Source organism: Streptomyces sp. NPDC046215 (genome assembly GCF_040646215.1).
Classification (GTDB): Bacteria; Actinomycetota; Actinomycetes; order Streptomycetales; family Streptomycetaceae; genus Streptomyces; species Streptomyces stramineus.
The window spans coordinates 5,064-55,188 of record NZ_JBEYZW010000048.1 but is presented as its reverse complement, the minus strand read 5'-3'; the positions used below and the strand labels follow the sequence as shown (position 1 = coordinate 55,188).

The window sequence follows — 50,125 nt, the reverse complement described above, 5'->3', positions numbered from 1 at the left end:
GGGGGGGGGCCCCCCGGGCCCCCCCTTTCCCCGGGCCCGCGCGGGGGGGGGTGTGTGGGGGGGCGGGCGGGGTTTAAAAACCAGCCCGTCCGGCGCTTGAGGACCGGGGTCCGGGGCGGAGCCCCGGTTACGGGAAGGGGCGGGGTGGGGGAAGAACTAGGCGGCGGCAGCCAGCCGCTGCGGGGCAGCGATCGCGACCAGCAGGTTCACGATCCGCTCCGATGCCAGTCCGTCCCCGAAGGGGCTCGGCAGGGCGGCCAGGCGGGCCAGGCCCCGCGGCCCCTCGGCGAGGCGGCGGCGGGCGGCGGCGCCGATCGCCGCCCCGGGCTCCACCAGGTCGGCGAAGTCCCCCATGGCCTCCGGCCGCTCGGTGGAGCGGCGGACGACCACCAGCGGGCGGCCGAGGACCGTGCACTCCTCCTGGATGCCGCCCGAGTCGGAGACCAGCAGTGCCGCGTGGCGGGCCAGGGCGAGGAACTCGCCGTAGCCGAGCGGGGCGGTCACCGTGAGCGGGCCGAGCAGGGCGGCGAGGCCCGCGGCCTCGACGCGGGCCCGGGTGCGCGGGTGGAGCGGCAGCAGGACCGGGCGGCCGGCGGTGGCGAGGGCGGCCAGCTCGGTGAGAACGGCGCGCAGGGCCTCGGGGGAGTCGGTGTTCTCGGGCCGGTGCACGGTGGCCAGGACGTACCCGTCGGCGGTCAGCCCGTGCCGCGCGAGGAGCGCCGCGCGCGCGTCCGCGTCCGGCAGCTGGCCGCGCACGGCCTCGACGACGGTGTTGCCGGTGACGGCGATCCGGGCGTCCTCGATGCCCTCGGCGAGCAGGTTGGCGCGGTTGTCCTCGGTGGCCGCGCACAGCACGTCGGCGACGCGGTCGATGAGGACGCGGTTGTGCTCCTCGGGCATGTTGCGGTCGTGGCTGCGCAGCCCCGCCTCGACGTGCAGCAGGGGGATGCCGCGGGCGTTGGCGGCGAGCGCGCCGGCGAGGGCGGCGTTGGTGTCGCCCTGGACGACGACGGCCAGCGGCGGCTCGGCGGTGAAGAGGGCGTCGAGCTGGGCGAGCGCGGCGGAGATCTGGACGGCGCGCGGCTGTCCGCCGACACCCGTCAGGAAGGTGGGCTCGGGCAGGCCCAGCTCGGTGAGGAAGCGGCCCGACAGCTCCTCGTCGTAGTGCTGACCGGTGTGCACCAGATGGGCGGCGGGTCCCAGGAGGCGCACGAGGTCGGTGAGCTTGACGAGCTCGGGGCGGGTCCCGAGGACGACGGCGACACTACGGACGGGCAGGGAGCTGTGCGGCACAGGGGACTCCTGGAGCTGGCGGGCGGTGACAGCTCCAGAGCTTGTGGTGCTTCGGTTGCGGGTCCGGCGGGCCTTCGGTTGCCCGATGGTTGCGATCTCGTTCCGGCGGGGGATCCGGGACCTTGGTCCCGCCGGGTTCAGGGACCTTCGCCGTCCCCGTCGCCGCTGTAGCGGTAGCCCAGTCCCCGTACGGCCTCCACGGGGTCGGCGGCCTCGTCCCCGGCGGCCTGGCGGAGCTTGCGCCGCAGCCGCAGGACGGCGAACTTCACCCGCTCCCGGCCGGTGCCCTCCGGGTCGTCCCAGACCCGGTCGAGCAGCTGGTCGGTGGTGATCACCCGGCCCCGGTTGCGGACGAGGATCTGCAGCAGCCGGTACTCGATGTCGCTGAGCCGGGCCTCGTGGCCCTGCCAGACCGCCGAGCGCCGCTCGGGCACCAGCCGCAGCCCGTTGTCGAAGGAGTCGCCGGCCCAGCGGGTGGGCGCGGTGCGGCGCAGCAGCGCCTCGACGCGGGCGAGCAGCTCGTCGTTGCCGAACGGCTTGGGCAGGTAGTCGTCGGCTCCGGCGCGCAGGCCGCGGACCCGGTCGGTCTCGGCGCCGCGGGCGGTGAGCAGGAGGACGGGCAGGTCGCTGAGGTCACGGGTGCGCTCCAGGACCTCCCAGCCGTTGAGCTGGGGCAGGCCGATGTCCAGGAGCATGAGCGCGGGCCGGTCGGCGAAGAGCAGGCGGAGCCCGTCGCGGCCGTTGTCGGCGTGCAGGACCTCGTAGCCGGCCCGGGTGAGGAGGGTGCGCAGGGCGAGGGCGAGGTCCTGGTCGTCCTCGACGACGAGGACGCGCGTCACGGCCGGCCCCCGGCGGGGGCGGGACCCGCGACGGGCAGCCGGATCAGGAAGGAGGCGCCCTCGCCCTCGGTGCCGCCGGCGGTGAGGGTGCCGCCGTGCAGCTGGACGACGGTGCGGCTGATGGCGAGCCCCAGCCCGGTGCCCGGATATCCGCCGTGCTGCGCGTTGGGCGCACGGACGAATCCGGTGAAGATCTCCTCGCGGAATTCCTCCGGGATGCCGATTCCGGTGTCGGTGACCTCGATTTCCCAGAACGCCCCCCGGGGTGCGGCGGTGACGGTGATCCGGCCGTCCGGCGGGGTGAATTTGGCGGCATTCTCCAGCAGATTGGCCAGAACGTGCTGAAGCCGGTGCTGGTCGCCGCGGAGGGCGGGGCCGGGGGCGCAGTCCAGGACGGTGAAGACGCCCGCTTCCTTTGTCGTGGAGAGCCGGTCCAGGACGGCGTCCTGGAGCATCGACGCCACCTCCACCATTCCGAACTCCAGTTCTGGGTGGGCGGCTCGCATGCGGGTGGTCAGCAACAGATCGGCGATCACTCTTTGCATGCGGCCGGCATTGCGCCGGATGGCGCCGAGCGAGGAGATCTGGTCGTCGGTCAGGGTGCCGAAGGCGGGGTCCGCCAGCAGCTCGCAGAAGCTGATGACGGAGGCGAGCGGGGTGCGCAGCTCGTGGGAGGCGGCGGCGGTGAAGGCGTTGCGCTGCCGGGCCAGCTCGGTGAGGGCGAGGTTGTCGCGCTCCAGGTCGCGCTCGCGCCGCTTGCGCTCGCTGATGTCGTGGAAGACCCACAGGGCGCCCAGGTGCCTTCCCTCGTGGCGCAGCGGCTCGACCTCCCGCCGGATGGTGCGCCCGTCGGTGAGGGGGATCTCGGCCGTCCGGTGGACGCGGCGCCCGGGGTGGAAGCCGGCCGGGGCGCCGGCCGTGCCGGGGCTGTAGAAGGCCCGCACGAGCGGGAGGACCGGCTCCATGGGGGAGCCGGGGGTGAGGTCGACCCGGCCCTCCAGATCGAACATGCGGACGAACTTCCGGTTGGCGGCCAGCACCCGGTCCTCGGGGTCCTGGAGCAGCGCCCCCGCGGGCAGCGCCTCCAGGACCGCCTGGAGCCGGTCCCGGTCCTCGGTCGGCATCTGTCTCACCCAGCTCTCGTGGAGGCGGGGAACCCCGACTCCCGTGACGGGAGTTTTCGGGAAAACCGTGATGAAGAAGGCCGTATGTCACCGTATGCCAAGGAGAAGGACTGCGCCCCCGATGAACCGACCGCTCCGGCACGCGGCCGTCTTCGCGCCAGGGGTACGTTTCCGGTTGACGCGGCCCGCTCGGAGGCCGGCGGCAACGGCCTCGCCGCCCCCCTGGCCCGGGCCGTGATGCGCGCGGGAGCCGGCCCCCGCCGCCTGATGCCCGCGCTGTCGGTGCGGCTCCGTAGACTGGTCGGCGTGACCGAGCGCCCCCTGAACGACGACAACGGCGACACCGGATCCGGCGAGGATGCCCGGTTCGCCGAGATTGTCGATGCCGAGACCGACCGCGACCCCGACCTTGCCGTGATCGAGGCCGGCAGCCGCACCCTGCGCGCGCAGGGCGGCGCGCCGCAAGGGGACGGCGTGCCCGCCCGCCCCGCCGACCCCGAGGTGGACCGGGCGCTGCGCGAGGTGGAGACCGAGCTGGCCGGGCGGTGGGGCGAGACCAAGCTCGACCCCTCGCTGGTCCGCGTCGAGGCGCTGATGGACATCCTCGGCCAGCCGCAGCGTGCCTACCCCTCCATCCACATCACCGGCACCAACGGCAAGACCAGCACCGCCCGCATGATCGAGGCCCTGCTGGGCGCCTTCGACCTGCGCACCGGCCGCTACACCAGCCCGCACGTCCAGTCCGTCACCGAGCGCATCAGCCTCGACGGCGCGCCGATCAGCGCCGAGCGCTTCATCGAGACGTACCGCGACATCCAGCCGTACGTCCAGATGGTCGACGACCGCGAGGAATACCGGCTGTCCTTCTTCGAGGTGCTGACGGCCATGGCCTACGCGGCCTTCGCCGACGCCCCCGTCGACGTGGCCGTCGTCGAGGTCGGCATGGGCGGCACCTGGGACGCCACAAACGTCATCGACGGCACCGTCGCCGTGGTCACCCCCATCTCCCTCGACCACACCGACCGGCTCGGCACCACGCCCGGCGACATCGCCGGGGAGAAGTCCGGCATCGTCAAGGCCGACGCCACCGTCGTCCTGGCCCAGCAGCCGGTGGACGCCGCGCAGGTGATGCTCAAGCGCGCCGTCGAGGTGGACGCCACGGTCGCCCGCGAGGGCATGGAGTTCGGCGTCACCGCCCGCGAGGTCGCCGTCGGCGGCCAGCTGCTGACGCTGCGCGGCCTGGGCGGCGAGTACCCCGACGTCTTCCTGCCGCTGTACGGGGCCCACCAGGCGCACAACGCCGCCGTCGCCGTGGCCGCCGTCGAGGCGTTCTTCGGCATCGGCTCGCAGCACGCCCGCACGCTGGACCTGGACACCGTCCGCCGCGCCTTCGCCTCCGTCACCTCGCCGGGCCGGCTGGAGGTCGTCCGCCGCAGCCCCACCGTGGTGCTGGACGCCGCGCACAACCCGGCGGGCGCCGAGGCCGCGGCCTCGGCCGTCACCGAGGCGTTCGGCTTCAGCCGCCTCGTCGGAGTGGTCGGCGCCAGCGCCGACAAGGACGTCCGGGGCCTCCTGGAAGCCTTCGAACCGATTTTCGCCGAGGTCGTGGTGACCCGGAACTCCACCCACCGCGCCATGGACCCCGACGAGCTGGCCGCCGTGGCGGTCGAGATCTTCGGCTCCGAGCGGGTGCAGGTCGAGCCCCGGCTGGACGACGCCCTGGAGGCGGCCATCACCCTCGCGGAGGAAGAGGGCGAGTTCGGCGGCGCGGGCGTCCTGGTGACCGGCTCGGTGATCACCGTGGGCGAGGCCCGCCTGCTCCTGGGAAGGAACTGACATGCGAACGCTGTGCGCCAGCACTCTGATCGGTGAATTCTTCGTCATCGGCTTCGCCGGCCTGGTGGCCATGAAGACCTCCGGCCTGGACACCGGCACGGTCTGGGCCGTCAGCGGCACGGCCATGGTGGTGAGCGTCCTGCTGTGCGGGATGCTCACCCGGCCCGGCGGCGTACAGCTGGGCTGGCTCCTCCAGATCGGCCTGATCGTCAGCGGCCTCATCGTGCCGATGATGTTCATCCTGGGCGTGCTCTTCGGCGGCCTGTGGTGGGCGTCCGTGCACTTCGGCCGCAAGATCGACGAGGCCAAGGCGAGGTTCGCTGCGCTGGCTGATGAGGCGGCGGCCGACCCCGTTTAGGGTGCACCACGGGTGCACCACCGCTGCGCGGCGGTGTCCTCAAGCGCCGGACGGGCTGGTTCGGGCTGAGCTCAGCCGAAACCAGCCCGTCCGGGGGCACCTCCCAGCGGTACAGGGCCCGTGCCGGAGGCACGCGGTGTCCCTGTAGCCTCTGCCGCAATACACCTGCCTGCCTGCAAGGAGCCGCACTATGAGCCAGCGCACCCTCGTCCTCCTCAAGCCGGACGCGACCCGGCGCGGTCTGATCGGCGAGATCGTCGGCCGCATCGAGCGCAAGGCCAACTGGACGATCGAGGCGCTGGAGCTGCGCACGCTGGGCCGCGAGGTGCTGGAGCAGCACTACGCCGAGCACGTCGGCAAGCCGTTCTACGAGCCGCTGATGCAGTTCATGTCCTCCGGGCCGGTCGTCGCCCTGGTCGTCGAGGGCGAGCGGGTGATCGAGGGCGTCCGGGCGCTGGCCGGGCCGACCGACCCCATCTCGGCCGCGCCGGGCTCCATCCGTGGTGACTTCGGCACCATCACCCGCGAGAACCTCATCCACGCCTCGGACTCCGAGGAGTCCGCCCAGCGGGAAATCAAGATTTTCTTTCCGGGCCTCGCCTGATAGCGGATCAGACGCGCACCCATTCTGATCAGGGGCGGCCGATTTCTTTTCGGCCGCCCTTGGCATATGCGCGGCGAACGAGGGAACCTCTCACTCCGACACGACGTCACCATTACTGGGGCGAGCTCGCGTTCCGCCGACAATGGCGGAGGAACCCTCGCGCCGGGTTCGAGTGGTCGAGACTACGATGAAGCTTCCGCGCCCCGCAGCGCACCGCAGACCTGCCGACCTCAAGTAAGCACTCGCTCCAGCTGGGAAGGCCAGACGTATCCTCATGGGGAACAACATGTCGTTCATCGGCCGTGACATGGCTGTCGACCTCGGGACCGCCAACACGCTGGTGTACGTCAGAGGTCGCGGAATCGTCCTCAACGAGCCGTCCGTCGTCGCCATCAACACCAACACCGGCGGCATCCTCGCGGTGGGCGCCGAGGCGAAGAAGATGATCGGCCGCACCCCTGGCAACATCGTCGCGGTGCGCCCCCTCAAGGACGGCGTGATCGCCGACTTCGAGATCACCGAGCGCATGCTCCGCTATTTCATCCTCAAGATCCACAAGCGGCGCTGGATGGCCCGCCCCCGCGTCGTGGTCTGCGTGCCCTCCGGCATCACCGGCGTCGAGCGGCGCGCCGTCATCGAGGCGTCCACCCAGGCGGGCGCCCGGCAGGTGCACATCATCGAGGAGCCGATGGCCGCCGCGATCGGCTCGGGCCTGCCCGTCCACGAGGCCACCGGCAACATGGTCGTCGACATCGGCGGCGGCACCACCGAGGTCGCCGTCATCTCCCTCGGCGGCATCGTCACCGCGCAGTCCATCCGCGTCGCGGGCGACGAGCTGGACAACGCGATCATCCAGCACATCAAGAAGGAGTACAGCCTCCTCCTCGGTGAGCGCACCGCCGAACAGATCAAGATCACCATCGGTTCGGCCTACGACCTCGAACAGGACGAGCACACCGAGATCCGCGGCCGCGACCTGGTCAGCGGGCTGCCCAAGACGGTCGTCATCTCGGCCGCCGAGGTCCGCAAGGCCATCGAGGAGCCCGTCAACTCCATCGTCGACGCCGTCAAGACCACCCTCGACAAGTGCCCGCCCGAGCTCTCCGGCGACGTCATGGACCGCGGCATCGTCCTCACCGGCGGCGGCGCCCTGCTGCGCGGCCTGGACGAGCGGCTGCGCCGCGAGACCGGCATGCCGATCCACATCGCCGAGGACCCGCTGGACTCCGTCGCCCTCGGCTCCGGCAAGTGCGTCGAGGAGTTCGAAGCGCTCCAGCAGGTCCTGGACGCCCAGCCGCGCCGCTGACCCGCGAAACCGATCGGCCGAGCCCTCGCGCCCGCCTCCGCCAAGGAAGCGCGAGGGCGGCGCCCGGCGTACCCGCAGCCGGGAATCAACCTGATATACAGGCAGAACGCTCCCGATGACCGGCCCGGACCCGCAGCCGACCGGTCCGACGAGAAGGGCACGCCGCCGCACGTGAGGGACACACGAGAGAGCCGGCTGCTGCTGGTGCTGCTGGTCGCCATCGCGTTCGCACTGATCACGGTGGACATCCGCAGCGGTGAGCGGTCCCCGCTCGACGGCGTCCGGCACGCCGCCGCCACGGCCTTCGGCCCGGTGGAGAAGGGCGTCGCCACAGCCGTCGACCCCTTCGGCAACGCCGTCGCCGCCGTCCGGGACTCCGACGAACGGCACAACCGCATCACCGCGCTCGAACGCGAGAACACCACCCTCAAGCAGCGCCTCGGCAGCGACGACCGCAACCGCGGCCGCGCCCGGGAGCTCGACGCCATGCTCAAGACCGCGGGCGCCGGCCAGTACGGCATCAAGGGCGCCCAGGTCATCGCCATAGGAGCCGCCCAGGGCTTCTCCTGGACGGTCACCATCGACGCCGGCAGCCGCGACGGCATCCGGCGCGACATGACCGTCCTCAACGGCGACGGCCTCGTCGGCAGGGTCACCACCGTCGCCTCCTCCACCGCGACGGTCCTCCTCGCCCACGACCCCAAGTTCACCGTCGGCACCCGCATGGAGAAGACCGGCGAGCTCGGCTTCGCCACCGGCCAGGGCAACCACTCGCTGCGCGTCGAACTCCTCAACGGCAAGGCCACCGTCCGCGAGGGCGACCGCCTCGTCACCTTCGGCTCCAGCCGCGACAAGCCCTTCGTCCCCGGCGTCCCCGTCGGCGAGGTCACCCGGGTGGACCCCGCCGGCGGCGGGCTGACCCGCACCCTGCAGATCCGCCCCTACGTCGGCTACAGCAAGCTCGACATCGTCGGCGTCGTCGTCCAGCCCCCGCGCACCGACCCCCGCGACACGGTCCTGCCGCCCAAACCCGAACCCCCCAAACCCACGCCCACCGTGACCGTCACGGCCACCCCCACCCCGAGCGCCAAACCCGAGGACTGAGCCGATGCGCCTCAACCGGATCCTGCTCTCGACCCTGCTCGTCGTGGTCGCACTGGTGGTCCAGGTGACCGTCCTCGCCCGGCTGCACCTCCCCGGCGCCGTCCCCGACCTGCTGCTGCTCGTCGTCATCGGACTCGCCCTGGTCTACGGGCACACCAGCGGCGCCCTCATCGGGTTCTGCGCCGGCCTGTTCGCCGACGTCGCGCCCCCCGCCGACCACGCCACCGGCCGGTACGCCCTCGTGCTGTGCCTCGTCGGCTATGTCGTCGGCCTCGCCCGGCCCGAGAACGGGCGGCTGCGCTCGGCCACCGTCCCCATGCTCGTCGTCGTCGCGGCGGCCGTGGGCTCCACCCTGCTCTACGCGGGCGTCGGCTCCCTCGTCGGCGACACCTCGGCCCGCCACGTGGGCCTGACCGGCCTGCTGATCAGCGCCGCCGTCTACGACCTGCTGCTCGCGCCCTTCACCGTGCCCCTCATCATGGCGGCGGCCCGGCGAACCGAGAACGACCCGCTGGCCGCCGAGGGCCCCTCCACCATGGGCGGCGGCGAGGGCTCCTACGGCTGGCTGGGCGGCACCGGCCGGGGCCGCGGCGGGCGGATCGGCAGCCAGCGCGCCGGCCTGCTCGGCAAGTCCGCCCGCGGCAGGACAGGACGGATCAAGGGGGTCAAGCGCCTGTGACACCGCAACCCTCCGGGGGACACCCCCGCGCCGCACGGAGGCCGTCATGAGCAACCTCCCCGAGACCGGACGCACGAGCCGCGTCACCATCCGTCTCGTCGTCATCCAGATCCTCGTCTTCTCCCTGCTGCTCACCCTCGGCGGCCGCCTCTGGTATCTCCAGATCCGCAACGGCGACCAGTACACCGCCGAGGCCGCCGACAACCACATCCAGCAGGTCGTCGCCCCCGCCACCCGCGGCTCGATACTGGACGCCCGCGGCGTGCCGCTCGCCGACAACGAGACCCGGCTCGTCGTCTCCGCCAGCCGCACCGACCTGATGAAGATGAAGGACCGCGGCAGGGCCGTCCTGACCCGGCTCGCCGGCGTCCTCGGCCTCAAGCCCGACGAGGTCGCCGCCAAGGTCCGGCTCTGCGACGCCAAGACCCCCAAGCCCTGCTGGGCCGGCTCGCCCTACCAGCCCATCCCCATCACGGACGAGGCCACCACCCAGCAGGCCCTGCAGATCCGCGAGCGCGCCGAGGACTTCCCCGGCATCACCGCCGAACCCACCGCCGTGCGCCGCTACGCCGGGCCCGGCGGCTCCAACACCGCCCAGGTCCTCGGCTACCTCTCGCCCGTCACCGACGACGAGATCATGAAGGCCAAGAACAGCCGCTCCCCGCTGCTCCGCTCCGACCAGGTCGGCCGCTCCGGCCTGGAGCGGCAGTACGACTCCCAGCTGCGCGGCAAGGCCGGCGTCACCCGCTACGAGGTCGACAACCTCGGCCGCGTCATCGGCCAGGCCCGCAGCGACAAGGCCGTGCCCGGCGCCAACATCGTCACCAGCATCGACGCCCGGGTGCAGGCCATAGCGGAACGCGAGCTGGAGCAGGCGATGAAAGACGCCCGCAAGGAGCTCGACCGCAACACCGGCGTCAACTACAAGGCCGACGCGGGCGCCGTCGTGGTGATGGAATCCAAGACCGGCCGCGTCGTCGCCATGGCCTCCAACCCCGCCTACGACCCCAACGCCTGGGTCGGCGGCATCTCCGGCAAGGACTACCAGCAGCTCACCGGCAAGGACTCCGGCTACCCGCTGCTCAACCGCGCCATCCAGGGCCAGGCGGCCCCCGGCTCGGTCTTCAAGGTCATCTCCGCGACCGCGGCCGTCAACGCCGGGTACTCCTTCACCGACAAGTACAACTGCTCCAGCTCGTACAGCATCGGCGGCCAGGTCTTCAAGAACTTCGAGTCCAAGGGCTACGGCCCCATCGACCTCGGCCGGGCCCTGGAGGTCTCCTGCGACACCGTCTTCTACGACCTGGCCTACCGCCAGTGGCAGAAGGACGGCGGCAACAACCCCAAGAACCCCGGCGACTGGTTCTACAAGACCGCCCACCAGTTCGGCCTCGGCAAGCCCACCGGCATCGACCTCCCCAACGAGGTCCGCGGCCGCGTCCCGGACCGCCAGTGGAAGAAGAGCTACTGGGAGGCCAACAAGGACGTCTGGTGCAAGCAGGGCAAGAACGACGGGGACGACTACGCCGCGAAGATCGCCAAGGAGAACTGCGAGTCCGGCATGCGGATGCGCGCCGGTGACTCCGTCAACTACTCCATCGGCCAGGGCGACACCCTCGTCACCCCCATCCAGATGGCCACCATCTACTCCGCCATCAGCAACGGCGGCACGCTCTACAACCCCACCGTCGGCAAGGCCGTCATCAGCCCCGACGGCAGGAGCGTGCAGAAGATCGAGCCCAAGTCCCACGGCCGGCTGCCCTTCGACGCCCGGACCCGGAACCAGATCGACGCCGCCCTCGCCGGCGTCGCCACCGACGGCAGCGCCGCCTGGCGCTTCCAGGGCTGGCCGCAGAAGGAGATCCCGATGCACGCCAAGACCGGCACCGCCGAGGTCTACGGCAAACAGACGACCTCCTGGTTCGCCTCGTACACCCAGGACTACACGATCGTCATGACGATCTCCCAGGGCGGCACCGGCTCCGGCGCCTCCGGCCCCGCCGTCCGCAAGATCTACAACGGGCTCTACGGCGTCGACGAGAAGGGCAAGATCGACCCCAAGAAGGCGCTCCTCCCGCACCCCGAGGAGAAGCTCCCCAAGATCGAGAAGGACGGCACGATCGAGGCGCAGAAGATCGAGCCGCCGGCCCCGGCCCCCAAGGAATCCGCCCCCCGGGAGGAAGCCGCCCGGAAGGAGGACGAGCGGGAGTGAGCGCCACCGAGGGCTACAACGTCCGCCGCTACAGCCCCGAGCGCTCCACGTGGGGCAAGCTCACCGCCCGCGACTCCGTCGTCCGCCGCCTGGACTGGGTGATGCTCTTCGCGGCCCTCGCCCTCTCCGGCATCGGCACGCTCCTGGTCTACTCCGCCACCCGCAACCGCACCGAGCTCAACCAGGGCGACCCCTACTACTTCCTCCTGCGCAACATCCTCAACACCGGCATCGGGCTCGGCCTCGCCGTCGCCGCCGTCTGGGTCGGCCACCGCGCCCTGCGCGGCGCCGTCCCGATCCTCTACGTCATCTCCGTGCTGCTCACCGCCGCCGTCCTCACCCCGCTCGGCGCGACCATCAACGGCGCCCGGTCCTGGATCCAGCTCGGCGGCGGCTTCTCCCTGCAGCCCTCCGAGTTCACCAAGATCACCATCACGCTGGGGATGGCGATGCTGCTGGCCAACAAGGTCGACGCCGGCGACCGGCTCCACCCCGACCACCGCACCGTCATGGAGGCCCTCGGCCTCGCCGCCCTGCCCATCGTCATCATCCTGCTGATGCCGGACCTCGGCTCCGTCATGGTGCTGGTGGTCATCGTGCTCGCGGCGCTCCTCGGCTCCGGCGCCTCCAACCGGTGGATCGCCGGCCTCCTGGGCACCGGCATCCTCGGCTGCGTCCTCATCTGGCAGCTCGGCGTCCTCGACGAGTACCAGATCAACCGCTTCGCCGCCTTCGCCAACCCCGCCCTCGACCCCTCCGGCGTCGGCTACAACACCAACCAGGCCCGCATCGCCATCGGCTCCGGCGGCCTGACCGGCTCCGGCCTCTTTCACGGCAGCCAGACCACGGGCCAGTTCGTCCCCGAGCAGCAGACCGACTTCATCTTCACCGTCGCCGGAGAGGAGCTCGGCTTCGTCGGCGCCGGGACCATCGTCTTCCTCATCGGCGTCGTCCTCTGGCGGGCCTGCCGCATCGCCCGCGACACCACCGAGCTGTACGGCACGATCGTCGCCGCCGGGATCATCGCCTGGTTCGCCTTCCAGGCGTTCGAGAACATCGGCATGACCCTCGGCATCATGCCCGTCACCGGCCTGCCGCTGCCGTTCGTCTCCTACGGCGGCTCGTCCATGTTCGCCGCGTGGATCGCCATCGGACTCCTGCAGTCCATCAAGGTGCAACGGCCCGTTTCCGCCTGAGGCGCGGCCGGGGCCGCCCGCCGGGCCCGGTCGCGCCCTGCCCAAGGGGCCCCGCGGGTATTAGATTCGACTCATGGCGGACACCGTGCGAGAGATCGAGCGGAAGTACGAAGCCGGCGACGGCACGACCCAGGCCCGGCTCCCGGACCTCAGCCGGGTGGCGGGCGTCGCGACCGTCGCCGACCGGGGAACGGCCGAGCTGGACGCCGTCTACTACGACACAGCCGACCGCCGCCTGACCGCGGCCGGCATCACCCTGCGCCGCCGCACCGGCGGCTCCGACGCGGGCTGGCACCTCAAGCTCCCCGTCGCCCCCGGCACCCGCGAGGAGATCCGCGCCCCGCTGTCCCCGACCGTCCCGGGCGACCTCACCGACCTCGTACGCTCCCGCATCCGCCGCGCCGAGCTCACCCCGCTGGTCCGCATCGTCACCCGCCGCCGGGTGCAGCACCTCCTCGACGCCCACGGCACCGTCCTCGCCGAGGCGTGCGCCGACACCGTCACCGCCGACCGCCTCACCCCCGGCGGCCGCACCGCCCACTGGACGGAGTACGAGGTCGAGCTGGGCGAGGGCGGCGACCCCGGCTTCCTCGACACCGTCGAGCGCCGCCTCCGCAAGGCCGGCCTGCGCCCCTCCGAGGCCCCCTCCAAGCTCTCCCGCGCGCTCACCGAGACGGAGACTCCGGGCGGCACGGAGAACGGCGGGAAGGCCAAGGAGAAGACCAAGGCCAAAGAGAAGACCAAGGCCAAGGCCAAGGGGAAGGGGAAGAAGCCGGGCAAGCCCGGTGAGCCCACCGCGGGCGAGCACGTCCTGGCCTACGTCCGCGAGCAGATCGACGCCGTCCTCGCCCGCGACCCCGACGTACGGCGCGACGTGGCGGACTCCGTCCACCAGATGCGCGTCGCCACCCGGCGCCTGCGCAGCGCCTTCCGCACCTACCGCAAGGTGCTCGACCGGCAGGTCACCGACCCCGTCGCGGACGAGCTGAAATGGCTGGCCGCCGAGCTGGGCACCGACCGGGACCGCGAGGTCCTCACCGAACGGCTGGAGGAGCGGCTCGGCGAGACCGACGTCACGCTCGTCCTCGGCCCCGTGCCCGCCCGGCTGACGATCTGGTCCGCGAGCCGCCACCAGGGCTCCCGGGAGCGCCTGACCGCCCTCCTCGACAGCGACCGCTACCTCACCCTCCTCGACACCCTCGACGCCCTCCACACCGCCCCGCCGCTGCTGCCCGCCGCGGCCCGCCCGGCCCGCGAGGTCCTGGCCCGGGCCGTCCTGCGCGACTACGCCCGGCTCGCCGCCCGCGTCGAACACGCCCTCGCCACCGAGCCCGGCCCCGCCCGCGACACCGTGCTCCACGACTCCCGCAAGGCCGCCAAGCGCGCCCGCTACGCCGCCGAGGCCGCCCGGCCGGGCCTCGGCAAACCGGCCAAGCGCTTCGCCAAGCGCATGAAGTCGGTCCAGAGCCTCCTGGGCGACCACCAGGACAGCGTCATGGCCCGTGCCACCCTGCGCGGCCTGGCGACCGAGGCGCATGGCGCGGGCGAGAGCACCTTCACCCTCGGCCTGCTGTACGGGCGGGAGGAGGCCCGGGCCGCGCAGGACGAACGCGAGCTGCCCGCGGTGTGGCGCGAAGCGGCACGCAAGCGGTACCGCAAGGCCCTGCGGGCCTGACCGCTCGCCCTTCCGGCCGGGCTGCCGCGGCCCTCCGGCCGTGCTGCCGCGTCGGCGTGCGACAGGGAGCGCTCGCGATCGCGTTACGCTAGAGAGTCGCCCCCTGCCAGCTCCCGAAGGTCGAGATGTCTGTCGAGTCCGTCTTCCCACAGCTCGAAGCGCTGCTCCCGCATGTGCAGAAGCCGATCCAGTACGTCGGCGGAGAGCTCAACTCCACGGTCAAGCCGTGGGACGAGTGCGACGTGCGCTGGGCGCTCATGTACCCCGACGCGTACGAGGTCGGACTGCCCAACCAGGGCGTCATGATCCTTTATGAGGTCCTCAACGAGCGCGAGGGCGTCCTCGCCGAGCGCACGTACAGCGTGTGGCCGGACCTCGAGGAGCTGATGCGCGAGCACAAGGTCCCGCAGTTCACCGTGGACGCGCACCGCCCCGTCAAGGCGTTCGACGTCTTCGGCCTGAGCTTCTCCACCGAGCTCGGCTACACCAACATGCTCACGGCCCTGGACCTCGCGGGCATCCCGCTGGAGTCCAAGGACCGCACCGTCGAGGACCCGATCGTCCTCGCGGGCGGCCACGCGGCCTTCAACCCCGAGCCCATCGCGGACTTCATCGACTGCGCCGTCGTCGGCGACGGCGAGCAGGCCGTCCTGGAGATCACCGAGATCGTCCGGGCGTGGAAGGCCGAGGGCCGCCCCGGCGGCCGCGACGAGGTGCTGCTGCGCCTCGCCAGGACCGGCAGCGTCTACGTCCCGCGGTTCTACGACGTGGAGTACCTGGCCGACGGCCGGATCGCCCGTGTCGTGCCCAACCGGTCGGGCGTGCCGTGGCGGGTCTCCAAGCACACCGTCATGGACCTCGACGAGTGGCCCTACCCCAAGCAGCCCCTGGTCCCGCTCGCCGAGACCGTCCACGAGCGCATGTCCGTGGAGATCTTCCGCGGCTGCACCCGCGGCTGCCGTTTCTGCCAGGCCGGCATGATCACGCGCCCCGTGCGGGAGCGAAGCATCACCGGCATCGGCGAGATGGTGGAACGCGGTCTCAAGGCGACCGGCTTCGAGGAGGTCGGCCTGCTGTCGCTGTCCTCCGCGGACCACACCGAGATCGGTGACATCGCCAAGGGCCTCGCCGACCGGTACACCGAGGACAAGATCGGCCTCTCCCTGCCGTCGACCCGCGTGGACGCCTTCAACGTCGACCTCGCGAACGAGCTCACCCGCAACGGCCGCCGGTCCGGCCTCACCTTCGCCCCCGAGGGCGGCTCCGAGCGCATGCGCAAGGTCATCAACAAGATGGTCTCGGAGGAGGACCTGATCCGTACGGTCTCCACCGCGTACGGCAACGGCTGGCGCCAGGTGAAGCTGTACTTCATGTGCGGCCTGCCGACGGAGACCGACGAGGACGTCCTCCAGATCGGTGACATGGCCGTCAACGTCATCGCCGAGGGCCGCAAGGTCTCCGGGCAGAACGACATCCGCTGCACCGTCTCCATCGGCGGTTTCGTGCCCAAGCCGCACACGCCGTTCCAGTGGGCGCCGCAGCTCTCCGCCGAGGAGACCGACGCCCGCCTGGCCAAGCTCCGCGACAAGATCCGCGGCGACAAGAAGTACGGCCGCTCGATCGGCTTCCGCTACCACGACGGCAAGCCGGGCATCATCGAGGGCCTCCTCTCGCGCGGTGACCGCCGCGTGGGCGCCGTCATCCGGGCCGTCTACGAGTCCGGCGGCCGCTTCGACGGCTGGCGCGAGCACTTCAGCTACGACCGCTGGATCAAGTGCGCCGAGCAGACGCTGCCGCAGCAGGGCGTCGACGTGGCCTGGTACACGACGCGCGAGCGCACGTACGAGGAGGTCCTGCCCTGGGACCACCTGGACTCCGGCCTGGACAAGGACTGGCTCTGGGAGGACTGGCAGGACGCCCTCGACGAGACCGAGGTCGAGGACTGCCGCTGGACGCCGTGCTTCGATTGCGGCGTGTGTCCGCAGATGGACACCTCCATCCAGATCGGCCCGACGGGCAAGAAGCTGCTGCCGCTCACAGTGAAGTAACGAGCGCCCTGCGGGCGCGTCCTCAAACGCCGGACAGGCTGAAAAGCCTGTCCGGCGTTTGAGGACACCGCCGCGCAGCGGTGGTGCATCCTCAAGACCCACCGGGGCGCGCTCCCGCGTGAGGCACGTACTCTAGGTAGCAGTACGACCGCACTCACGAAGGACAGAACACTGGGCAAGCGACAGCCCGAAGGCCCGCCGCCCGCGCCCGTGGTGCAGCGCATTCGTCTGCGCTACACCAAGCGCGGCCGCCTTCGGTTCACCAGCCACCGTGATTTCCAGCGCGCCTTCGAGCGGGCCCTGCGCCGGGCCGAGGTGCCGATGGCGTACTCGGCGGGCTTCACCCCGCACCCCAAGGTGTCGTACGCCAATGCCGCACCCACCGGAACGGGCAGCGAGGCCGAGTTCCTCGAGATCCAGCTCGCCGAGGTTCGTGACCCGCAGCAGCTGCGAGAGCTCCTCGACGAGTCGCTGCCCGACGGGCTCGACATCACGGACGCGGTGGAGGCGCACACCTCCTCGTTCGCCGACCGGCTGCAGGCTTCCCTGTGGGAGATGCGGCTCGACGGCGTCGAGGTCGCGGACGCCGAACGGGCCGTCGCGGCGTTCCTCGCCGCGGAGACCGTCGAGGTCCAGCGGCGTACGAAAAACGGCATGCGGACGTTCGACACGCGCGGCGCCGTCGCCCGACTCGAGGCGCTCGACGGTCCGGCCGATAGGCCCGGCGTCGGTGCCTGTGCGATACTGCGGCTGGTTGTTCGGCACTTGACACCTGCCGTTCGACCCGACGACGTCCTGTCCGGTCTCCGCGCTACGGCCGACCTGGCGCCGCCGGTCCCCGCTGCGGTGACCAGGCTGGCGCAGGGGCTGCTCGATGAGGAGTCCGGCACGGTGACCGACCCGCTCGCGCCCGACCGCGACGCTTCCCCGGCCGCATCCATCACGGCCGCCGGACCGAGCGCCGGTGCCGCGCAGGTGCCGGAAGGTCCCGCGTAGGACGGCCGTCACCGCGCCGCCGATCCACACGGGAGCCACCCGGGGCCCGGCAGGCGCACTGACCAGGAGACTTTCGCCGGTACCGATATTCCGGGGCCGGCGAGCGAGACGACAGCTCCCGTGCGGCGACCGCGCCCCGGACGGCAGACCGCGCACATCACGCGGACCGCCGGGCCGGATCAAGGCGCGGCGCCCGGGAGCGTGACGGGAGAACCGCCCGCATGCTCGAACCCATTGAGCCCACCAACAACTCCGACAGCGGTCCTGGGGACACGCTGCCGCCGCGCCGGCGCCGCCGTGCGGCGTCCCGCCCGGCGGGCCCGCCGACCGCGGGCACCGACGCCGCGCAGCCCGCCGTGACGGCCGGCACCACCGCCGACCAGCCGGCCCCGGCCCCCGCCGCGGAAGCCCCCGCCGCCGAAGCCGTAAGCACCGGCACGGAGGCCCCGGCCACCCCGGCGCGCCCCCGCCGCCGTGCCACGCGCAAGACGGCGGCACCCGCGGCCGCCGCCCGTGCCGCCGAACCGGCCGCCGAAGAGGCGCCGGTCGCCCAGGCCCCCGAGCCCGTCGAGGCCGTCCAGGCCGTCCAGGCCGAGGACGCCAAGCCGGCCCGTACGCGCCGCCGCGCCACCCGCAAGGCCGCCGCGCCCGAGGGCGCCCCGCAGGCCGCGGAAACCGTCGCCACGCCCGCCCCGGCCCCGGTGGCCGACGTCGTCGAGGCCGCCGAGGCCGCCGAGGCCGCCGAGGACATCGAGGAGGCTCCGGCCGCCCCTGCGCCGCGTGCCCGTCGTCGTGCCACCCGCAAGGCCACCGCTCCGGCGGGTGCCCCGCAGACCGCGGAGAGCGTCGTGGAGCCCACCCCGGCCCCCGAGGCCGTCGAGAGCTCCGCGCCGGTCGAGGACGACGTCGAGGAGGCTCCGGCCGCCCCTGCGCCGCGTGCCCGTCGTCGTGCCACCCGCAAGGCCACCGCCCCGGCGGGTGCCCCGCAGACCGCCGAGGTCACGGAGGCCCCCGCGCCCGCCGAGACCGCCGAGGCCGCCGCCGAGGAGCAGGCGCCCGCCGCCGAGCCGCGTGGCCGCCGGTCCCGCCGCCGCGCCACCGACGCCGAGCCGGCCGCCGAGACCGAGCCGGCCACCGCCGCCAAGGGGCGGTCGCGCCGCCGGGTCGCCAGCGGTGACGCCGAGGCCGCCGCCGCGGCCCTCGACGCCGCCAAGGCCGAGAGCCGCGCCCGTCAGGCCGCCTCCGGCGAGGCCGAGCCGGCCGCCGCCGAGACCGCCGCCCCCGCGCGCGGCCGCCGCCGTGCCGTGCGCCCGCCGACCGCCGTCTTCCAGGCGCCGGTCTTCACCGAGCCCATGTTCCAGACGCCGGAGACCGCGGCCGCCGCCCTCGTGGAGGACGAGCAGCCCGAGGAGGAGCCGCAGCCGGTCGCCGAGGCCTCGCAGCCCGCCGCTTCCGGCAACCGCCGTCGCCGCCGTCGCCGTGGCGAGGCCGCCGAGACCGCCGAGGCCGAGCAGCCCGTGGCGGAGGAGAGCGCCCCCGCCGTGGCGGAGGCCGAGGAGCTCGCGGAGCCGGCCGAGGACGCGCAGGCCGAGGGTGCCGCGCAGGACGACGAGGAGTCGGGCGACCGCCCGTCCCGCCGCCGTCGCCGGGGCGGCCGTCGCCGCCGCCGGGGCGAGAGCGGTGACGCCGAGGGCGAGTCCGTGGACGAGGAGCAGGCCGAGGCCGAGCAGGACGCCGAGGCCGAGGCCGAGGACGAGGCGGAGGAGGGCTACGGCGACGAGCCGGGCGGCTCCTCCAGCAGCCGCCGGCGCCGCCGGCGCCGTCGCCGCAGTGGCGACGGCGGTGAGGTCGAGGCGGGCGGTGACGACCCGGAGCGCACGGTCGTCAAGGTCCGCGAGCCCCGCAAGCGCGAGGAGCGCGAGCCGGGCACCGGCTTCGACGAGGTGCAGTCCATCAAGGGCTCCACCCGCATGGAGGCGAAGAAGCAGCGCCGCCGTGAGGGCCGTGAGCAGGGCCGCCGCCGGGTGCCGATCATCACGGAGGCCGAGTTCCTGGCCCGCCGCGAGGCCGTCGAGCGCGTCATGGTCGTACGCCAGAGCGGCGAGCGCACGCAGATCGGGGTGCTGGAGGACAACGTCCTCGTCGAGCACTTCGTCAACAAGGAACAGGCCACCAGCTACGTCGGCAACGTCTACCTGGGCAAGGTCCAGAACGTCCTGCCGTCGATGGAGGCCGCGTTCGTCGACATCGGCAAGGGCCGCAACGCCGTCCTGTACGCCGGTGAGGTCAACTTCGAGGCGCTCGGCATGGGCAACGGCCCGCGCCGCATCGAGACGGCGCTGAAGTCCGGCCAGTCCGTGCTCGTCCAGGTCACCAAGGACCCGATCGGTCACAAGGGCGCCCGGCTGACCAGCCAGGTCTCCCTCCCGGGGCGCTACCTGGTGTACGTGCCCGAGGGGTCGATGACCGGCATCAGCCGGAAGCTGCCCGACACCGAGCGGGCGCGTCTGAAGCAGATCCTCAAGAAGATCGTCCCCGAGGACGCGGGCGTCATCGTCCGTACCGCCGCGGAGGGCGCGAGCGAGGACGAGCTGGCGCGTGACGTGCAGCGCCTGCAGGCGCAGTGGGAGGAGATCCAGCAGCGGGCCAAGAGCGGCAACGCCCCGACCCTGCTGTACGGCGAGCCGGACATGACCGTCCGCGTCGTGCGCGACATCTTCAACGAGGACTTCTCCAAGGTCATCGTCAGCGGTGACGGCGCCTGGGAGACCATCCACGGCTACGTCTCGCACGTCGCCCCGGACCTCACCGACCGGCTGCAGAAGTGGACGTCGGACGTCGACGTCTTCGCCACGTACCGGATCGACGAGCAGCTGATGAAGGCGCTGGACCGCAAGGTCTGGCTGCCGAGCGGCGGTTCGCTCGTCATCGACCGGACCGAGGCGATGATCGTCGTCGACGTCAACACCGGCAAGTTCACCGGCCAGGGCGGCAACCTGGAGGAGACGGTCACCAAGAACAACCTTGAGGCGGCCGAGGAGATCGTGCGCCAGCTGCGGCTGCGCGACCTCGGCGGCATCGTGGTGATCGACTTCATCGACATGGTGCTGGAGGCCAACCGGGACCTGGTGCTGCGGCGCCTGCTGGAGTGCCTGGGCCGGGACCGCACCAAGCACCAGGTCGCCGAGGTGACCTCGCTGGGTCTGGTCCAGATGACCCGCAAGCGGGTCGGCCAGGGCCTGCTGGAGTCCTTCTCCGAGCCGTGCGTGCACTGCAACGGCCGCGGCGTGATCGTCCACATGGATCAGCCGACGTCCATCGGCGGCGGTGGCGGCGGCAAGCGCGGCAAGAAGAAGGGCAAGTCCGGCGCCCCGCAGCACGACCACGACGAGTACGTGATCGAGGCCGCGCAGGCCGAGGAGGAGACCGCCCCGGCCGCCGTGGCCGAGGAGGCTCCGGAGCTGCCCGAGCTGGAGCCCGTCGCGGTGACCGAGGCCGAGCTGCAGCCGTCGGTCGGCGGGGACGAGGAGTGGTTCGGCAGCCCGGCCGAGGCCCGTGCCGCGGCCGGTGGCCGCGGCGGCCGTACGCGCCGCCGGGCGACCCGCAAGGTGACCGCCCCGGCGGGTGCGCCGCGGGCCGCCGAGCCGGAGACCGTCGTTCCGTCGGCCGCGCCCGTGGTCGAGGCCGCCGAGCCCGTTCAGCCGGCCGAGCCGGTGACCGTGGTGGCCGAGGAGCCGAAGGCCGAGCCCGTGGTGGCCGAGGCTCCGGTGGAGGCCGCTCCGGCCGCCGCCCCCGCCCGTACGCGCCGCCGTGTGGTCCGCCGGGCTTCCGCCCCGGCGGGGTCGCCCACGTCGGCCGAGGACGCGGCCGTGGTGGTCGTCAGCAGCCCCGCCGCGCCGGAGCCGGTGTCCGCACCGGCCGAGGAGCCCGGGGAGCCCGAGGTGACCACGGAGGCCGCCGAGGCCGCCGAGGCCGCCGAGGTCCCCGAGGCAGCTGAGGACGAGTCCGCGGCTCCGGCCAAGAAGACGGCCCGTAAGACGGCCGCCAAGAAGGCACCGGCGAAGAAGGCCACCGCGGCGAAGAAGACGGCGGCCAAGAAGACGACGACCGCCAAGAAGGCCACCACCGCCAAGAAGACCGCCACCAAGACGGCGGCCAAGAAGGCACCGGCGAAGAAGACGGCGAAGAAGACGGCCGCGGCCGCCTCCTCCGCCGAGGACTGAGCCACACCCCTGGCAAGGGGCGGGTCCGCGCAGCGGATGCCGGGAGACGTGAGCGTCTCCCGGCGTCCCGTGAGCGGACCGGCCCCGCCCGGCCGCGGTTCTCCGTGGCCGGGTGACCAGGCCGGACGGCCCCTCCTCGGTGGGGCCGCACCGGCGAGGGGACCGGTTTGACCCCCAGGACAGGGCCCCGTAACCTTGTCCTTCGGCGTCTGTACGCCAACCCCTGAGCACATCCCTTCCGGAGTTTTCCGGGAGAGGCCGCTCGTCCACTCGGACAGTCACAGGTTCACGCCCGTGCGAGCGGCTGGCATCAGAGGTCCCGATTACCAGCGAGAGAGTGAGATCCGCGTGTACGCAGTTGTGCGTAGCGGTGGTCGCCAGCACAAGGTTGCTGTCGGCGACATCGTCGAGGTTGACAAGATTTCCGACGGCAAGGTGGGCGACTCCGTCGAGCTCTCCACGCTGCTCGTGGTCGACGGCGAGTCCGTCACCAGCGACCCGTGGGTGCTGGCCGGGATCAAGGTCCAGGCCGAGATCGTGGACCACCACAAGGGTGCCAAGATCGACATCCTGAAGTACAAGAACAAGACCGGCTACCGCAAGCGCATTGGTCACCGCCAGCAGTACACGGCGATCAAGGTCACCGGCATCCCCACGGCTGCGAAGTAAGGGACTGAGGAGACATGGCACACAAGAAGGGCGCATCGTCCACTCGGAACGGTCGCGACTCCAACGCTCAGCGGCTCGGCGTCAAGCGCTTCGGCGGTCAGACCGTCCTCGCCGGTGAGATCCTGGTCCGCCAGCGCGGCACCCACTTCCACCCGGGCGCGGGCGTCGGTCGCGGTGGCGACGACACCCTGTTCGCCCTGCTCCCCGGCGCGGTGCAGTTCGGCACCCACCGTGGCCGCAAGGTCGTGAACATCGTTCCGGTCGCTGAGTAATCAGCAGTTCGGCACGACACAGCATCTTTCCGAGGGCGGGCCAGCTTTTTCCGGTGACGGGGAAGCCGGTCCGCCCTCGGCGTGTTGAGTAAGAAACATCCCCGTATTCCTCAGGAGGCACCGCAATGACCACCTTCGTGGACCGCGTCGAGCTGCACGTCGCCGCGGGTAACGGAGGCCATGGCTGCGCCTCCGTTCACCGTGAGAAGTTCAAGCCGCTCGGCGGCCCGGACGGTGGCAACGGCGGCCGTGGCGGCGATGTGATCCTGGTCGTCGACCAGTCGGTCACCACGCTCCTCGACTACCACCACAGCCCGCACCGCAAGGCCACCAACGGTGCGCCCGGTGCCGGTGACAACCGTTCCGGCAAGGACGGCCAGGACCTGATCCTGCCCGTGCCGGACGGCACCGTCGTCCTGGACAAGCAGGGCAACGTCCTCGCCGACCTCGTCGGCCAGGGCACCACCTTCATCGCCGGCCAGGGCGGCCGCGGCGGCCTCGGCAACGCGGCGCTGGCCTCGGCACGCCGCAAGGCGCCCGGCTTCGCGCTGCTCGGCGAGCCGGGCGAGGCCCGTGACATCGTCATGGAGCTCAAGACCGTCGCCGACGTGGCGCTGGTCGGCTACCCGAGCGCGGGCAAGTCCTCGCTGATCTCGGTGCTCTCCGCCGCCAAGCCGAAGATCGCGGACTACCCGTTCACGACGCTGGTCCCGAACCTGGGCGTGGTGACGGCCGGTTCGACCGTCTACACCATCGCGGACGTCCCCGGTCTGATCCCGGGCGCCAGCCAGGGCAAGGGCCTCGGCCTGGAGTTCCTGCGGCACGTCGAGCGCTGCTCGGTGCTCGTGCACGTCCTGGACACGGCGACCCTGGAGTCGGACCGCGACCCGGTCTCCGACCTGGACGTCATCGAGGCCGAGCTGGCGCAGTACGGCGGTCTCGACGACCGGCCGCGCCTCGTCGTCCTCAACAAGATCGACATCCCGGACGGCCAGGACCTCGCCGACATGATCCGCCCGGATCTGGAGGCGCGCGGCTACCAGGTGTTCGAGGTGTCCGCCGTGGCCCGTACGGGCCTGAAGGAGCTCTCCTTCGCGCTGGCCGGCATCATCGGCGCGGCGCGCGCGGCCAAGCCGAAGGAGGAGGCGACCCGCATCGTCATCCGCCCGAAGGCCGTGGACGACGCGGGCTTCACGGTCACGCTGGAGGAGGACGGCATCTACCGGGTGCGCGGCGAGAAGCCGGAGCGCTGGGTGCGCCAGACCGACTTCAGCAACGACGAGGCCGTCGGCTACCTGGCGGACCGCCTCAACCGCCTCGGTGTCGAGGAGCAGCTGATGAAGGCCGGTGCCCGCACGGGTGACGGCGTCGCGATCGGCAGCGAGGACAACGCGGTCGTCTTCGACTGGGAGCCCACGATGATGGCCGGCGCGGAGATGCTCGGCCGCCGCGGCGAGGACCACCGCCTGGACGCCCCGCGCCCCGCGGCGGTCCGCCGCCGGGACCGCGACGCCGAGCGCGACGAGGTCGACCAGGAGTTCCGCGACTTCAAGCCGTTCTGAGCGGCTGAGGGTTCTTGAGAGACGGGCCGTACCCCTTGGGGGTGCGGCCCGTTCGCATGCGGTGAGGCCCTGAGGGCCCTTAGAGGCGCTTCCGGGGCGTCGGGCAGCCCCCGGGGGTCGGGTGGGGGCGTTCGCGGCGTCACGCCGCCGCTGGGGCGTTCTGGGGGCCGTGGTGCGGAGCCGGTGGCCGCCGGGTTCGAGGCTGGACCGGGGCCGCCGGGACCGCTTCGACAGGACCGCTTCGATGGTCGCGGCGCACGAGGCACACCGGGCCGGGGCGGAGCGGGTCTGCCGGCCGGAGGCGGCCGGGTGGGGCGTTCGCGCCGCCGGACCCGCCGCCGGACCCGCCGCCGGACCCGCCGCCGGGGCCGTTGTGGTGGCCAGGGCGGTGGCTCCGGGCGCCGTCGGCCCGCCGCCGGGCCCGGGCGGCTGTGACGGCCCGGGGCACGAGCACCGCCCCGGCCGCGCGAGCACCGCCCCCGTGCGTGCCGCCCGCGAGGGCCCCGGCACCGGGCGCGCCTACGGGGAAGGCCCCGGGAGGAGATCCTCCCGGGGCCTTCCCCGTAGTGCAGAGCAGGTCGCCGTCAGACGGCGGCCGTCTCGTCGGCCTCGCGCTGGCCCGGGATGTCGGAGGCCGCCCGGGCCTCCATCCGCGCCCGGCGGGCGTCGGCCTCGGCGGCCAGTGCCAGGGCCGCCTGGTTGAAGCGGACCAGCGACGGCGGGTCCGAGGGGCCCAGCAGCTGGACCTTGAGCTCCGCGCGGGCCGCCGCCAGGGCGTCCTCGCCGGGGCTGCGCACGGCCGCGAGGAGCGCCGGGACGCCCTCCGCCCCGGGGGTGAGGATGGTGGCCGCGCTGACGGTCGGGAAGACCGCGCGGAACTCGTCCTCGGCCATGCCGCTGGTGTTGGCCACCGCGTACGGCTTCTCACTGATCAGGTAGTCGGAGACCACGCTGGAGACATCGCTGATCAGCAGGTCCGATTCGTTGAAGCAGGTGTACAGCGCCGGGCGGGCGGCCGTGATGATCTGGTGCTCCCAGACAGGCAGCGACGCCCAGAACGCGGTCTCCCAGGCGATCATGGCGGCCTCGACGGTCGCGGCGCGGCCCTTCTCCGGGGTGCCCTGCAGCAGCATCCGCTCGACCTCGTCGGCGCTGTCCCGGAAGGTGCTGGTGGTGAGCCGGTCCAGCTCGGCCGTGCGGCGCGCGAGCTCCGCGGCGGCCTCCGGGCCGGGCCGGGCACCGGAGCGCTTGGTGTTGGCCTCGCGGATCATGGCCTGGATGCGCTCGTTGGCGAGGCCCGCGCGCGGGTCGACGGAGCCCGTCATGGGGTGCGGCTTGTACAGCAGCCGGACCTTGGGGTCGGCGAGCAGCGCGCGCACGATGTTCTCGCCGGCGAGCATCACCGAGGTGTTGCCGGGCTGGCCGTCCCAGCCCTCCCACGTCGGCGCGTACAGGACCGTGGTGTACTCCCCGGCCGGCGCGCCCTGGAACGGCCGGATCGGGGCGAGCTGCGGCCGGCCGACCTCGACGACGTCGCGGTCGTCGACGCCGATGTCGGCGAGCTGGTAGCGCTCGCGGGCGGCGGGACCGGCGACCCAGATCTCGTCGTACGCCTTGGAGTAGGGGTTGCAGCTGGAGAGCTTGTCGCTCTCGCCGTGGTTGGTGAAGGCGTGCTTGATCGACGGCATGCGCAGGACCTGCGAGGTCTTACCGGAGTTCGCGGGGTGCAGCATCATCTTCAGCGAGGACTTCTCCAGCGCCATCAGGTGCACGACCTTGGGGATGCACACGATGGGCACGTCCGTGGCGTCGATCTTCTGCACCATGAAGCGCTCGCGGAGCACGATGATCGGGTTGCCGTCGAGCTCGGCGAGGGTGGAGAGCCACATGTTGGCCTGGTAGGCCGAGCTCGTCCCGCCGGAGAAGTACATGCCGACGGTCGGCTGGTAGCCGGCCAGCCAGCGGTCCAGCCACTCCAGGGCCTGCGCCTCGTTGGCGATGCGCTTCTTGGGGCGCAGCCAGCTCGCGAGGTACCCGGTGCCGACGAGGGCGAGGACGAGGGCGAGGCCCACGCCGAGCTCGCCCCACAGGGGCTTCTCGGTGGCCGCGGTGACGAGCATGCCCGCCGTGGCGGGGATGGCGAAGCGCAGCAGCCGGCGGCCGTGCTGGCGGGCCAGGAGGCGCGGCGGGGCGGCGGTCAGGTGCAGGCCCGAGGCATCGATGTTCCGGGTCAGGAACGGCAGGGTGCGGCTGCGCCGCACCAGGATCGCGGTGGCCTGGCACGCGAGGTGGGCGGCGTAGAAGAGCACCAGCCCCACGAAGGCCGGCGCGTAGTCGCCGAGCGAGCCGTCGCCGTGCAGTCGCAGCAGCCCGACCAGGAGCAGCATGTCGCGCAGCAGCTGCCGCACCATGACATCGAAGCGGATCTTGCCGAGCACGGCGACGAGACCGGGGTCGCGGTGCTGCAGGTAGAGGTCGAGCGCGAGGCCGGCCGCCGAGGCGGTGATCAAGAGCGGCACGTTCGGCAGCAGTGCTCCGACGAGCTGAGTGGCGAAGAACACCAGCATCGCGAGCAGCGCCGCGAGCTGTACGACTCGGCGGGAGGCTGTTCCGGCAGAGGGCACGGGGCGGGCTCCTGGCAGGAGGACGAGAGAAGGACGAGGGGGTGGGACCGTAGTGGACGACGGTCGACTACCGACCGTATGACGGCGGCTGGCCCGGGAGCAATCTTCCATGACGGCAACCACCGCAAAACAGGGCCGAACGACCACAATCGCCAGACGGTAGATTTGCGGTCCGGACCAGGCAGACGACCGGCGATCACAGAGGTGTACGTACGTGACAGGGGCAGGGGACAGCACCGGGGCAGCCGCGGCCGCGCGCGCGGAGGTGACGGGCGCCCGCAGGATCGTGGTCAAGGTCGGGTCGTCCTCCCTCACCACCGCGGGCGGGGGGCTGGACGCCGACCGGGTTGACGCGCTGGTCGACACGCTGGCCAAGGCCGGCGGGCAGCGGGAGATCGTGCTGGTCTCCTCCGGCGCCATCGCCGCCGGGCTGGCGCCGCTCGGCCTGGACCGGCGCCCGCGCGACCTGGCCCGCCAGCAGGCCGCCGCCAGCGTCGGCCAGGGCCTGCTGGTCGCCCGCTACACCGCGTCCTTCGCGCGCTACGGGCGGCGCGTCGGGCAGGTGCTGCTGACGACGGACGACACCAGCCGCCGCGCGCACTACCGCAACGCCTACCGGACGCTGGACCAGCTGCTGGCCATGGGCGCGGTCCCGGTCGTCAACGAGAACGACACGGTGGCCACGGACGAGATCCGGTTCGGCGACAACGACCGGCTGGCGGCCCTCGTCGCCCACCTGGTCCGAGCCGACCTGCTGATCCTCCTGTCGGACGTCGACGGTCTGTACGACGGCGACCCCAGCATCCCCGGCACCTCCCGGATCGCGGAGGTCACCGGCCCCGGGGACCTGGAGGGCGTGTCCATCGGCAGCGCCGGCAAGGCGGGCGTGGGCACCGGCGGCATGGTCACCAAGGTCGAGGCCGCCCGGATCGCGGCCGCGGCCGGCATCCCGGTCGTGCTGACCTCGGCCAGCCAGGCGGCGGACGCCCTGGCCGGGCGCCCCACCGGCACGTTCTTCCACCGCACCGGGCGCCGTTCCGCGGACCGGCTGCTGTGGCTCGCCCACGCCTCCGCGCCGCGCGGCGCCCTGACCCTGGACGACGGCGCGGTGCGGGCCGTCGTGGAGGGGACCGGCTCCCTGCTGCCGGCGGGCATCGCGGCGGTCGAGGGCGAATTCACCGCGGGCGACCCCGTCGAGCTGCGGGACCGGCAGGGGCGGGCCGTGGCCCGGGGCCTGGTGGCCTTCGACGCGGGCGAGATCCCGCAGCTGCTCGGCCGCTCCACCCGCGACCTGGCCCGCGAGCTGGGCCCCGGCTACGAGCGCGAGGTTGTGCACCGGGACGATCTGGTCGTGCTGCACCGCTGACGGGCGTCAGCCGGGGCGAGATGCGCAAGTAAGTCCAGCCTTTCCATGGGGACCTTCCGGAAAACCGTCACGCGGCCGCGCCCGGACTGGTCAACTTTGATGCGGGGGCCGTCGCGCGCGGGCGGTCCCCGGGGCACCGACCTGGACCGGCCGGGGCACTCCGCAGCCGGGCCCGCGCCGGCGCAGGCCGGTGGGGACGGCGCGGAGCGGCCCGGGCCGGCGCGGGGACAGGCCCGGCGCAGGGGCCGGGTCCCGGCCCGGCGCGGGACGCCGCCGGAGAGCGCACCACACGGCTCCGCCGCCCGCGCGCGGAGCAGCGATCAACAGGAGGCCGCCGGTGAGACGAGGGCGCCCAGGGGCGCTGCCCCGAGGGACGGCGGAGCGCACACTGACCAGCGTCGGCACGCGAGGGGGGACCAAGGAGACGGACGAGGCGGGCGAGCCGGGGGTGCCGGAGCGGACCGAGGCCGCGCCGGTGGCGGACCGGGGCGAGGTGTCCCGGCTGTGGCACATCACCCTGAGCGTCTCGGGCGCCGAGGCGCCGCTCGCTGAGGTCCGGCGGGCCCTCGAACAACTGGCGCACGATCATCCTTTTCTGCTGACGAGCCGCTACGCCGGGGACCACGCCGAGATCCGCTACTGGGAAGAGGCGCGTGATCTCCACGACGCGGCGGCGGTGGCGCTGCGGCTGTGGGGTGAGCACCGGTCGTCGGCCCGGCTCCCTCCGTGGGAGATCGTCGGCCTGGAGGTCATCGACCGGGAGACCTATCACCAGCGCATCGCGGAGGGCTACGGCCCGCTGCCGGCCACTCCGGTGGGGGTACACCCCTTCTGAGACCCGGCCGCCGCTCACGGGAGGCCGGCGAGGCGGCCCCCGTGTGTCCGCCTGGCGCCTCCCGCCGTCCCGCAGTGCGGAACGCGTGTGGCCGAGGCGCGCGCCGGGGCTAGGCTGCGGGCCATGAGCAGCGTTTTCCCCTCCCCCCTCGCCGACCCCATGCCGCAGTCCCCGGTGCTGCGCGCGGCCTACCGGGCCCGTGCCGCGGCGGCCGACCTCGCGCCACTGCCACGCTCGGCCAAGGACGAGGCGCTGCTGGCGATCGCCGACGCGCTGGAGGTCCGCACCAGGGAAATCGTCGAGGCCAATGCCGAGGACGTCGCCAAGGCCCGGGCCGCCGGGACGAGCGAGACGGTCATCGACCGGCTGACGCTCACCCCCGAGCGGGTGCGGGCCATCGCCAAGGACGTCCGGGACGTGGTGGCCCTGCCGGACCCCGTCGGCGAGGTCGTGCGCGGCTCCACCCTGCCCAACGGCATCGACCTGCGTCAGGTGCGGGTGCCGCTCGGCGTCGTCGGCATCATCTACGAGGCCCGGCCGAACGTGACGGTGGACGCGGCCGCCCTGTGCCTGAAGTCCGGCAACGCCGTGCTGCTGCGCGGCTCTTCCTCCGCCTACGCCTCGAACACCGCCCTGGTGCGGGTGGTGCGTGACGCCGTCGGCGGCGCCGGCCTGCCCGCCGACGCGGTGCAGCTCGTGCCGGGCGAGAGCCGGGAATCGGTACGGGAGTTGATGCGGGCCCGCGGCATGGTCGACGTGCTGATCCCGCGCGGCGGCGCCTCGCTGATCCGCACCGTCGTCGAGGAGTCCACCGTGCCGGTCATCGAGACCGGTACGGGCAACTGCCACGTGTACGTCGACGCCGAGGCCGACATCGACATGGCCGTGGAGATCCTCGTCAACTCCAAGGCGCAGCGACCGAGCGTCTGCAACGCCGCCGAGACCCTCCTGGTGCACCAGGACATCGCCGCGGAGTTCCTGCCGCGGGCCCTGGCCGCGCTGGCGCGCGAGGGCGTGACGGTGCACGGGTGCGAGCGCGTGCTGGAGCTGGCCGAGGGCGGCCCGGCGACGGTCGTCGAGGCGACCGTCGAGGACTGGGAGACGGAGTACCTCTCCTACGACATCGCGGCCGCCGTGGTGGACTCCCTGGACGCCGCCGTGCGCCACATCCGGCTGTGGACGTCCGGGCACACCGAGGCGATCGTCACCACCTCGCAGGCGGCGGCCCGCCGCTTCACCCAGCTGGTGGACTCCACGACCGTCGCGGTCAACGCGTCCACGCGGTTCACCGACGGCAGCCAGTTCGGATTCGGTGCCGAGATCGGCATCTCGACGCAGAAGCTGCACGCGCGCGGCCCGATGGGCCTGCCGGAGCTGACCTCGACGAAGTACATCGTCACCGGCGACGGGCACGTGCGCGGGGGCGGTCCGGCCGGGAGCTGAATTCCCTTAGCGGCTGCGCGGATTGACCGGTTCGGGGCTACGCTGGTCGGGTGCCGGACGATGTGGGGGGCCAGCCGTTCCCGGACGGCGAGGAGCCCGACAGCCACCGCCACGGAGACGCGGACGACGCGTTCGCCTCCGTGGTCTTCGACGAGGAGTTCGTGCGGTCCGCCGCGATCCACGAACCGACCGCGGTCGAGCGGATGCTCGCCGCCGCCCAGGCCCGGGCCGAGGCCGAGGCCACCCGCTCCCGGGCGGGCGGCGGCCCCGCCGACGACGATCCGTACGACTACGACGACCCCTACGAGGACGCCTACGGCGGCGCCGCGACCGGTCACCACCCGGGGCGCGCCGGCCAGTGGCCCACCCTCACCCACGACCTCGATCCCGACGACGCCTACGGCCCGTACGGGCGCTACGGCGCCCCCCGCCGGCCCTACCGCGGCCGCCCCCGCTGGCAGCGCCCGGTGGCCTGGGTGCTGGCCGTCCTCATGGGCATCGGGGTGGTGGCGCTCGCCTTCGCCGCCGTTTACCGCAGCGCCTCCTCCGGAAATCGGCCCGGCACCGATCCCCCGCCCGCGACCACCGGGGTGGACGCCCCGGCGGGGGACCGGCAGGGCGTGCTGCCGTCGGTATCGGCCGATTCGGAGCCCCCGGTGGCCTCCGCGGCGCCCCGCCGCTGAGGCCCGGCGGCCCGGCGGCGGGGCAGGTGCACCGGACACCGGGATTTCCCGTCACAACTTGTCGTGTACCAGCGCGTTTACCGAGCCCCCGGCAGACCTACTCTTGAGGTATGGACGGGCCTGGAGACCCACCTGAGGGGACGCCCGAAGGTGTCCCGGGGAGTGGGGACGACGAGTACCGATCCGTCGTCTTCGACGAATCGTTCGTGCGGGCTGCCCGGCTGGAGGAGCTCTCCGCCAGCGAGCGCATGGGCGATCACGCCCTGGCCGTGCGCAACCGCCGGGTGTGGACCCGCGTCAGCACCTCCCGCCAGGTCCTCGTCCTGGTGGTCCTGATCGCCCTCGCCTTCGGCACGGCCGTCTACATGGGCCTGCGCCACCCCTACCAGGACCCCGGCGCCCCCGCCGCGGAGCCGATGCGCAGCACCCTGGTGCCCCTGGCGCCCCGGGGGGCGGTGCCCGGCGGCACCGCCGCGCAACTGTTCGAAAACAGTCCGGCGGCGCAGTTCCGCGAGGGCGTCGAGGGCGTCAACCTGCCCGCCGCGCGCAGCACCCGGCACTTCTCCGAGAGCCAGGTGATGGCGGCGCTCGCGGCCGCCAAGGAGTACACGGTGAAGTCGGCGCTCGACCCCGCCGTGCTCACCGGTGGCGCGCAGCGCAGCGTGCGGCTGCTGCTCGACCCCTCGCAGCTGGAGCAGTTCGACCGCAGCTTCGACCATCCGGCCGACGACGGGCAGCACGCCGCCACGGCCTGGCTGGTGCGCTTCGACCCCGCCCAGGTGGCCCTCGTCGACACCCCCGTCCGCGCGCAGGGCGTCTTCTCCGTCGCCGAGACCGGGACCTCCACCCTGGAGGTCTCGGCCGACCACACCTTCGTCTACGCCCTGCGCCCCGCGGGCGCGGGCGAAGACCGGGCCGCCCGGGCGGACGCGGCGGGCGCGTCGCTGTTCACCGTCCGCCGGACCATGCACTTCCGCTTCGACCGCGACGGGCTCCAGGAACACCAGCTGATCGTTCTGCAGAGCCAGCAGCAGGCGGGCCCCGCATCCTGCTCGGCCGACGCCGAGGCGTACCTGCGCCCCCTGCTGGCCGGCCAGAAGGCGAGCGCCGAGGGCCCGGAGGGCACCGATCCGTACGCGACCGGCGGCGGGCCGGCGGTGGCCGTGTGCGGCGCCATGGCCGACCGGGCGCAGCCGCGCCCGCCCGGCGGACGGTGACCGGGCCGGGCCCCGGGCGTCGCCCAGGGCCCTTCTAGGGCCGCTGGGGGCCGTCTCCCGGCCCGTCGGGCCCGGCATCCTTCCCGGGCCCCTTGGAGCCGCCCCCGGGGCCGTCCTCGCCGGAGGACGGCGGCGGGCCGGCCGTGCGCCCGCCGAAGACGTCCCGCAGCCGGCCGCCCAGGTCGCCCGCACCGCCCGCGATGTCCCGCACGAGGCCGATCAGCGGGTCCTTGCTGGAGCGCACCGATTCGGCGTAGTGGCCCGCGGACTGCCGGAAGGAGTCGGTCACCGAGGTGTCCTTGTCCTCGGAGCGGCGCGGGTAGTGACCGTCCATGATCCGCTGGTGTTCGCGGCTCCCGGCCCACTTCTTCAGCTCCGCAGCGCGCACGGTGGTGAACGGGTGGCTGCGCGGCAGTATGTTCATGATCTTCAGCACGGAGTCGCGCAGGTCGCCGCCCGCCTCGTACTCCTCGGCCTGGGCGAGGAACGCGTCCACGTTCATCTCGTGCAGGTGGTTGCCGCCCGCGATCTTCATCAGGCCGCGCATCGACGCCCGCAGGTCCTGGCCCACCAGCAGGCCCGCCCGGTCCGCGGAGAGCTCCGACTTGCGGAACCACTCGCGCAGCGCCGTCACGATCGCCATCACCGCGACATTGCCCAGCGGGATCCACGCGACCTTCAGCGCGAAGTTCGTGAGGAACAGCAGGATCGTCCGGTAGACCGCGTGGCCGGACAGGGCGTGCCCCACCTCGTGGCCGACGACCGCCCGCATCTCCTCCTCGTCCAGCAGCTCCACCAGGCCCGTGGTGAGCACGATGACCGGCTCGTCCAGACCGATGCACATGGCGTTCGGCTGCGGGTCCTGGGTGACGTACATCGGCGGGACCCTGGGCAGGTCCAGGATGTAGCAGGCGTCCAGCAGCATGGTGTGCAGGTGCTGGAACTGCTGCTCGCCGACCCGCACCGAATCGGACAGGTACAGCAGGCGCAGACTGCGCTCCGGCAGCAGCCCGCTCAGCGCCTTGAAGACGGTGTCGAAGCCGCTCAGCTTGCGCAGGGCCACCAGGGCCGAACGGTCCGCCGGGTGCTCGTACGCGCGCGAGGAGATGTCCGGGAACCGCTTCCGCCGCCGGCCGGGCCCCTGCTCCCGGCCTTCGCCGGGCTCCCCTCCGAAACCGTTCCCCGACGCGCTGTCGCTGGTGCGCTCGCTCATCAAGACCCCCTCAATGGGCTGATCGTGGCCCGTCCCCCGGCTGCCGGACCCCACCCTAGGCGCTGCCGCCGACATGGCTACCGTGGAGACATGCCCGACATGAATGCATTGGCCGCACACCCCCAGTTCACCGAGTTCCTCGCCGTCTCCAAGGGCGACACGGGGCCCGGCGCGCTGCTCCGCACGGTGATCGTCGTCGGCGTCGTGGGCATCGCCCTCCTCGCCTGGTTCCTGCTCCGCGGGTACGGCAAGAACGACTGAGGCGTGGAGTCGGCGTGAGCGCGCCACCGGCACCCGCATACGATGTGGCAGAAATCTCTGCCCGATCCCATCCCGGATAGGTCCTGCCGACGATGACTGCTTTCGCTTCCGCCCACACGGCCCTTGTCACGCTCGCCTCCGAGGGCGAGCACGTGGACACCCACCCGAGCCTCAGCCCCTACGTCACCGGTGGCGCCGCTCTGCTCATCCTGCTGGCCCTGCTCTGGATCACGACCCGCTTCAACCGCGACCGCTGACGCGCACCGGTCCCTGAGGGTTCGCCCGCGTGCCGCGCCCAGTAGGGTCTGCACGCATGGGAGAGCAGACAGGGCCCGTGAAGCGGCGGCTCGGCGTGATGGGCGGGACCTTCGACCCGGTCCACCACGGCCACCTGGTCGCCGCGAGCGAGGTGGCCGCGCGGTTCCACCTGGACGAGGTGGTCTTCGTACCGACCGGACAGCCGTGGCAGAAGAGCCACAAGACGGTGTCGCCGGCCGAGGACCGCTATCTGATGACGGTGATCGCCACCGCGTCCAACCCCCAGTTCTCGGTCAGCCGCATCGACATCGACCGCGGCGGGCCGACGTACACCACCGACACGCTGCGCGAGCTGCGCTCCCTCAACGACGACGCGGACCTGTTCTTCATCACCGGCGCCGACGCGCTGGAGCAGATCCTCACCTGGCGGGACACCGAGGAGCTGTTCTCGCTGGCCCACTTCATCGGCGTCACCAGGCCGGGGCACATACTCGCCAACCCGGGGCTGCCCGAGGGCGGCGTCTCGCTCGTCGAGGTGCCGGCGCTCGCGATCTCCTCCTCCGACTGCCGCACGCGCGTAGCGCAGGGCGACCCGGTCTGGTACCTCGTCCCCGACGGCGTGGTGCGCTACATCGACAAGCGCAAGCTGTACCGGCACTGAAGGCCACTTGAGGGGCACTGGTGAACGACCGACAGGAGCCGTACGCGCAGGACCCGTACGCGCGGCAACCCCTGGTGTACGGATACGACGCCTATGGTCAGCCGGTGTACCGGCCGGACGCCCCTGAGCGCGTGTACGACCAGTACGGGCAGCCGGTGCAGCCTGTCGCACAGCAGCACCAGAGCGTCCAGCAGCAGCCGGTACCGCAGCAGGGGTACGGCTACGGCCACGGGGGCCACGACACCGGCTTCGACCCGTACACGGCACCCGAGCCCCAGCAGCAGGCCCAGGCCCAGCAGCAGGAGTGGATCCCCCGGCAGGCGGGCCCGCCCTCCTACGAGGAGCAGGGCGCGGCCGAGGAGCACGCCGGGGAGCCGGAGCCGCGGGCGGCGCAGGACGCGCCGGAGTACCGCACGGAGCAGTTCTCCTTCATCGAGGAGCCGGACGAGGACTCCGAGGACGTCATCGACTGGCTCAAATTCAGCGAGAGCCGCACCGAGCGGCGTGACGAGCGCAAGCGCAAGGGCCGCAACCGCTACATCGCCCTCGCCGTGGTGCTCGTCCTCGCGCTGGGCGGCCTCGGTGCCTACCTGTGGCTGGGGGGCTCCGGCGGCAAGAAGGGGCCGGCCGTGGCCGCGGGGGCGCAGAAGCGCGACGTGATCGTCGTCCATCTGCGGCAGACGAAGGGCGGCGGCAGTTCCACCGCCCTGCTGGTCGACAACGCGACCACGAACAAGGGCACCACGGTCCTGCTGCCGAACACCCTGGCCGTCGGCAAGGACGGGGGAGGCTCCACCACGCTCGGCAAGTCCGTGCAGGACGACGGCACGGGCGCCACCCGCGATGCCCTGAACACCCTGCTGGGCGCCGACATCAAGGGCAGCTGGCGGCTGGACACCCCGTACCTGGAGAACCTGGTCGAGCTGGTCGGCGGGATCGCCGTCGACACCGACACCGACGTCCCCGGTGCCAAAACCGGCGACACGCCCCTGGTGCGGCGGGGCGCGGCACAGGACCTCAGCGGCCAGATGGCCGTCGCCTACGCCACCCACCGGGGGGCCGGGGAGGCCCCCGACAAGCAGCTGGCGCGCTTCGGGCAGGTCATGCAGGCGGTGCTGAAGAAGGTCTCCGGCGAGCCCGCCGCCGCGACGCGGACCGTGGAGTCGCTCGCCCAGATCCCCGACCCCTCGCTCTCCGTCGAGCAGCTCGGGGCTTCGCTGGCGCACCTGGCGGCGCTGGCGAAGAAGGGCTCGTACGTCACCACCGCGCTGCCGGTGCAGGCGGACGGGACGCTGAGCGAACAGGCGACCGGCAGCGTGGTCAAGGATGTGCTCGGCGGCACGGTGCACAAGACCGACAAGAACGCCGCGCCGCGCGTGAGCGTGAAGAACGCCACAGGAGGCAAGACCGCTTCCGGGGCGGCGCAGGTCACGCTCGTCAACGGCGGCTACACCGTCGTCGACGCCGGGACGGCCGGCGCGGCCGAGGCGGCGTCGGCGGTGACCTACGCCGACGACGGGCGGGCGGCCGAGGCCGGGGAGGTCGCCAAGACCCTGGGCCTGCCGGCGGGCGCGGTGAAGAAGGCGAAGGGCGCCCCGAACGCGGATGTCACCGTGGTCCTGGGCAAGGACTACAAGGGCTGAGGCCGGTCCCTGGCAGGTCCCGGGCGGCCCGGGGGCACAGGACGGAAAAAAGGACAGGAAAAGGTCAGGAAAAAGGTCAGGAGGGGTGTCGGCGGGTCGTGAGACCCTTGAGACGTACTGACCCTCTTTATCGAAAGCATGGCTTGTGACCGCCACGGACCGCTCCATCGAGCTCATCAAGGCTGCCGCTCAGGCGGCCGCAGACAAGCTCGCGCACGACATCATCGCCTACGACGTCAGCGACGTACTGTCGATCACCGACGCCTTCCTGCTGGCCTCGGCCCCCAACGACCGCCAGGTCAAGTCGATCGTCGACGAGATCGAGGAGCACCTCAACAAGGAGCTCGGCGCCAAGCCGGTGCGCCGTGAGGGCGACCGCGACGCCCGCTGGGTGCTGCTCGACTACGTCGACATCGTCGTCCACGTGCAGCACAGCGAGGAGCGCGTCTTCTACGCCCTCGAGCGCCTGTGGAAGGACTGCCCCGAGATCGAGCTGCCCGCCGACGCCGTCGCCACCCGCGGCAAGGCCGAGGAGCACGCCAAGACGCACGCCGCGGAGGCGGACCTGGACGGTGAGCTGAGCTGAGCGGCAGCGAGGGCGGCGCCGCCACGGGCGCCGGGACGGGCCGGGGCCGCCGCATCGTCCTGTGGCGACACGGCCAGACCGCGTGGAACCTGGAGCGGCGCTTCCAGGGCACCACGGACATCGAGCTGACGGGGACCGGTGTCGCCCAGGCGCGCCGGGCCGCCCGGCTGCTGGCCGCCCTGCGGCCGGACGCGATCGTCTCCTCCGACCTGAGCCGGGCCGCGGCGACCGCCGCGGAGCTGGCGGCCCTCACGGGCCTGGAGGTCTCCCGGGACGCCGCGCTGCGCGAGACGTACGCGGGCGCCTGGCAGGGGCTCACGCACGACGAGATCATCGAGCGGCACGGCGAGCAGTACGCGGCGTGGAAGCGCGGCGAGCCCGTCCGGCGCGGCGGCGGTGAGCTGGAGACCGAGGTCGCCGACCGGGCCGCCCCGGTCGTCCTGGCGCACGCCGAGAAACTGCCCGACAACGGCGTCCTCGTCGTCGTCAGCCACGGCGGCACCATCCGCACCACGATCGGCCGGCTGCTGCAGCTGGAGTCGCACTCCTGGGAGTCCCTCGGCGGCCTCACCAACTGCTGCTGGTCGGTGCTGGGCGAGGGCGCCCGCGGCTGGCGGCTGCTGGAGCACAACGCCGGGACGCTGCCCGAACCGGTCCTGGGCGACGACGACTGAGCGGCGCCCGCGGCCCGATTTCACATCCGGGCAGGTCACAGGCTAAAGTTCTTCTTGTTCGCGGGGAACGCGGAGGGAAACCTCCGGAGGAACCAAGAGCAGCGGGGCTATAGCTCAGTTGGTAGAGCGCCTGCATGGCATGCAGGAGGTCAGGAGTTCAATTCTCCTTAGCTCCACAATCCGGACGATCCCGTCTCCCTGTCACAGGGAGGCGGGATTGTTGCTTTTCTGGCGTGTTCCCGTGGCAGAATCGGACCGCCGGTAGCGGACGGGACCGAAGGGGAGGGAACAGGCTGCCCATGGGTGCACACAGCCGGAAGTGCGACTGGTGCGGCAGTGGCACGCCGATCGTCCGCGACATGGAACCGCTCAACTCCGCGTACCAGTACTGGTGTGTGGAGTGCGCCCGGGCCCTGATCATAAAAGGCGACCCGATCGAGACCTACCGTGAGCTCGAAGGCGAGCCGATCTACGGCCGGCTGCTGGACGAGCACTGCGCGCTGAAGCGGTTCTATTCTTTCGCCACGGCCTGAGCGCTCCGCTGGAAGTCGGGCGCAGCATCTGCGGGCACGCCGTGGCTGGTCGCGCGGTTCCCCGTGCCCTTCGGGCGCGGCCGCACCGCTCAGCCGCGCGCGGCCGGATTTCTTCGCCCCCACGGCAACCCCCTCCTTCCGGGAGCGCGTCCTTCAGTGTGAGAGCTGCCGCCGGGAACGGCCGGCGGCACGGGGGAAGCGACGGAGGTCACCTGGTGACCGAGACAGCGATCAGCCCTGCCCGCGCACAGGAAGCGGCAGCGGAACTCACACCTTTTCTCGACGCCCTGCGGATCCCGCCGGTCCTGCGGCCCAGCCGCAGTGAGGCGCTCCGGGGCATCGAGATCGACCAGCGGGCCACCTGGGTGCGGCTGCACTCCCAGCTGCCGCCCACCCGGGTATGGGCCTACGACGGCCACTGCCCCGGACCGACCATCGAGGTCCGGCGGGGACGCCGCCTGCGAATCACCTGGAACAACCGCCTCACCGGCACCATGCCGGTGACCGCCGTGGAGGCGAAGCCGGAACCGGGCGCGCCACCGCCGGGCGACGTCCCCGGCCGCAGCGGCGCCGCACCGCTCGCCGACGTGGCCGCCCTGCCGCCCTGGACGGTGACCCACCTGCACGGCGCTCCCACCGGGGGCGGCAACGACGGCTGGTCGGAGAACGCCGTCTCACCCGGCGACAGCCAGCTGTGCGAATACCCCAACGACCACCGGGCGGTCGCCTGGTGGTACCACGACCACGCCATGGACATCACCCGGTGGAACGTCTTCGCGGGCCTCGCCGGGATGTACCTCGTCCGCGACGACGAGGAGGACGCGCTGCGCCTGCCCAAGGGTGACCGCGAGATTCCGCTGATCGTCCAGGACCGCAACCTCGACCTGGACGAGGACGGCCGGCTGACCGGACGCCTGCTCCACAAGACGGTCGTCGTCGGGCAGGACGCGCACGGCAAGAACGTCACCCCGCCGTTCACCGGGCCTTACACGCTCGTCAACGGCGTCATCTGGCCGCACCTGGACGTCGACGCGCGGTGGTACCGCTTCCGGCTGCTCAACGCGGCCAACGCCCGCACCTTCCTGTTCGGGCTGGTGGACGAGGAGACCGGGGAGGCGGTGCGCGGGGCGGCGTGGCAGATCGGCACGGACGGCGGGCTGCTGCCCCGGCCGGTGGCGCTGGACGCGCCGCTGTCCGTGGCGCCCGCCGAGCGGATCGATCTGCTGATCGACTTCGGCCGGCTGCGGGGGCGCCGGATCCGGCTCGTCAATCTGGCGCCGGGGGTGGCACACCCGCAGGTCATGCAGTTCCGCGTGGGGGACGAGCAGGTGTGCGACCCGTTCGTGCTGCCGCAGGTGATCTCCGGTTCGTTCCGGCGCCTCACCCACGACACCGTGCCCGAGCACGAGCACCGGCTGATCGCCCTGACCCCGCCCGGTACCGCCGGGGACGCCCACCCCGGCATGTGGGAGATGAGCCGGATCGAGTCCGGCGGGACGCAGCCTCCCGGCGCCGGCGTGATCCAGATCAAGGGTGCGGACGGCCGGGTGCGGACGTACCGGCGGGGCGCCCGCACCTTCGACGACACCCTCGGGTTCATGGTCGAACACGGCGCCTGGGAGCAGTGGAGCTTCCTCAACCTCGGTGGCCCCATGCATCCGATGCACATTCACCTGATCGACTTTCAGGTGCTCAGCCGTGATGTCTACCCGGCGGGCCCGGACAGCCCGTTCGACATCGCGCTGGGGGGTACGCGCGCGCCGCTGGTCCACGGCGGCCGGGTGCCGGTGTCGGAGGGCGACGCGGGCTGGAAGGACGTCATCCAGGTGCCCCCGGGGCAGATGGTCAACGTGATCGGCCGCTTCCACGGGGCGAAGGGCCGCTTCATGTACCACTGCCACCTGCTGGAGCACGAGGACATGGGGATGATGCGGCCGTTCGTGGTGATGCCGCCGGAAGTCCTGAAGTTCCATCACGGGACCGGTGGCGGTCACCACGGCGGCCACTGAGGCCCGGCACCTTGACGGCGGCCAGCACCAGGAAGGCGGCCGCCGCGGCCGGATAGCCGGCCGACAGGAGCATCCCGCCGCCGCCCTGGCGGAGTTCGAGCCGGGCTCCCGACGCGTGCGGGACCAGCCACAGCGCGTACGAGCAGAAGAGCGCGCCGCCCGCGGCGGCCGCCGCCCACCACAGGGGGGCGGCCGCCGCCGCGGCCTCGGTGACGAGCAGCAGCACCATGGGCACGCACCACACCCAGTGGTGCGACCAGGAGACCGGGCTGACGAGCAGGGCCGTCGCCGCGCAGCAGAGCGCGCCCCAGGCGCGGGCCGTGGGCTCCGGTGCGTACAGCCGCGCCCGGACCGCGACGGTGAGGCCGAGGACGGCCACGAGGGACGCGCAGGCCGCCCACCACAGGCCCGGGTCGCCGGTGTGCAGCAGCCGGGCGAGGACGCCGCGCAGGGACTGGTTGGCGGTGTCCTCGGCGTGGCCGACGCGGTCCGCGGCGAAGAGCACGTCCGTCCAGTAGCGGCGGGAGTCGTACGGCAGGGCGAGGGCGCCCACGGCCGCTGTACCGGTGAAGGCGGCGCAGGCGACGGCGGCCTGCCGCAGCCACGGGCCGGGTCCCGCCGTGCGCGCGAGCCCGGCGGCGGCCAGGTAGACGACGAAGAGCGCGGGGGTGAGCTTGATGCCCGCCGCGAGGCCGATGCCCAGGCCCGCCCAGCGGTACCCCGCCCGCCCGGGAGCCCGCGTCAGGTCCCACAGCACCAGCACGACGAGCAGGAGATTGACCTGGCCGTAGCGCAGGGTCGTCCACACCGGCTCGCACCACACGCACAGCGCGGTGGCGGCCAGCGTCTCGGCCGCGCGGGGCGGACGGCCGATCAGCCGCAGCGAGAGGTGGACGAGCGGAAGCAGCAGCGCGAGGTTGGCCAGGGCCACCCCGGTGCGCAGGGGCGCGATATCGAACATCGTCAGGGGGGTGAACAAGAGGGCCGCGAAGGGCGGGTACGTCGTGGGCAGGCGAGCGTGGGTGGCGCGCATCGCGTAGAGGTCGCCTCCGGCGAGCACGGTCCGGCCCTCGGCCCGGTAGACGAGCAGGTCGATCATCGACACGTGCGCCGCGCGCTGGGCCAGCCAGAAGCCGGCGAGCGAAGCCAGGCAACCCGATGCGGCGAGCAGGGTGGCACGGCGGGCTGTCACGGGGCGCGACTCCGGGGTCCGGGAGCGACAAATCGGGCACAGGGGGCCGACGCTACCCCGTGGAAGCCCGTCGCAAGCGTCGACGGGCAAGCGATTTGGCAGATGGGGGGGAGCTCCGTGTAATGTAATCCGTGTCGCCAGGGAAACCGGGCGGAAAACAGAACAAGGGGCTATAGCTCAGTTGGTAGAGCGCCTGCATGGCATGCAGGAGGTCAGGAGTTCAATTCTCCTTAGCTCCACAGTGGATGAGCGGGCCGTCTGGAAACAGACGGCCCGCTCTTTCGTGTGCCCGGACGCTTCCCGGTGTTCGCACCGGGGTTTCGGCGTGCGGTACGGATGCCTCAGCGTTCCTTGTCGAGCCGCAGGGCGAGGGCCGGGCAACGGCGAACGGCCCGCAGGGCGCGCCCCCGCAGGTGTGCCGGCACCCCGGTGTCGGCGAGCGCCGGATAGCCGTCCGGCCCGACGCGTACGAGCTGGGGCAGCAGTCCGGCGCACAGGCCGTGTCCCTCGCAGAGCGTCCAGTCCACGGCCAGCCGCTCGACGCCCTGCGCCCCTCCGGCGCCCGGTGCCGCCGCGTCGGCGGCGGGCAGGGGCAGCACTCCCGCCGTGCCGCGGCCGCAGCCGCCGCCCAGGACGTGCGCCGCCAGGTCGTCGGTGAAGGCCGACAGGGCGCTCAGTGTGAAGCGCGCCGCACCGTCCGGGTGGCCGCACGCCCCCCGGCCGCGTACGGCCCCCGCCGCCTCCCGCAGGGCCTCCAGGGCGCTCCGGCCGCCGCCGGCGACCACGTCCGCCAGGGCCCCGGCCACCGTCGGCAGGCCGAGCCGGCAGGGCCCGCACTGCCCGGTCGACTCCGCGGCCAGCCAGTGCGCCACCCGGAGCACCTCGCCCAGCGGGCAGGTGTCCGCCGGCAGCGGCAGCACCGCCCCCGAGCCCAGGGCCCCGCCGCACGCCGCGAGGGCCTCGTGGGAGACCACCGCTCCGGACGCCGTCGTCGCGTCCAGCCACGCCCCGTGGTAGCCGCCGGTGAGGACCCCCTGCGGGGCCGGATCGGCGTCGCACATGCGCAGCACGTGGGCCAGCGGGACGCCGCCGGGCGCCTCGACGACCCGGGGCCCGGGGACCGCGCCGGAGACGGTGAGCAGCACGGTGCCCGGCTCGGCGGCGGTGCCCACCGCGGCGTAGCGGCTCGCGCCCAGGCGGGCGGCGAGGGCGAGTTGGGCGTACGTCTCGGTGTTGGACAGCAGCGTCGGGGCACCGCCCAGACCTTCGTCGGAGGCACGGCCGTGCCGGCCCGGCGGCAGCGGGGGACCGCCGTCGGCGGCCCGCAGCAAGGCGGAGGACTCGCCGGAGACCAGGCGCTCCGGGAGGCGCACCACCCGGGCGCGCAGGGTCCGCCCGCGCCGGTCCGAAAGCCCGCGCTCGGCCAGCGCGTCACGGACGGACGTCTCCGCCGCCGCCCGGGTCACCCCCACCACGAGGATGCCGGCGCCGAGCGCCTCGGCGGCCAGGACGGCACCGTCCAGCACCAGGTGCGGGGCGCGGGCGAGGAGGACGGAGTCCTTGCGGCAGGCGGGCTCGCCCTCGCACCCGTTGACGACGACCGCCGGGCGCGCGCCCCGCCGCCGTGCCGTGGCGCCCACGGCCCGCAGTTTCCGGGCCAGGGGAAAGGCGGCGCCGCCCCGGCCGCGCAGCGCGACCGTCTCGGCCAGAGAGGTGAGCTGCGCCTCGGTGAGCTGGGGAGCGGTGCCGTGCACGGCCAGGTGCGTCCTGCGGTCCAGCCGCGCCGCCGCCTCGAAGCCCGCCGTCAGCCGGGCGGGCCCGAGGGTGAGGACTCCGGGGACGTCCGGGAGCGGGGCGCTCACCGGGCGCGGCCCGAGCCGCTGTAGGAGGCGCGCGAGACGTGCGAGGGCGGTGCGGGGGGTGGGGCGGCCCGGTGGGTGGCCGGGCCGGTCCGGGCGTGTGACGCGGCCCGGACCGGCTGTTCGCCGCCGGGGGCCGTCGGCAGCGGGCGGCGGGCCCGTACGAGCCGGAACACCAGGGCGGCCGCCACGGCCACGAGGCACAGGCCGTAGGACGCCGTCACCCAACCCGCCGGGACCCGGCCGGACTTGAGGCCGTGCAGCACGGCCGCGCACCAGGCCGGGTACGCGCAGGCGTGCAGGGCGCGCCAGTGGAGGGTCGCGCGCCCCCGCCCGGCGAAGGCGCTGCGCAGGGCGCCGGTGGCCCCGGCGCACACCATCAGGTAGCCGGCCAGGGCGCCGAGCCCGATCAGCCCGTTTCTGCCTCCCGCCCCCGAGGAGAAGGGCAGCAGGGCGGCCGTGGCCGGCACGCGGTGCTCCGCGACCTTGACGACGATGTGCATCAGGAGGAAGCCGAGCGCGCCGACGGCGGTCGCGCGGTGGACGCCCTGGGCGAGCAGGCGGGCGCGCGGCGTGAGGAACAGCCGGTCGGTGGCGATGAGCCCCCAGACGACGGTGGCGGTGAGCGAGACCAGAGCGAGGACTCCACCGGTGTGGTCGAGGAAGCGGTTCATGGCACGTCACGCTAGGGAGCCCGGCGGGAGCCCCGGGTCCGCTTCGCGCAAGACCGGTGCGACGGGTGGTGCCACTGCTAACGTCTGTTCGTTCGGCTTCGTTTTTCGCCGTCACGGAGCCGCACCGGTGCCCGGACCGCGATCCGCCGGCTGTCCGCGCCGTGCCGCGACCTCGGTGCGCCCCCTTCGGCCCCTGCGGTAACCTGACCCCATGCGTGCCGTACGCCTTCTGCTTAGCGGGCCGCGCTGATCAGTACCGGCCGGTGACTCCGGGCCGGCATCAGCGCGGCGTCCCCTCCTGTGCGAGGGGATTTTTCATTTCCGCGGTGCCGCAGGCAGAGACGACGATCGATGGAGCTTGAGGACGATGAGCGAGACCAACAACGCCGCCGAGGTGGCTGCCCCGCACCGCTACACGGCCGCGCTGGCCGCTGACATCGAGGCACGCTGGCAGGACTTCTGGGACGCCGACGGCACCTACGAGGCGCCCAACCCCAGCGGTGACCTGGCCGGCGACCCGGCCGTGGCCGGCAGGCCGAAGAAGTTCATCATGGACATGTTCCCGTACCCCTCCGGTGCGGGCCTGCACGTCGGTCACCCGCTGGGCTACATCGCCACCGACGTGTACGCGCGCCACCAGCGCATGTCCGGCCACAACGTGCTGCACACCCTCGGCTTCGACGCCTTCGGCCTGCCCGCCGAGCAGTACGCCGTGCAGACCGGCACCCACCCGCGGGTCTCCACCGAGGCCAACATCGTCAACATGAAGGCGCAGCTGCGGCGGCTGGGCCTGGGCCACGACAAGCGCCGGTCCTTCGCCACGATCGACCCGGACTACTACAAGTGGACCCAGTGGATCTTCCTGCAGATCTTCAACTCCTGGTACGACGAGGAAGCGCGGAAGGCCCGCCCGATCACTGAGCTGGTCGCCCAGTTCGAATCCGGCGAGCGCCGGGTGCCGGGCACGCGCGCGTGGAGCGAGCTGAGCGGGAGCGAGCGCGCCGACGTCCTGGGCGAGTACCGCCTGGCCTACGCCTCCGACGCCCCCGTCAACTGGTGCCCCGGCCTGGGCACGGTCCTGGCCAACGAGGAAGTCACCGCCGACGGCCGGTCCGAGCGCGGCAACTTCCCCGTCTTCAAGTCCAAGCTGCGCCAGTGGAACATGCGGATCACCGCCTACGCGGACCGCCTGATCGACGACCTGGACGCCCTGGACTGGCCCGAGGCCATCAAGCTCCAGCAGCGCAACTGGATCGGCCGCAGCGAGGGCGCCCGCGTCTCCTTCGACGTGGCGGACCGCGACGAGAAGATCACCGTCTTCACCACCCGCCCCGACACCCTGTTCGGCGCCACCTACATGGTCCTGGCCCCCGAGCACGACCTGGTCGACGCCGTCGTCCCGGCCGAGTGGCCGCAGGGCACCAAGGACGCGTGGACCGGCGGCGCCCGCACCCCGGCCGACGCCGTCGCCGCCTACCGCAAGCAGGCGCAGTCGAAGACCGACGTCGAGCGCCAGACCGAGGGCAAGGACAAGACCGGTGTCTTCACCGGCGCCTACGCCCTCAACCCGCTGACGGGCGAGCGGATCCCCGTCTTCGTCGCCGACTACGTCCTGATGGGCTACGGCACCGGCGCGATCATGGCCGTCCCGGGCCAGGACGAGCGCGACTGGGAGTTCGCGACCGCCTTCGAGCTGCCGATCGTCCGCACGGTCCAGCCGCCGGAGGGCTGGGAGGGCGAGGCGTACGGCGGCCAGGGCCCGGCGATCAACTCCGCCAACGCCGAGATCGACCTCAACGGCATGCCGGTCGAGCAGGCCAAGAGCACCGTCATCGCTTACCTGTCCGAGCGCGGCATCGGCGAGGGCACCGTCAACTTCCGGCTGCGCGACTGGCTGTTCAGCCGCCAGCGCTACTGGGGCGAGCCCTTCCCGATCGTCTACGACGAGGCCGGCGTCGCCCACCCGCTGCCCGAGTCGATGCTGCCGCTGGAGCTGCCCGAGGTCGAGGACTACTCGCCGCGCACCTTCGAGCCGGACGACGCGGACACCTCCCCGGAGACCCCCCTGTCCCGCAACGAGGACTGGGTCAACGTCGAGCTGGACCTGGGCGACGGCGTCAAGCGCTACCGCCGCGAGACCAACACCATGCCCAACTGGGCGGGTTCCTGCTGGTACCACCTGCGCTACCTGGACCCGCACAACAGCGAGCGGCTGGTCTCCGCCGACGCCGAGCAGTACTGGATGGGCCCGCGCGACGGGCAGCCGCTCGGCGGCGTCGACCTGTACGTCGGCGGTGCCGAGCACGCCGTGCTGCACCTGCTGTACGCCCGCTTCTGGACCAAGATCCTCTTTGACCTGGGTCACATCACCTCGGCCGAGCCGTTCCACAAGCTCTACAACCAGGGCATGATCCAGGCGTTCGTCTACCGCGACAGCCGTGGCATCGCGGTACCGGCGGTCGAGGTGGAGGAGCGCGACGGCGCCTTCTTCTACCAGGGCGAGAAGGTCAGCCGGGTCCTGGGCAAGATGGGCAAGTCCCTCAAGAACGCCGTCACGCCGGACGAGATCTGCGCCGAGTACGGCGCCGACACCCTGCGCCTGTACGAGATGGCGATGGGCCCCCTGGACGTCTCCCGCCCCTGGGACACGCGCGCGGTCGTCGGCCAGTACCGCCTGCTGCAGCGCCTGTGGCGCAACGTGGTGGACGAGGCCACCGGCGAGGTGACCGTCGTGGACGGCGAGGCCGACGAGGCGACGCTGCGGGCCCTGCACAAGGCGATCGACGGCGTCGGCCAGGACATGGCGAACCTGCGCTTCAACACCGCCATCGCCAAGGTCACCGAGCTGAACAACACCCTCACCAAGCTGAGCGCGGTGCCCCGCACCGTCGCCGAGCGGCTGGTCCTCCTGGTCGCGCCGCTGGCCCCGCACATCGCCGAGGAACTGTGGCGCAAGCTGGGCCACTCCGGCTCGGTCGTGCACGAGGACTTCCCCGTGGCCGACCCGGCCTACCTGGTCGACGAGACCGTGACCTGCGTCGTCCAGATCAAGGGCAAGGTCAAGGCGCGGCTGGAGGTCGCCCCGTCGATCTCCGACGAGGAGCTGGAGAAGGCCGCGCTGGCCGACCCGGGCGTCGTCGCCGCCCTGGGCGGCGCGGGCATCCGCAAGGTCATCGTGCGGGCGCCGAAGCTGGTCAACATCGTCCCGGCGTGACCGCTCCCACCCAGCGGGTCGGCGCGCGGCCCTTTCGGGCCGGGTAGGGGTTTGTCCCTACGGGCAGGTTGGGGGTTCGTTCGGAACCCCCAACCTGCCCGGTCCGTTTACGGTGGAAGGGGTACCGCACAGGTCCCGCCGTTCCGTCCCACCGCTGAGGAGCGCCCATGACCGCGGCCGCCGTGATCGTCGTGCTGATCTTCGCGATCCTTGTGACGCTCGGGGTGATCGCCACGGTCAGGACGGTGCGGGCCGTCAAGCGCGGCGTGGACCGCACCGTCACCCAGGCCCGCCGGACCGTCGAGGACACCAAGCTCAAGGCCCGGGGCTACGCGCAGCCCGGCGCGGCGGGCGAGGTCGCCCAGCTGCGCCTGTCGCTGCGCACCTCGATGCGCGCCACCCAGGAAGCCCTGCGGATCGCCGCGCCCGAGGACCCCTCGCTGTCCGAGGCGCTGGCGCTCTTCCAGCGGCTCAGCGCGCACGGCCACGAGCTGGACGAGGACCTCAAGCGCCTGGAGAGCGAGCCGGACCGGGCCAGGGTCGCCGCGTGCCTGCCCGAGCTGCGGGAGCGCACGGAGCGCGTCAAGGATTCCGCCGACTCGCTGCGGTTCGCGGCCCAGGACCGGGCCCGGCGGTTCGTGGCGGACGACCTGGAGTCGCTCAGCGGCCAGATCCGCATGGAGGCCGGGGCGCTGCGGCACTGGACGACGGAGCCGGCGGCCGCCCCCGAGGCGCCCGAGCCCGCCGCGGGGCGGGCCCCGGCCGGAGCCGCGGAGGCCCCCGGCAGCGACGGGGAGCCCGGAACCGCGGGGGAGCGGCCCGCGCTCACCAAGGGGGACCCCTGGCGGCAGCCCGGCTACTCCTGGCAGAAGACCCGCCGCCCCGAGAGCACTACCTGACCGGACACCCCGCTGTCCGGCACACCGGCGCAATGATCACGCTTCCGATGCCCGGCCTGCCGTCCGGGCGCCCCGGCGGGTAACCTCCGGAACATGTCCCGCCATGTCGCTGTCATCACCGATTCCACGGCCTATCTGCCGCCGGAGGCGATGGAGCGGCACAGCATCACCGCCGTCCCGCTGACGGTCGTCCTGGGGGACGAGGCACTCGAAGAGGGCACCGAGATCTCCGCCCGGGCCGTCGCCCAGGCCCTGCAAAAACGCCGCTCGGTGACCACGTCCCGGCCGGGCCCCGAGGTCTTCGCCGCCGCCTACCGCGCCGCCGCCGAGGCCGGTGCCGAGGGGATCGTCTCCCTCCACCTCTCCGCCGAGTTCTCCGGCACCTACGACGCGGCGGTCCTCGCGGCCCGCGACGCCGCGGTTCCGGTGCGGGTCGTCGACACCGGCATGGTCGCCATGGCCCTGGGCTTCTGCGCGCTCGCGGCGGCGGAGGCCGCCGACGCCGGCGGCACCCTCGACGAGGCGGTCGCGGCAGCGGAGAAGCGCGCGCAGGGCACGGCCACGTACTTTTACGTCGACACCCTCGACTACCTCCGCCGGGGCGGCCGGATCGGCGCTGCCCAGGCGCTGCTGGGGTCGGCGCTCGCCGTCAAGCCGCTGCTCCAACTGGACGGCGGTCGCATCGAGTTGCGGGAGAAGGTCCGTACGGCGTCCAAGGCCATCGCCCGCCTTGAGGAGATCGCCGTCGAGCGGGCGGGCGCCGCGCCCGTCGACATCGCCGTCCACCACCTGGCCGCCCCCGACCGGGCCGCCCAGCTCGCCGAGAAGCTGCGCGAGCGGCTGCCGGGGCTGGTGGACCTGCACGTCAGCGAGGTCGGAGCGGTCATCGGGGCGCACACCGGGCCGGGGCTGCTGGGCGTGGTCGTCGCGCCCCGGTAGCGCTCGTTCGGGGGAGCGGGATATCCACAACCGGCGGGTTATCCACGGAAATTGGGCCGCCCCGGCGGGATCGCGGGAACGCGCCTACCGTCGGCCGCATGACTGATCGACCGGGTACCGCGACGTTCGACCTTCCCGACTCCCACGGTGGCTCCGGCGCCGCGGTGCGCTCGCAGCGCGAGCGGGCGGCGGAGCTGTTCCCGCACGCGTCGGCGGCGGCCCGGCCGGCGGGGCGGGGCAGCCCCGATCCGCCCGCCGCCCTCGGGGCCGGGCACCCGCGGGCCGGCCGGTGGCGGGCCGCGCTGTGGGAGCGGGTGCCGCTGTGGGTGCAGCTGCGGTGCGGTCTGGAGCCCAGGACGCTCGCCGCCCTGGTGGTCGTCCTGATCGCCGCGTGCTCCTTCGCCGTGTACCACTTCTGGGCGGGCCGCCCCCAGCCGGTCCGGCCGCCCGGCCGGGAGATGCCCGCCGCGGTGGCGGCGCCCACGGCGGCGGTGGAGGGGGCGGAGGGGGCCGCGAAGGCGCGCGGCGGCGGGAGCGTCGTGGTGGACGTGGCCGGCAAGGTGGCGCGTCCGGGGATCCGGCGCCTGCCGTCCGGGTCCAGGGTCGCCGACGCCTTGAGCGCGGCCGGGGGAGCCCGGCCGGGCGCGGACACGACGGGCCTGAACCGGGCCCGCGTGCTCACCGACGGCGAGCACATCGTCGTGGGCGTCACCCCCGCGGCCGTGCCACCGGGGCCGGGCGGCCGGGCGAGCGCGGGCGGGCCGGTCAGCCTCAACTCCGCGACAGCGGAGCAGCTCGACTCCCTCCCGGGCGTCGGCCCGGTCCTGGCCCAGCACATCCTGGACTACCGCGCCCGGCACGGCGGCTTCCGCAAGGTGGAGGAACTCCGCCAGGTCAACGGCATCGGCGCCCGCCGCTTCACGGACCTCCGCCCCCTGGTCCAGCCGTGAACGGCTCGGGCGGCGGGGCGGGCGGGGGATCCGGTGGCCCGGGCGGCCTCGATGAGCAGGCCGGCGTCGGTGCGGCTCCGGGGCGAGGCCCGTGCCCCGAGGGCCGGATGGGGACGGCGAGTGGTCCCGACAGCGGGGCGGGCAGGGGGTGTGGCGGCTCGGGCGCCCCTAGCGGGCGGGGTGGTGCGGCTGGCGGTGCTGCGGCTGTTCCGCCGGGGGCGTTCGTCGGGTCGGTGCGCGTTGAGGGGCTCGGTGGCCTGGGCAGTCCCGAGGGGCGGGGTGGTGCGGCTGGTGGTGTTGCGGCTGTTCCGCCGGGGGCGTTCGTCGGGTCGGTGCGCGTTGAGGGGCTCGGTGGCCTGGGCAGTCCCGAGGGGCGGGGTGGTGCGGCTGGTGGTG

39 protein-coding genes, 2 tRNA genes and 1 pseudogene are annotated in these 50,125 nt (G+C 73.0%); 34 read left to right on the top strand and 8 right to left on the bottom strand.

The genetic code is table 11. The features are described from left to right. Positions 1 to 156 precede the first annotated feature (156 nt). The 3 genes from wecB to ABZ951_RS21180 all read right to left on the bottom strand — a co-directional run bounded on the left by wecB (position 157) and on the right by ABZ951_RS21180 (position 3,256). A complete protein-coding gene (gene wecB / locus ABZ951_RS21190; protein ID WP_344092952.1) occupies positions 157 to 1,293 on the bottom strand; it encodes a UDP-N-acetylglucosamine 2-epimerase (non-hydrolyzing) in 1,137 nt (378 codons plus the stop codon). A 137-nt stretch (positions 1,294 to 1,430) separates the two neighbouring features. Further along, positions 1,431 to 2,132 (bottom strand): response regulator transcription factor, encoded by a 702-nt coding sequence (locus ABZ951_RS21185; protein WP_344092954.1) that lies wholly within the window; start codon positions 2,130 to 2,132, stop codon positions 1,431 to 1,433. Next, complete coding sequence (locus tag ABZ951_RS21180) at positions 2,129 to 3,256, bottom strand: PAS domain-containing sensor histidine kinase (protein ID WP_344092956.1); 1,128 nt, start codon at positions 3,254 to 3,256, stop codon at positions 2,129 to 2,131. Before ABZ951_RS21180 ends, ABZ951_RS21185 begins: the two co-directional genes overlap by 4 nt. 306 nt (positions 3,257 to 3,562) lie before the next feature. Between ABZ951_RS21180 and ABZ951_RS21175 the strand changes: the two genes are divergently transcribed. The 15 genes from ABZ951_RS21175 to obgE all read left to right on the top strand — a co-directional run bounded on the left by ABZ951_RS21175 (position 3,563) and on the right by obgE (position 23,996). Beyond that, positions 3,563 to 5,092, top strand: a complete 1,530-nt coding sequence (locus ABZ951_RS21175) for a folylpolyglutamate synthase/dihydrofolate synthase family protein (protein ID WP_344092987.1) — start codon at positions 3,563 to 3,565, stop codon at positions 5,090 to 5,092. 1 nt (position 5,093) lies between these two features. Further along, positions 5,094 to 5,450 carry a DUF4233 domain-containing protein gene (locus tag ABZ951_RS21170; RefSeq protein WP_344092958.1) on the top strand — a complete coding sequence of 119 codons (357 nt, stop codon included), beginning with the start codon at positions 5,094 to 5,096 and terminating at the stop codon, positions 5,448 to 5,450. Positions 5,451 to 5,640: 190 nt separating this feature from the next. Next, positions 5,641 to 6,054 carry a nucleoside-diphosphate kinase gene (ndk, locus tag ABZ951_RS21165; RefSeq protein ID WP_344092961.1) on the top strand — a complete coding sequence of 138 codons (414 nt, stop codon included), beginning with the start codon at positions 5,641 to 5,643 and terminating at the stop codon, positions 6,052 to 6,054. A 286-nt stretch (positions 6,055 to 6,340) separates the two neighbouring features. After that, on the top strand, positions 6,341 to 7,360 hold the full coding sequence (locus ABZ951_RS21160) for a rod shape-determining protein (protein WP_004950903.1): 1,020 nt from the start codon (positions 6,341 to 6,343) through the stop codon (positions 7,358 to 7,360). 171 nt (positions 7,361 to 7,531) lie between these two features. Next, positions 7,532 to 8,464, top strand: a complete 933-nt coding sequence (gene mreC, locus ABZ951_RS21155) for a rod shape-determining protein MreC (RefSeq protein ID WP_344092964.1) — start codon at positions 7,532 to 7,534, stop codon at positions 8,462 to 8,464. A gap of 4 nt (positions 8,465 to 8,468) precedes the next feature. After that, positions 8,469 to 9,143, top strand: a complete 675-nt coding sequence (gene mreD, locus ABZ951_RS21150) for a rod shape-determining protein MreD (protein ID WP_344092966.1) — start codon at positions 8,469 to 8,471, stop codon at positions 9,141 to 9,143. A 46-nt stretch (positions 9,144 to 9,189) separates the two neighbouring features. Continuing rightward, complete coding sequence (gene mrdA / locus ABZ951_RS21145; RefSeq protein WP_344092968.1) at positions 9,190 to 11,355, top strand: penicillin-binding protein 2; 2,166 nt, start codon at positions 9,190 to 9,192, stop codon at positions 11,353 to 11,355. Next, positions 11,352 to 12,551, top strand: a complete 1,200-nt coding sequence (gene rodA / locus ABZ951_RS21140; protein WP_344092970.1) for a rod shape-determining protein RodA — start codon at positions 11,352 to 11,354, stop codon at positions 12,549 to 12,551. Before mrdA ends, rodA begins: the two co-directional genes overlap by 4 nt. A gap of 73 nt (positions 12,552 to 12,624) precedes the next feature. Beyond that, the gene (locus tag ABZ951_RS21135) at positions 12,625 to 14,226 is read left to right on the top strand and encodes a CYTH and CHAD domain-containing protein (protein ID WP_344092972.1); all 1,602 of its coding nucleotides are present in this window, start codon (positions 12,625 to 12,627) and stop codon (positions 14,224 to 14,226) included. A gap of 125 nt (positions 14,227 to 14,351) precedes the next feature. Next, the gene (locus ABZ951_RS21130; RefSeq protein WP_344092975.1) at positions 14,352 to 16,274 is read left to right on the top strand and encodes a TIGR03960 family B12-binding radical SAM protein; all 1,923 of its coding nucleotides are present in this window, start codon (positions 14,352 to 14,354) and stop codon (positions 16,272 to 16,274) included. A 213-nt stretch (positions 16,275 to 16,487) separates the two neighbouring features. Next, positions 16,488 to 17,270, top strand: a complete 783-nt coding sequence (locus ABZ951_RS21125) for a TIGR03936 family radical SAM-associated protein (RefSeq protein ID WP_344092977.1) — start codon at positions 16,488 to 16,490, stop codon at positions 17,268 to 17,270. A gap of 221 nt (positions 17,271 to 17,491) precedes the next feature. Further along, complete coding sequence (locus ABZ951_RS21120; RefSeq protein ID WP_361280446.1) at positions 17,492 to 21,493, top strand: Rne/Rng family ribonuclease; 4,002 nt, start codon at positions 17,492 to 17,494, stop codon at positions 21,491 to 21,493. Positions 21,494 to 21,841: 348 nt separating this feature from the next. Next, positions 21,842 to 22,162, top strand: coding sequence for a 50S ribosomal protein L21 (gene rplU, locus ABZ951_RS21115; protein ID WP_130877714.1), 321 nt, complete (start codon positions 21,842 to 21,844; stop codon positions 22,160 to 22,162). 14 nt (positions 22,163 to 22,176) lie between these two features. Then, positions 22,177 to 22,434: a 50S ribosomal protein L27 gene (gene rpmA, locus ABZ951_RS21110; RefSeq protein WP_344098097.1), complete on the top strand. Its 258-nt coding sequence runs from the start codon at positions 22,177 to 22,179 to the stop codon at positions 22,432 to 22,434. 125 nt (positions 22,435 to 22,559) lie between these two features. Beyond that, complete coding sequence (gene obgE, locus ABZ951_RS21105; protein ID WP_344098096.1) at positions 22,560 to 23,996, top strand: GTPase ObgE; 1,437 nt, start codon at positions 22,560 to 22,562, stop codon at positions 23,994 to 23,996. A gap of 584 nt (positions 23,997 to 24,580) precedes the next feature. Here obgE and ABZ951_RS21100 read toward each other — a convergent pair. Then, a complete protein-coding gene (locus ABZ951_RS21100; protein ID WP_344095750.1) occupies positions 24,581 to 26,620 on the bottom strand; it encodes a hypothetical protein in 2,040 nt (679 codons plus the stop codon). A 286-nt stretch (positions 26,621 to 26,906) separates the two neighbouring features. Here ABZ951_RS21100 and proB point away from each other — a divergent pair, with 286 nt between their 5' ends. From proB to ABZ951_RS21075, 5 genes are all read left to right on the top strand, one after another. Beyond that, entirely contained in the window at positions 26,907 to 27,986 is a 1,080-nt protein-coding gene (gene proB, locus ABZ951_RS21095) for a glutamate 5-kinase (RefSeq protein WP_344095754.1), read from the top strand. A gap of 337 nt (positions 27,987 to 28,323) precedes the next feature. Further along, on the top strand, positions 28,324 to 28,821 hold the full coding sequence (locus tag ABZ951_RS21090) for a hypothetical protein (protein WP_344095748.1): 498 nt from the start codon (positions 28,324 to 28,326) through the stop codon (positions 28,819 to 28,821). A 123-nt stretch (positions 28,822 to 28,944) separates the two neighbouring features. Further along, the gene (locus ABZ951_RS21085) at positions 28,945 to 30,264 is read left to right on the top strand and encodes a glutamate-5-semialdehyde dehydrogenase (protein WP_344095746.1); all 1,320 of its coding nucleotides are present in this window, start codon (positions 28,945 to 28,947) and stop codon (positions 30,262 to 30,264) included. 50 nt (positions 30,265 to 30,314) lie between these two features. Further along, a complete protein-coding gene (locus ABZ951_RS21080; RefSeq protein WP_344095744.1) occupies positions 30,315 to 30,947 on the top strand; it encodes a hypothetical protein in 633 nt (210 codons plus the stop codon). A 110-nt stretch (positions 30,948 to 31,057) separates the two neighbouring features. Beyond that, positions 31,058 to 32,164 carry a hypothetical protein gene (locus ABZ951_RS21075; protein WP_344095742.1) on the top strand — a complete coding sequence of 369 codons (1,107 nt, stop codon included), beginning with the start codon at positions 31,058 to 31,060 and terminating at the stop codon, positions 32,162 to 32,164. Positions 32,165 to 32,198: 34 nt separating this feature from the next. Here ABZ951_RS21075 and ABZ951_RS21070 read toward each other — a convergent pair whose 3' ends face one another. Continuing rightward, complete coding sequence (locus ABZ951_RS21070; protein WP_344095740.1) at positions 32,199 to 33,377, bottom strand: M48 family metallopeptidase; 1,179 nt, start codon at positions 33,375 to 33,377, stop codon at positions 32,199 to 32,201. Between the two features lie 90 nt (positions 33,378 to 33,467). On the opposite strand from ABZ951_RS21070, the gene ABZ951_RS21065 reads away from it, so the two are divergent. From ABZ951_RS21065 to phsA, 9 genes are all read left to right on the top strand, one after another. After that, positions 33,468 to 33,638: a hypothetical protein gene (locus ABZ951_RS21065; RefSeq protein ID WP_344095756.1), complete on the top strand. Its 171-nt coding sequence runs from the start codon at positions 33,468 to 33,470 to the stop codon at positions 33,636 to 33,638. A gap of 92 nt (positions 33,639 to 33,730) precedes the next feature. Further along, positions 33,731 to 33,895, top strand: coding sequence for a hypothetical protein (locus ABZ951_RS21060; RefSeq protein ID WP_344095738.1), 165 nt, complete (start codon positions 33,731 to 33,733; stop codon positions 33,893 to 33,895). Positions 33,896 to 33,951: 56 nt separating this feature from the next. After that, positions 33,952 to 34,557 (top strand): nicotinate-nucleotide adenylyltransferase, encoded by a 606-nt coding sequence (gene nadD, locus ABZ951_RS21055; protein ID WP_344095736.1) that lies wholly within the window; start codon positions 33,952 to 33,954, stop codon positions 34,555 to 34,557. A gap of 20 nt (positions 34,558 to 34,577) precedes the next feature. Then, on the top strand, positions 34,578 to 36,200 hold the full coding sequence (locus ABZ951_RS21050) for an LCP family protein (protein ID WP_344095734.1): 1,623 nt from the start codon (positions 34,578 to 34,580) through the stop codon (positions 36,198 to 36,200). Positions 36,201 to 36,345: 145 nt separating this feature from the next. Continuing rightward, positions 36,346 to 36,786 carry a ribosome silencing factor gene (rsfS, locus tag ABZ951_RS21045; protein ID WP_344095732.1) on the top strand — a complete coding sequence of 147 codons (441 nt, stop codon included), beginning with the start codon at positions 36,346 to 36,348 and terminating at the stop codon, positions 36,784 to 36,786. Further along, positions 36,783 to 37,460 (top strand): histidine phosphatase family protein, encoded by a 678-nt coding sequence (locus ABZ951_RS21040; protein WP_344095752.1) that lies wholly within the window; start codon positions 36,783 to 36,785, stop codon positions 37,458 to 37,460. The genes rsfS and ABZ951_RS21040 overlap by 4 nt, the downstream gene beginning before the upstream one ends. Positions 37,461 to 37,563: 103 nt before the next feature. Next, positions 37,564 to 37,636: transfer RNA gene (locus tag ABZ951_RS21035), tRNA-Ala, on the top strand. 123 nt (positions 37,637 to 37,759) lie between these two features. Then, positions 37,760 to 37,993, top strand: coding sequence for a hypothetical protein (locus ABZ951_RS21030; RefSeq protein ID WP_030366518.1), 234 nt, complete (start codon positions 37,760 to 37,762; stop codon positions 37,991 to 37,993). A 215-nt stretch (positions 37,994 to 38,208) separates the two neighbouring features. Further along, on the top strand, positions 38,209 to 40,002 hold the full coding sequence (gene phsA, locus ABZ951_RS21025; RefSeq protein ID WP_344095726.1) for an O-aminophenol oxidase PhsA: 1,794 nt from the start codon (positions 38,209 to 38,211) through the stop codon (positions 40,000 to 40,002). A 10-nt stretch (positions 40,003 to 40,012) separates the two neighbouring features. Here phsA and ABZ951_RS21020 read toward each other — a convergent pair. Further along, a pseudogene (locus tag ABZ951_RS21020) lies at positions 40,013 to 41,194 on the bottom strand (glycosyltransferase 87 family protein); the annotation flags it as partial. 166 nt (positions 41,195 to 41,360) lie between these two features. Here ABZ951_RS21020 and ABZ951_RS21015 point away from each other — a divergent pair. Further along, positions 41,361 to 41,433, top strand: a tRNA-Ala gene (locus ABZ951_RS21015). A 102-nt stretch (positions 41,434 to 41,535) separates the two neighbouring features. Here the strand turns inward: ABZ951_RS21015 and ABZ951_RS21010 are convergent. Continuing rightward, entirely contained in the window at positions 41,536 to 43,056 is a 1,521-nt protein-coding gene (locus ABZ951_RS21010; RefSeq protein ID WP_344095724.1) for an NADH-ubiquinone oxidoreductase-F iron-sulfur binding region domain-containing protein, read from the bottom strand. Next, the gene (locus tag ABZ951_RS21005; RefSeq protein ID WP_344095722.1) at positions 43,053 to 43,727 is read right to left on the bottom strand and encodes a hypothetical protein; all 675 of its coding nucleotides are present in this window, start codon (positions 43,725 to 43,727) and stop codon (positions 43,053 to 43,055) included. Before ABZ951_RS21005 ends, ABZ951_RS21010 begins: the two co-directional genes overlap by 4 nt. 367 nt (positions 43,728 to 44,094) lie before the next feature. Between ABZ951_RS21005 and leuS the strand changes: the two genes are divergently transcribed. From leuS to ABZ951_RS20985, 4 genes are all read left to right on the top strand, one after another. Then, the gene (gene leuS / locus ABZ951_RS21000; protein ID WP_344095720.1) at positions 44,095 to 46,941 is read left to right on the top strand and encodes a leucine--tRNA ligase; all 2,847 of its coding nucleotides are present in this window, start codon (positions 44,095 to 44,097) and stop codon (positions 46,939 to 46,941) included. A gap of 167 nt (positions 46,942 to 47,108) precedes the next feature. Next, positions 47,109 to 47,840: a hypothetical protein gene (locus ABZ951_RS20995; protein ID WP_344095718.1), complete on the top strand. Its 732-nt coding sequence runs from the start codon at positions 47,109 to 47,111 to the stop codon at positions 47,838 to 47,840. A gap of 93 nt (positions 47,841 to 47,933) precedes the next feature. Continuing rightward, entirely contained in the window at positions 47,934 to 48,779 is an 846-nt protein-coding gene (locus tag ABZ951_RS20990; RefSeq protein ID WP_344095716.1) for a DegV family protein, read from the top strand. A 98-nt stretch (positions 48,780 to 48,877) separates the two neighbouring features. Then, a complete protein-coding gene (locus ABZ951_RS20985; RefSeq protein WP_361280439.1) occupies positions 48,878 to 49,729 on the top strand; it encodes a ComEA family DNA-binding protein in 852 nt (283 codons plus the stop codon). Positions 49,730 to 50,125 lie beyond the last annotated feature (396 nt).

Bases quoted from the DNA above. Each gene is read 5' to 3' on its own strand.
- ABZ951_RS21120 (WP_361280446.1), top strand. From the start codon at position 17,492: ATGCTCGAACCCATTGAGCCCACCAACAACTCCGACAGCGGTCCTGGG.
- ABZ951_RS20990 (WP_344095716.1), top strand. From the start codon at position 47,934: ATGTCCCGCCATGTCGCTGTCATCACCGATTCCACGGCCTATCTGCCG.
- ABZ951_RS21075 (WP_344095742.1), top strand. From the start codon at position 31,058: ATGGACGGGCCTGGAGACCCACCTGAGGGGACGCCCGAAGGTGTCCCG.
- rpmA (WP_344098097.1), top strand. From the start codon at position 22,177: ATGGCACACAAGAAGGGCGCATCGTCCACTCGGAACGGTCGCGACTCC.
- ABZ951_RS20985 (WP_361280439.1), top strand. From the start codon at position 48,878: ATGACTGATCGACCGGGTACCGCGACGTTCGACCTTCCCGACTCCCAC.
- ABZ951_RS21180 (WP_344092956.1), bottom strand. From the start codon at position 3,256: ATGCCGACCGAGGACCGGGACCGGCTCCAGGCGGTCCTGGAGGCGCTG.
- leuS (WP_344095720.1), top strand. From the start codon at position 44,095: ATGAGCGAGACCAACAACGCCGCCGAGGTGGCTGCCCCGCACCGCTAC.
- mrdA (WP_344092968.1), top strand. From the start codon at position 9,190: ATGAGCAACCTCCCCGAGACCGGACGCACGAGCCGCGTCACCATCCGT.
- ABZ951_RS21085 (WP_344095746.1), top strand. From the start codon at position 28,945: ATGAGCAGCGTTTTCCCCTCCCCCCTCGCCGACCCCATGCCGCAGTCC.
- obgE (WP_344098096.1), top strand. From the start codon at position 22,560: ATGACCACCTTCGTGGACCGCGTCGAGCTGCACGTCGCCGCGGGTAAC.
- ABZ951_RS21170 (WP_344092958.1), top strand. From the start codon at position 5,094: ATGCGAACGCTGTGCGCCAGCACTCTGATCGGTGAATTCTTCGTCATC.
- ABZ951_RS21005 (WP_344095722.1), bottom strand. From the start codon at position 43,727: ATGAACCGCTTCCTCGACCACACCGGTGGAGTCCTCGCTCTGGTCTCG.
- ABZ951_RS21060 (WP_344095738.1), top strand. From the start codon at position 33,731: ATGACTGCTTTCGCTTCCGCCCACACGGCCCTTGTCACGCTCGCCTCC.
- mreD (WP_344092966.1), top strand. From the start codon at position 8,469: ATGCGCCTCAACCGGATCCTGCTCTCGACCCTGCTCGTCGTGGTCGCA.
- ABZ951_RS21070 (WP_344095740.1), bottom strand. From the start codon at position 33,377: ATGAGCGAGCGCACCAGCGACAGCGCGTCGGGGAACGGTTTCGGAGGG.
- ABZ951_RS21130 (WP_344092975.1), top strand. From the start codon at position 14,352: ATGTCTGTCGAGTCCGTCTTCCCACAGCTCGAAGCGCTGCTCCCGCAT.
- ABZ951_RS21065 (WP_344095756.1), top strand. From the start codon at position 33,468: ATGCCCGACATGAATGCATTGGCCGCACACCCCCAGTTCACCGAGTTC.
- ABZ951_RS21135 (WP_344092972.1), top strand. From the start codon at position 12,625: ATGGCGGACACCGTGCGAGAGATCGAGCGGAAGTACGAAGCCGGCGAC.
- ABZ951_RS21030 (WP_030366518.1), top strand. From the start codon at position 37,760: ATGGGTGCACACAGCCGGAAGTGCGACTGGTGCGGCAGTGGCACGCCG.
- ABZ951_RS21160 (WP_004950903.1), top strand. From the start codon at position 6,341: ATGTCGTTCATCGGCCGTGACATGGCTGTCGACCTCGGGACCGCCAAC.
- ABZ951_RS20995 (WP_344095718.1), top strand. From the start codon at position 47,109: ATGACCGCGGCCGCCGTGATCGTCGTGCTGATCTTCGCGATCCTTGTG.
- nadD (WP_344095736.1), top strand. From the start codon at position 33,952: ATGGGAGAGCAGACAGGGCCCGTGAAGCGGCGGCTCGGCGTGATGGGC.
- ndk (WP_344092961.1), top strand. From the start codon at position 5,641: ATGAGCCAGCGCACCCTCGTCCTCCTCAAGCCGGACGCGACCCGGCGC.